The sequence below is a fragment of the Psychrobacter sp. Sarcosine-3u-12 genome, assembly GCF_002836005.1.
GTDB lineage: Bacteria > Pseudomonadota > Gammaproteobacteria > Pseudomonadales > Moraxellaceae > Psychrobacter > Psychrobacter okhotskensis.
Genome location: NZ_PJBY01000096.1, coordinates 1 through 57,671, shown reverse-complemented (window position 1 = coordinate 57,671; position 57,671 = coordinate 1). Strand labels below are relative to the sequence as shown.

At 44.8% G+C, this 57,671-nt stretch carries 46 protein-coding genes (1 of these 46 running past the window's edge); 13 read left to right on the top strand and 33 right to left on the bottom strand.

Annotated features, from left to right (window positions below; all coding sequences use genetic code 11):
* On the bottom strand, positions 1–621 hold the 5' portion of the coding sequence (locus tag CXF65_RS07150) for a hypothetical protein (protein WP_101211550.1). 111 nt of this gene lie to the left of the window's left edge; only the first 621 of its 732 coding nucleotides appear in the window; its start codon is at positions 619–621; the stop codon falls past the left edge of the window.
* A 724-nt stretch (positions 622–1,345) separates the two neighbouring features.
* On the opposite strand from CXF65_RS07150, the gene CXF65_RS07145 reads away from it, so the two are divergent.
* Positions 1,346–1,948 carry a LysE/ArgO family amino acid transporter gene (locus CXF65_RS07145; RefSeq protein ID WP_025653132.1) on the top strand — a complete coding sequence of 201 codons (603 nt, stop codon included), beginning with the start codon at positions 1,346–1,348 and terminating at the stop codon, positions 1,946–1,948.
* Positions 1,949–2,091: 143 nt separating this feature from the next.
* Here CXF65_RS07145 and CXF65_RS07140 read toward each other — a convergent pair whose 3' ends face one another.
* The 4 genes from CXF65_RS07140 to CXF65_RS07125 all read right to left on the bottom strand — a co-directional run bounded on the left by CXF65_RS07140 (position 2,092) and on the right by CXF65_RS07125 (position 6,980).
* Positions 2,092–3,474 (bottom strand): NAD(P)-binding domain-containing protein, encoded by a 1,383-nt coding sequence (locus tag CXF65_RS07140; protein WP_025653131.1) that lies wholly within the window; start codon positions 3,472–3,474, stop codon positions 2,092–2,094.
* A gap of 467 nt (positions 3,475–3,941) precedes the next feature.
* On the bottom strand, positions 3,942–4,583 hold the full coding sequence (locus tag CXF65_RS07135) for a MarC family protein (protein ID WP_025653130.1): 642 nt from the start codon (positions 4,581–4,583) through the stop codon (positions 3,942–3,944).
* A gap of 267 nt (positions 4,584–4,850) precedes the next feature.
* Positions 4,851–5,711: a carboxylating nicotinate-nucleotide diphosphorylase gene (nadC, locus tag CXF65_RS07130; protein WP_101211549.1), complete on the bottom strand. Its 861-nt coding sequence runs from the start codon at positions 5,709–5,711 to the stop codon at positions 4,851–4,853.
* Positions 5,712–5,879: 168 nt separating this feature from the next.
* On the bottom strand, positions 5,880–6,980 hold the full coding sequence (locus CXF65_RS07125; RefSeq protein WP_101211548.1) for an NUDIX hydrolase: 1,101 nt from the start codon (positions 6,978–6,980) through the stop codon (positions 5,880–5,882).
* A gap of 493 nt (positions 6,981–7,473) precedes the next feature.
* Between CXF65_RS07125 and nadA the strand changes: the two genes are divergently transcribed.
* The 3 genes from nadA to CXF65_RS07110 all read left to right on the top strand — a co-directional run bounded on the left by nadA (position 7,474) and on the right by CXF65_RS07110 (position 11,518).
* Entirely contained in the window at positions 7,474–8,613 is a 1,140-nt protein-coding gene (gene nadA, locus CXF65_RS07120; protein WP_101211547.1) for a quinolinate synthase NadA, read from the top strand.
* Position 8,614: 1 nt separating this feature from the next.
* Positions 8,615–10,546, top strand: a complete 1,932-nt coding sequence (nadB, locus tag CXF65_RS07115; RefSeq protein ID WP_101211546.1) for an L-aspartate oxidase — start codon at positions 8,615–8,617, stop codon at positions 10,544–10,546.
* Positions 10,547–10,624: 78 nt separating this feature from the next.
* Positions 10,625–11,518 carry a phosphatidate cytidylyltransferase gene (locus CXF65_RS07110; protein ID WP_101211545.1) on the top strand — a complete coding sequence of 298 codons (894 nt, stop codon included), beginning with the start codon at positions 10,625–10,627 and terminating at the stop codon, positions 11,516–11,518.
* A 143-nt stretch (positions 11,519–11,661) separates the two neighbouring features.
* On the opposite strand, the gene CXF65_RS07105 is transcribed toward CXF65_RS07110, so the two are convergent.
* From CXF65_RS07105 to CXF65_RS07095, 3 genes are read right to left on the bottom strand one after another with little or no spacing between them, the layout of a single operon-like run.
* Complete coding sequence (locus CXF65_RS07105; RefSeq protein ID WP_157824061.1) at positions 11,662–12,477, bottom strand: SDR family NAD(P)-dependent oxidoreductase; 816 nt, start codon at positions 12,475–12,477, stop codon at positions 11,662–11,664.
* A gap of 8 nt (positions 12,478–12,485) precedes the next feature.
* Positions 12,486–13,709 (bottom strand): patatin-like phospholipase family protein, encoded by a 1,224-nt coding sequence (locus tag CXF65_RS07100; RefSeq protein WP_101211543.1) that lies wholly within the window; start codon positions 13,707–13,709, stop codon positions 12,486–12,488.
* 14 nt (positions 13,710–13,723) lie between these two features.
* Positions 13,724–16,534 (bottom strand): alpha/beta fold hydrolase, encoded by a 2,811-nt coding sequence (locus tag CXF65_RS07095; protein WP_101211542.1) that lies wholly within the window; start codon positions 16,532–16,534, stop codon positions 13,724–13,726.
* Positions 16,535–16,801: 267 nt separating this feature from the next.
* On the opposite strand from CXF65_RS07095, the gene CXF65_RS07090 reads away from it, so the two are divergent.
* Positions 16,802–17,713 carry a lysine exporter LysO family protein gene (locus tag CXF65_RS07090; protein ID WP_025653121.1) on the top strand — a complete coding sequence of 304 codons (912 nt, stop codon included), beginning with the start codon at positions 16,802–16,804 and terminating at the stop codon, positions 17,711–17,713.
* 45 nt (positions 17,714–17,758) lie between these two features.
* Here the strand turns inward: CXF65_RS07090 and CXF65_RS07085 are convergent, their stop codons facing one another.
* The 8 genes from CXF65_RS07085 to CXF65_RS07050 all read right to left on the bottom strand — a co-directional run bounded on the left by CXF65_RS07085 (position 17,759) and on the right by CXF65_RS07050 (position 25,215).
* Positions 17,759–18,475, bottom strand: a complete 717-nt coding sequence (locus CXF65_RS07085; protein WP_101211541.1) for an OmpA family protein — start codon at positions 18,473–18,475, stop codon at positions 17,759–17,761.
* Between the two features lie 77 nt (positions 18,476–18,552).
* Positions 18,553–19,026 carry an OmpA family protein gene (locus CXF65_RS07080; RefSeq protein ID WP_227523216.1) on the bottom strand — a complete coding sequence of 158 codons (474 nt, stop codon included), beginning with the start codon at positions 19,024–19,026 and terminating at the stop codon, positions 18,553–18,555.
* A 195-nt stretch (positions 19,027–19,221) separates the two neighbouring features.
* Entirely contained in the window at positions 19,222–20,415 is a 1,194-nt protein-coding gene (locus tag CXF65_RS07075; protein ID WP_101211539.1) for a hypothetical protein, read from the bottom strand.
* A 58-nt stretch (positions 20,416–20,473) separates the two neighbouring features.
* Positions 20,474–21,133: an OmpA family protein gene (locus tag CXF65_RS07070; RefSeq protein WP_101211538.1), complete on the bottom strand. Its 660-nt coding sequence runs from the start codon at positions 21,131–21,133 to the stop codon at positions 20,474–20,476.
* A 12-nt stretch (positions 21,134–21,145) separates the two neighbouring features.
* Positions 21,146–21,808 (bottom strand): OmpA family protein, encoded by a 663-nt coding sequence (locus tag CXF65_RS07065; protein ID WP_101211537.1) that lies wholly within the window; start codon positions 21,806–21,808, stop codon positions 21,146–21,148.
* An 11-nt stretch (positions 21,809–21,819) separates the two neighbouring features.
* On the bottom strand, positions 21,820–22,518 hold the full coding sequence (locus tag CXF65_RS07060) for an OmpA family protein (RefSeq protein WP_101211536.1): 699 nt from the start codon (positions 22,516–22,518) through the stop codon (positions 21,820–21,822).
* 38 nt (positions 22,519–22,556) lie between these two features.
* Positions 22,557–23,825 carry an FAD-dependent monooxygenase gene (locus tag CXF65_RS07055; protein ID WP_101211535.1) on the bottom strand — a complete coding sequence of 423 codons (1,269 nt, stop codon included), beginning with the start codon at positions 23,823–23,825 and terminating at the stop codon, positions 22,557–22,559.
* Between the two features lie 79 nt (positions 23,826–23,904).
* Positions 23,905–25,215 (bottom strand): FAD-dependent monooxygenase, encoded by a 1,311-nt coding sequence (locus CXF65_RS07050; protein WP_413772498.1) that lies wholly within the window; start codon positions 25,213–25,215, stop codon positions 23,905–23,907.
* Between the two features lie 670 nt (positions 25,216–25,885).
* Between CXF65_RS07050 and CXF65_RS07045 the strand changes: the two genes are divergently transcribed.
* Both CXF65_RS07045 and ybeY read left to right on the top strand, forming a co-directional pair.
* A complete protein-coding gene (locus CXF65_RS07045; RefSeq protein WP_101211534.1) occupies positions 25,886–26,974 on the top strand; it encodes a PhoH family protein in 1,089 nt (362 codons plus the stop codon).
* A gap of 144 nt (positions 26,975–27,118) precedes the next feature.
* Entirely contained in the window at positions 27,119–27,715 is a 597-nt protein-coding gene (gene ybeY, locus CXF65_RS07040; RefSeq protein WP_101211533.1) for an rRNA maturation RNase YbeY, read from the top strand.
* A gap of 93 nt (positions 27,716–27,808) precedes the next feature.
* On the opposite strand, the gene CXF65_RS07035 is transcribed toward ybeY, so the two are convergent.
* Both CXF65_RS07035 and CXF65_RS07030 read right to left on the bottom strand, forming a co-directional pair.
* Positions 27,809–28,684: a mechanosensitive ion channel family protein gene (locus tag CXF65_RS07035; RefSeq protein WP_025653110.1), complete on the bottom strand. Its 876-nt coding sequence runs from the start codon at positions 28,682–28,684 to the stop codon at positions 27,809–27,811.
* A gap of 161 nt (positions 28,685–28,845) precedes the next feature.
* Positions 28,846–29,733 carry an energy transducer TonB gene (locus tag CXF65_RS07030; protein ID WP_025653109.1) on the bottom strand — a complete coding sequence of 296 codons (888 nt, stop codon included), beginning with the start codon at positions 29,731–29,733 and terminating at the stop codon, positions 28,846–28,848.
* 765 nt (positions 29,734–30,498) lie between these two features.
* Between CXF65_RS07030 and CXF65_RS07025 the strand changes: the two genes are divergently transcribed.
* Positions 30,499–31,296, top strand: coding sequence for a hypothetical protein (locus CXF65_RS07025; protein ID WP_037026097.1), 798 nt, complete (start codon positions 30,499–30,501; stop codon positions 31,294–31,296).
* Between the two features lie 189 nt (positions 31,297–31,485).
* Here the strand turns inward: CXF65_RS07025 and CXF65_RS07020 are convergent, their stop codons facing one another.
* From CXF65_RS07020 to ndhC, 14 genes are all read right to left on the bottom strand, one after another.
* Positions 31,486–32,316, bottom strand: coding sequence for a ferredoxin--NADP reductase (locus CXF65_RS07020; RefSeq protein WP_025653106.1), 831 nt, complete (start codon positions 32,314–32,316; stop codon positions 31,486–31,488).
* 171 nt (positions 32,317–32,487) lie between these two features.
* On the bottom strand, positions 32,488–33,966 hold the full coding sequence (nuoN, locus tag CXF65_RS07015; protein WP_025653105.1) for an NADH-quinone oxidoreductase subunit NuoN: 1,479 nt from the start codon (positions 33,964–33,966) through the stop codon (positions 32,488–32,490).
* A 3-nt stretch (positions 33,967–33,969) separates the two neighbouring features.
* Complete coding sequence (gene nuoM, locus CXF65_RS07010) at positions 33,970–35,598, bottom strand: NADH-quinone oxidoreductase subunit M (protein ID WP_025653104.1); 1,629 nt, start codon at positions 35,596–35,598, stop codon at positions 33,970–33,972.
* Position 35,599: 1 nt separating this feature from the next.
* On the bottom strand, positions 35,600–37,474 hold the full coding sequence (nuoL, locus tag CXF65_RS07005; RefSeq protein WP_101211532.1) for an NADH-quinone oxidoreductase subunit L: 1,875 nt from the start codon (positions 37,472–37,474) through the stop codon (positions 35,600–35,602).
* Positions 37,475–37,478: 4 nt separating this feature from the next.
* Positions 37,479–37,787 carry an NADH-quinone oxidoreductase subunit NuoK gene (nuoK, locus tag CXF65_RS07000; protein WP_025653102.1) on the bottom strand — a complete coding sequence of 103 codons (309 nt, stop codon included), beginning with the start codon at positions 37,785–37,787 and terminating at the stop codon, positions 37,479–37,481.
* Between the two features lie 98 nt (positions 37,788–37,885).
* The gene (gene nuoJ / locus CXF65_RS06995) at positions 37,886–38,617 is read right to left on the bottom strand and encodes an NADH-quinone oxidoreductase subunit J (protein WP_101211531.1); all 732 of its coding nucleotides are present in this window, start codon (positions 38,615–38,617) and stop codon (positions 37,886–37,888) included.
* A complete protein-coding gene (nuoI, locus tag CXF65_RS06990) occupies positions 38,614–39,174 on the bottom strand; it encodes an NADH-quinone oxidoreductase subunit NuoI (RefSeq protein ID WP_101211530.1) in 561 nt (186 codons plus the stop codon). Before nuoI ends, nuoJ begins: the two co-directional genes overlap by 4 nt.
* Before the next feature lie 194 nt (positions 39,175–39,368).
* Entirely contained in the window at positions 39,369–40,355 is a 987-nt protein-coding gene (nuoH, locus tag CXF65_RS06985) for an NADH-quinone oxidoreductase subunit NuoH (RefSeq protein ID WP_198551981.1), read from the bottom strand.
* Between the two features lie 52 nt (positions 40,356–40,407).
* Entirely contained in the window at positions 40,408–43,485 is a 3,078-nt protein-coding gene (nuoG, locus tag CXF65_RS06980) for an NADH-quinone oxidoreductase subunit NuoG (protein WP_101211528.1), read from the bottom strand.
* Positions 43,486–43,495: 10 nt separating this feature from the next.
* Positions 43,496–44,920 (bottom strand): NADH-quinone oxidoreductase subunit NuoF, encoded by a 1,425-nt coding sequence (gene nuoF / locus CXF65_RS06975; RefSeq protein ID WP_101211527.1) that lies wholly within the window; start codon positions 44,918–44,920, stop codon positions 43,496–43,498.
* The gene (nuoE, locus tag CXF65_RS06970; RefSeq protein WP_101211526.1) at positions 44,917–45,426 is read right to left on the bottom strand and encodes an NADH-quinone oxidoreductase subunit NuoE; all 510 of its coding nucleotides are present in this window, start codon (positions 45,424–45,426) and stop codon (positions 44,917–44,919) included. The genes nuoF and nuoE overlap by 4 nt, the downstream gene beginning before the upstream one ends.
* 183 nt (positions 45,427–45,609) lie before the next feature.
* A complete protein-coding gene (gene nuoC / locus CXF65_RS06965; RefSeq protein WP_101211525.1) occupies positions 45,610–47,385 on the bottom strand; it encodes an NADH-quinone oxidoreductase subunit C/D in 1,776 nt (591 codons plus the stop codon).
* A gap of 187 nt (positions 47,386–47,572) precedes the next feature.
* Positions 47,573–48,241, bottom strand: a complete 669-nt coding sequence (locus tag CXF65_RS06960) for a NuoB/complex I 20 kDa subunit family protein (RefSeq protein ID WP_010198893.1) — start codon at positions 48,239–48,241, stop codon at positions 47,573–47,575.
* Positions 48,242–48,468: 227 nt separating this feature from the next.
* Complete coding sequence (ndhC, locus tag CXF65_RS06955) at positions 48,469–49,089, bottom strand: NADH-quinone oxidoreductase subunit A (protein ID WP_101211524.1); 621 nt, start codon at positions 49,087–49,089, stop codon at positions 48,469–48,471.
* A 934-nt stretch (positions 49,090–50,023) separates the two neighbouring features.
* On the opposite strand from ndhC, the gene CXF65_RS06950 reads away from it, so the two are divergent.
* From CXF65_RS06950 to argB, 5 genes are all read left to right on the top strand, one after another.
* Positions 50,024–52,057 (top strand): UvrD-helicase domain-containing protein, encoded by a 2,034-nt coding sequence (locus tag CXF65_RS06950; RefSeq protein ID WP_101211523.1) that lies wholly within the window; start codon positions 50,024–50,026, stop codon positions 52,055–52,057.
* A gap of 134 nt (positions 52,058–52,191) precedes the next feature.
* On the top strand, positions 52,192–53,595 hold the full coding sequence (gene mgtE, locus CXF65_RS06945; protein ID WP_101211522.1) for a magnesium transporter: 1,404 nt from the start codon (positions 52,192–52,194) through the stop codon (positions 53,593–53,595).
* 166 nt (positions 53,596–53,761) lie between these two features.
* Complete coding sequence (gene dut / locus CXF65_RS06940) at positions 53,762–54,226, top strand: dUTP diphosphatase (protein ID WP_101211521.1); 465 nt, start codon at positions 53,762–53,764, stop codon at positions 54,224–54,226.
* 123 nt (positions 54,227–54,349) lie between these two features.
* The gene (locus CXF65_RS06935) at positions 54,350–56,218 is read left to right on the top strand and encodes a phosphomannomutase (protein ID WP_101211520.1); all 1,869 of its coding nucleotides are present in this window, start codon (positions 54,350–54,352) and stop codon (positions 56,216–56,218) included.
* A gap of 36 nt (positions 56,219–56,254) precedes the next feature.
* Positions 56,255–57,166, top strand: a complete 912-nt coding sequence (argB, locus tag CXF65_RS06930; protein ID WP_101211519.1) for an acetylglutamate kinase — start codon at positions 56,255–56,257, stop codon at positions 57,164–57,166.
* Between the two features lie 86 nt (positions 57,167–57,252).
* On the opposite strand, the gene CXF65_RS06925 is transcribed toward argB, so the two are convergent.
* Positions 57,253–57,624, bottom strand: coding sequence for an arsenate reductase (locus CXF65_RS06925; RefSeq protein WP_101211518.1), 372 nt, complete (start codon positions 57,622–57,624; stop codon positions 57,253–57,255).
* Between the last annotated feature and the right edge of the window lie 47 nt (positions 57,625–57,671).

Below are 57,671 nucleotides of genomic sequence, written 5' to 3'. Positions count from 1 at the left end.
CAAATCAGTCAACATATCACCTGCGGTCATCTTTCCTTGCACCATGGTATTTTTGGTACGATGCGGGCTAAAGCGCTGTAGCTGTTCATAATGGTGTAGCGCTTCTGGAATGCTCTCGGATATGAGTTTATCAATGACAAACTGACGCTCGTTATGTTGCTGCTGTTGCTGCTCGTTCAGCTCACTGCTCCACTCACGGTAGCGCTTGAGCTTGCCGTTAATACGGTCTAGTATCGCAACGGCCTCAATAGGCATGGCATTTAGGGTGGCTTCATCGACCACATCAACAAGCTCAGTCATAATCGGACAGCGTCCATGTTTGAGATACCACAAGGTATCGGGATCAAAAGGTGGTCTATTGGTCGGTCGCATCGCAGCGCGATTGGACAAATAGCGGTCGGTCAGTGGCGTGGGCGAGCGAATGTCATTGACTTGCGATAACGCTTCACAAATACGATCGGCACGCTCAGGAGGCGTCAGCACAGAACGCTGACTGACCGCTTGATTGTTTTTATCATTGTTATCAGTCACCTCTATATCTTGACTGATAGCCGTTGCCTGAGCATTTTTGGCAGCTATGGCTGGCAGGTCATCTTGAGCTTGCCCAAATGACTGTAACATTCTTGTCAAACTTACGACCATGTTTTACTCTGCCCCTCACCCATTTATTACTCACGCCTACCTACCATACAGCGACGTCTATACAGACAATAAAATATCAGCCGCACTCTCAGTAGTACTTATCGCTCTATACTCAGTTTTTTAATTTTACTACTGCTATTGTGAGTTGATGCTATTGCATTCAATAACTCGATGACTTATCTTAACAGTTTTTTAGCCTGCTGCCAGTAAGCAAACGTCAACGTTTTGGTCTTTAATATTAGGCTCTGTTGTACATTCAAATGTGGCACTGGCAGTGGCTATTTTTTAGGGCGTGTCCTCATTTTAAAAATGGTGATAAAAATGAGGTGAATTGCCGTCAAATGAGGAAAATAGCGCAAATAATATCGGGATATTAATCAGCTATTTGACGATGTTTGGCAAGATTTAACCATTTTTAGCCCATTTAGATTGCTATCGGTTGAATTGAGGACACGCCCTAGACAATATGCAGGGAAATTTTGGACACTTAGTCATTCTAAGTTAGAAAATTTCACAATATATTGGCAAAAAATAGTCCTGCCCTGAAAGGCTGATGCTAAAATCGCCCCAAACGTCGTTGTAAACCTCGCTAAGGTCTAGACATTAACGTCGGTATACGCCTGATTTGATAAAAGGTTTGGAACCATTTTAGCGATCAGCAGTCCTAATATTTGAATATTTAACAGACCCCAAGTAAATAACTATGAATGCGACCGACTACACCTCTGGATTTTTGCTAGGGCTTTCGCTCATCATCGCGATTGGTTCACAGAATGCCTTTGTCCTTAAACAAGGACTCAAACGCGAGCACATATTTTTTATCTGTCTATTCTGCGCAGTGAGCGATGCGTTTTTAATCTCTGCTGGCGTCGCGGGCTTTGGCGCAGTCACGGCTCAGTACCCGCAAGCCGTCAATATTGCCAAAATTGCTGGCGTCATATTTTTGCTAGGCTATGGCATCCAAAGTCTGTATGCCAGTGTGCGCTTATCACACGCGCTCACTGTCGATGGACAAGTTGTTACCAGCTTAAAAAAAGCCTTGTTACTCTGTTTTGGTTTTACTTGGCTCAATCCACACGTCTATCTAGATACCTTGGTACTCGTCGGCATGGTTTCAACAGGCGCAAGTAGCAAACTGGCCTTTGCCGTTGGTGCTGTCAGCGCCTCGTTCTTTTTCTTCTTCGCGCTAGGCTATAGTGCACGCTTACTCAGACCCTTGTTTGCCAAGCCAAAAGCTTGGAACATACTCGATGCCTTGGTAGGGTTATTGATGTTGTATTTGGCTTGGCATTTATACCAGAGCTAATATATTAAAACCAATATGTCAAAGCCGTAAAATAGCTACACAAATACAGATTTTTAGCTTAAAAGATGACACTGCTTCTTTAAAGCAAAAAAGCCAAACATATTGTATAAACGTGTTTGGCTTTTTTAGTTCGCACTTGTTATTTATGAAGCTTTTTTACGCTTTTTAGGTTTAACAAAGGTTAGGTTCAAAAAGTGCTCTAGGGAATCATCAAGGACATCCAGCCAAGGCTCTGGTAGCTCAGGCGATAACGTACCTGTCAACGTAGAACGATAGGCCTTTTCTCTAAAGGTCATGATATTGTCGGCTTTGTCTTTTTGCCATTCCTTTAAGATTTCGCCCTGCTTCTCTACCGCAAACTCTGGGTAATCGGTCGCATTGGTTAAGTCACGAATATAAGCGGCTTGAAAGTCGATCGAATCACTGACTGTCGCACACTTTGCATAAGTTGCCAACCACTCTTGCTCATCTGCTTCACGAGTCGCCAAATCAGGCAATTCGATATCACCCACCATCACATCGCGGGCATACCACGCTTGCGCATCGAACATATTAAAGGTGAAATACTGATCCTGCATACCCAGATAAATAAGCTTTGGATTGGGCTGCCAAAAGATACCTTTATACAAATTGGCTGGATATAAGCAGTTGTGCGTTTGCAAACGTAACTCATCTGGCATAAAGGGGAAGTGAAACAAATAGCCTGTGCACATAATGATGGCGTCGAATTTTTGACTAGTACCATCAGCAAAGTGTGCCACATCATCTTCAAAATGGGTGACTAAAGGCACTTCTTTAATGCCCTCTGGCCAGTCATAGCCGAGTGCTTGCGTGCGATAGCTGATAGTAACTGACTTGGTGCCATACTTGTAGCACTGCGTGCCAATGTCTTCAGCAGAATAACTGCTACCGATAAGTAAGATATCTTCATCTTTAAACTCTAGTGCATCACGGAAGTCATGGGCGTGTAGAATACGACCGGGGAACGCTTCTAATCCTTCGAAGTAAGGCATGTTTGGTGTGGAAAAATGACCGGTCGCAACCACGACGTAATCAAACTCTTCAACTTCTTGCTCACCGCTTTTATGATTCATCACCGTCACGGTGAATTTTTGCGTTTCATCATCGAATGATACCCAACGTACTGGGCATTCAAAACGGATGTACTTTTGAATGTCTTGCTTATCGATGCGCCCCATGATGTAGTCTTTTAGGACTTCACGTGGTGGGTATGAGGGGATCGCTTCACCAAAATGCTCATCAAACGAATAATCGGCAAACTCTAAGCATTCTTTAGGGCCGTTTGACCATAAATAGCGGTACATACTGCCGTGAACGGGTTCACCGTTTCTATCTAATCCAGTACGCCAACTGTAATTCCACATGCCACCGATAGCATTTTGCTTTTCATAACAGATGATCTCAGGTAAATCTGTCGCACCAGCTAAACGAGCCGCTTCAAAGGCTCGTAATTGCGCCAAACCACTTGGACCTGCTCCTAAAATAGCAATTCTTTTGTTACTCAAGATTAACTCCCATAAAAATAATGTATATCTATTATAACATACTTTCATTAATGGCGTTTTTGGCAGTACTTTTGGTAATTAATAATGATTATTGAAGACACAACTACCATTTATAGTGAGTAAAAAGTGATATCGAACCAGCACGTACTACTGATATCCACTTTCGTTGCTTGCTGTGCCTGCGCAGACAAAGACTACAAAACATTGATATCAGCAATACCATCGCTTTTTTAAGATATTTTGACTATAAAAGATAGACTCTATTCAAAGTTTAGTCTTGTAACATTAAGGTGTTCAGTAAATATCGGTTTATCTGGATTAATACTGTTGGAGGGGTTTGCTAAGCGAAGATAGACTGTATATGTGTTACACAGCCTAGAGCGTGTGCTCAATCTGAACGCAAGAGCCTAAATGGCCTGAGAATGATAGTTGGAATGTTGGAAATGAAATGTCGAAAAAACAAGTAATTAGACTAAATCGGGAAATAAGGTGCGCAGTCCACTGACAATAATTTCGATAGAGACCGCAGCCAGTAGCATCCCCATGATTCGGCTCATAATATTAAGCCCAGTATCACCCAATAGACGGCTGATACGACCTGCTGCCATCAATGCCAAATAACAAAAGAGACTGATTAATAAGCCGGCGATTAATACCGCTGATACCCGCAAAATACCAGAAACTTGTGAAGAATAAATAATAACTGTGGAGATACCACCCGGTCCAATCATCATAGGGATTGCCAATGGCACTACTGCAGCAGCCATCGTCGGCGGCGAGTCTTGTACATGATCGACATCGAAGTTTTCTTGGTCAGGCTTAACGGGATTCCCGTCGCCATTCATCATATTCAAGGCAATCAAAAATACCAATATACCGCCCGCCAGCTGGAACGAGCCGATAGAGATACCCAAGGCTTTTAGTAGCGTTTCACCTGCTATCGTAAAAAAGCTGATGGTAATAAAAATAGTCAAGCAAGCAACGCGTGCCACTTTGCGGCGATTATTCATTGAATAACCACGAGTCAAGTCCAAAAATAACGTCAAGGCGCTAAACGGATTGATCAATACCACAAAAGCTAAGATAATTTTGATGATTTCAGTATTCACTGAGCGCTCGCTTGTCTATCGATAAAACTTGGGCAAAAAGATAAGGCCATCGTGCGAGTGCAACGATGACCCAATAGGCGGTTAGCAGTGGCATTGTAGCATAGGCAGATAAGCTAATTAAATCATTAACTTTGCTTACCTTTCTGACACCAGTATATCAGCGAAAATAGTGGCTGACCCCCGACCGCTCAGCAGTCATTTGGTGGGTGGATAATCTGATGAAGACTAATGGTTAAACAAGTCGTGTTAAGACAGGGGTATTGAAAACTACGCGCTAAAATCCAGACCAATATCTAGCGCAGTAGTGCTATGCGTTAAATAGCCCATAGCGATAAAATCAACGCCCGTTTTTGCGGCTGCTTGCACCGTTTCAGGGGTGATGCCGCCAGAGGCTTCTGTTCTGGCACGACCTTTACACATGGCCACCGCCTGCGACAATATCTCAGGGGACATATTGTCTAATAGCACCAAACTCACACCAGCGTCTAGTGCTTGCGCTAATTGCTCTAGCGTATCCACCTCTACTTCAATGGGAATTAAATGCCCAGCGAAATTTTGCGCTTGTTGAATAGCGGTCTTGATATCACCAGCGATAGCAATATGATTGTCTTTAATTAAAATGGCGTCATCTAAGCCCAAGCGATGATTGCGACCACCGCCGCAGCGTACGGCGTACTTTTGGAGGATACGCAGGCCAGGAATGGTCTTGCGCGTACAAGTAATTTGCGCCGGATACTCTGCCACACTGTCAACAATCTGCCGTGTTGCCGTCGCAATGCCACTCAGATGGGTCATAAAGTTCAATGCAGTACGCTCTGCCGTCAATAGATGACGCGCATTACCACGCACGATAGCCAATACCGTATCTGCTTCAACTCTCTCACCATCGGTAACTTGAGCGATGAACGCTATCTGTGCATCAACCAAGGCAAACGATAAACGCGCCAAGTCCATACCACATATCACGCCGGCTTGCCGCGCTTTAATCTGGAGCTGCGCCTGCATATCGGCGGGAATGGTGGCTTGTGATGTGACATCTCCGCGTCGACCCAAGTCTTCGGTTAGGGCAGCCTCAACCAAGGGTTTAAGCAATACTTCATCCAACGCTGGCTCTCGTGCAACTGTCATCTTTAACCCTTATATAAATTTTAATGATTTAAACTCAAAATGAGCATAAATATAGCGCAAAGTGCAAAGCCTCGCAAGAAAAGAGGGCAAATTTATAAAATCAAATAATCTGATTTAGCATTGATATGAGTATTTAGCGTCAGTATAGGAAGACTTATGCAGTTGATTCTATTTTCGTTTAGGCAATTTGCTGTCCATTAGCAAGCTTTGTAGCTCGATATCATGACGGAAACGGTAAAGCTTGGCAGGGCGACCGCGCTGAGCGCTACTACTCTGACCGGTTTCCATGACAAGGTTTTGCGCATCGAGCAGACGGCGGAAGTTTTGCTTGTGCAGGCGCACCCCTGATAAGGCTTCAACGCTTTGTTGTAATTGTGACAAGGTAAAAACGTCTGGCATTAAGCCAAAGATAAGCGGTCGGTATTCAATCTTTGCGCGCAATCTAGAGATGGCCGTCGCAATCACGCGACGATGATCGTAATACATGGGCACGCCAATCAGCTGCGACCAATCGGTAGGCAGCTTAGGTTGATGAGAAGTAGATTGATAAGAAGCAAGCTGCTGAGAGGTTTGCTCATTGAGTTGATAATTGAGCTGATAACTGGGTGGATATGTCGGTGCTTCAGGTATCAGTCCTGCTTCGTACAGCATCTCATAGCGTAGCAGTACATGCTCAGCGACCCACTCTCTACTCTCATAAGCCTTGTCATGACTTGCTGCGCTGGCATTCTCAATATCTGTATCGTCAGCGATAGATGCTGCCGTTAAGCCCCAGCATAAGCCAATACGCTGACGGCGACGCTGCTGAATGACCTCATCAGACCCAGCGTTTGCCCAGTCCAATAACGCCGGCACGATGTAATCCAGAATGATGCTAGGCGTCCCATCCAAGTGATTTTCCCATGGAAAATAATCATACCAATCTCGCCATAGCGCCTGACTTTGGCGTGCTTGCATTTGTGTCTCTTGCACCAGACCCAGATAGCTCACATACACCAGTGCATGACCGTCAACATTGCGTCTATTGGTATCTACAAAGGTATATAACTGCTCTAGATAACCAAGCGGCTGCTGCGTTTGCTCTTCCACCCATTGCCGTACACCTGCTTGCAAGGAGCGATGCAACGGCATCAAAGGGCCATTGGGCAAGAGTTTGCCTTGATCCACTGTTAAGACCCGGGCGCTGTGGTCGGTAATCGCAACTAACACCGCGACCACCTCAGTGGTACCACTTCCCTGTTGATGTGCATGTGAATAAGACAACGTCATGACTTTAGCAACGATCCTTTGATTATATGAATGGAATGATGAGCTCGTCATATGCAACTCTGACAATAGTGCTCAGTATAACGTGAATCTAAAACTATCATAGCCTGCGGTTGTAATTATAAGGGGTTGAAAGAGTTGGATACCAACAATCATTAGGGCGTGTCCTCAATTCAACCGATAGCAATCTAAATGGGCTAAAAACGGTTAAATCTTGCCAAGCATCGTCAAATAGCTAGGTAATATCTCGATATTGTCTGCACTATTTTCCTTGTTTGACTGCAATTCACCTCATTTTTATCACCATTTTTAAAATGAGGACACGCCCTAGGAAAATTCTGTAAAAATAAATATTATTTTGAAATCAAGTTATAAAAAACACTTGTATTTATGCTCAAAATGAGCATAATTAAAACATCTGATTCGCCAGCTGTCTCTAATTGACTTGTTTTTCGCGACATATTGCTTGTCGTTACTGCCTAAAAGGTTTGCATTTATGAAAACTTATCCTTACGACGCGCCCATCATGAGCAATGACACTCGCATTGCCACTCAAATGAATGTTGAATATGCCAAAGCTAAAATGCCAGCAGACTTACCACGTGCTGAACGGCTTGCGGTTGAAGAAAATATCAAGCAATTGTTGAAAGAACATAATGCGGTATTGGTCGCCCATTATTATGTCGATCCCTTTATTCAGGATTTGGCATTAGCAACTGGCGGTTGCGTGGGTGATTCGCTCGAGATGGCGCGCTTTGGACAAGCGCACAGTGCGCAAACCCTAGTGGTCGCTGGCGTCCGCTTTATGGGTGAGTCGGCAAAAATTTTAAGTATGGAGAAGACCGTACTGATGCCAGACTTGGAAGCCGAGTGCTCGCTCGATTTGGGCTGCCCTGCTGATGAGTTTTCCGCATTTTGTGATGCTCACCCTGAGCGTACCGTCGTAGTTTATGCCAATACCAGTGCTGCTGTGAAAGCCCGTGCCGATTGGGTGGTGACGTCATCGGTTGGCATCGACATCATTCGCCATTTGCATACTAATGGTGAAAAAATTATTTGGGGCCCCGATCGCCATTTGGGTAAATATATTGCTAAAGAGACGGGCGCAGATATGCTGCTCTGGCAAGGTTCGTGCCTCGTACATAACGAGTTTAAAGCGACCGAACTGCTGCAATTAAAACAAGATCATCCAGATGCCAAAGTATTGGTACATCCTGAATCGCCTGATAGCGTCGTAGCACTGGCCGATGTGGTCGGCTCTACTAGCAAATTATTGCAATCAACTTATGAGATGGATGCCGATACCTTTATCGTCGCCACCGACTTAGGTATCTTGCATGAAATGCAAAAGCGCTCGCCAAACAAACGCTTCTTAGCCGCACCGACGGCTGGTGAAAGCGCCAGCTGTAAAAGCTGTGCATTTTGCCCATGGATGGCAATGAATGGCCTAAAAGGTATTGAGCAGTGCTTAACGCATCATAGCGGTGAGGTATTAATGACGCCTGAGCTGGCAGTCGCGGCTAAAAAGCCCTTGCAACGTATGCTTGATTTTGCCGAAGCGCAAAAGCAACGTGTGGCAGCGAGCGGCGATATTGTCAAAGACCGCGAGCTGTTCGCCAATGTCGGGGCTGCCTAATATGAGCGCGGTATTTACAGCGGAATTATTAGGTGCTAATAGCCCTGCTGCTATGGTACAAACGGATGTGCTTATTATTGGTGCGGGATTAGCAGGCTTAAGCACGGCTCTAGCATTACCAAAATCACTGAATATTACCGTACTCAGCAAAGCCAGCTTGGAGGTTTGCTCAAGCCATTATGCTCAAGGCGGTATCGCGGCAAGCTTGGATAAAGAGGACTCTGTCGCTGACCATATCGCTGACACCTTAATCGCTGGCGCAGGCCTATGCGAAGCTGACAATACCAGTAGCATTTTAAGTGCCGGACAACAAGCAGTGCAATGGCTGTGCGAGCAAGGCGTTCCTTTTACCCAGATACCGCAAGCAGATAATGCAAAACCTGTCACCGAACTACAGACTGAATTACAAACTGCCGACTTACATTTAACCAAAGAAGGCGGACATGGTTGTAGGCGGGTCGCACATGCGGATGACGCGACCGGTCGACACATTATGGAAGCTTTAACAATAAAGGTAAAAGCAGCAAGCAACATTAATGTTTTACCGTTTCATGAGGCGCTCAGCCTTTTAACGAATAGCGCCAATCCAAATAAGCAATGCCAAGGGGCGCTTATTTTTGATCATACTCATCAACGACAGCTTACGTTTCACAGTCGTGCCGTTGTCTTAGCCAGTGGTGGCTTGGGGCAACTGTTTAAACGTGCCAGCGCGCCAAATGTCTGTGTCGGCGACGGGGTTATGATGGCATGGCAAGCAGGCTGCCGCTTAGCAAATTTAGAGTTTATCCAATTTCATCCGACCGGTTTGGCATTAGATGACAGTAGCTTTCTAATATCCGAAGCACTACGCGGTGAAGGTGGACGGCTGACTTGTCCGCAAACTGGCAAGCGCTTTATGTTAGAGATTGACGAGCGAGCGGAATTGGCACCGCGCGATATCGTCGCGCGCGCCATCGCTGAGCAGATCAGTAATAATGGTCTTGGCTACGTGCATCTGGATGTCAGCCATTTGCCAGAACAATTTTTACGAGAGCACTTTCCACAGATTTATCAAACACTATTAGAGCTTGGCATCGATATCACGAAACAACCTATCCCCGTTGCCCCTACCGCTCATTACAGTTGTGGCGGTGTGATAACCTGTGCCAATGGTTTGACCGATGTGATAGGTTTATATGCTGCAGGCGAAGTTGCCTATACTGGTCTGCATGGTGCGAATCGCTTGGCGAGTAATTCACTTTTGGAATGCGTGGTGGTTGGGCGCAATATTGCTGCTGACTTGCCGCACTATTTGAAAGCATTAGAAAATCTAGATACCGTTGCCATTTATGATCACTTAAATTTATCAGGGACTACTATTTGGACACCACCAACGCTTAAAGACGCTCAGGCCGTCATACTACCACTGTCTAATTTACCTGTATCTCCTTCATATGGAAGCAAGGCGAATGACAATGTTAATGACAATATAGAGGCTGACATTAGCGAAATAACCGCACAGCTAAAGATATTGATGACCAATAATATGGGCATTACTCGCAGGGCTGGGCAATTAGAACAAGCCTTGATACAGATAGAAAGTTGGCAGCATCAGCTTAGATACCTCAAGTCTCATTCAACCAACCTCAGTAGTGAGAGTAAGAGCGATACACCTACCCTTGCCAACCTGAGATACTTTCAATTAGCACGACAATTACAATTAGCCACATTGGTTATTCAGTCAGCTTATCAGCGTTATGAGAGTCGCGGTGGTCATTATCGTCAAGACTATCCACATTTGGCATCTACACCTCGGACCAGTGTGATTGCGCCATTATCGAAGTTGATAGATGATGACAAAGCAGGTGACAAAGAGGGTGGCATTGGTTGGTTGGTTCAGCCTATAATCGATGACACAGAGGTTGGATCAGCACATACAGTTGCTAACGTCTAACAGCAATTAAAGGTTGCCACTCTAATCATGACAAAACGGTAAATTGCCGTTCTTTATTGACCTCAAAGTGCTAAAAATATGGCTACTGATTTACAGTTTGTGATCGGACTTATGATGGTCGTCAGTTTGACGTGGGCAATGCTTGCCCTACCTCGCTTGCGTCAGCGCTTACCGAAAATTTATTTGATTGCCCGCTCGTGGTGGCTGATGCTAGCAGCGCTTTGCGCTTGTTATGTTATCGCTAAGATAACTGATAATAGCCAGCCCTCACAGCCTCCTACCTACCCATACCAGTGGTTACTCATCGCCTTTTTCGTCTTAATTGGTCTGCGTGGCTGTTATGAGATCAAACGCTTATGGTGTCTGCGCAACAAAGCTGTGCTGATTCACAAGCTCCAAGCGCGCGGTTTACAAGCAAATACTCAGCCTTTTAGCAAAACTCCTAACCATTCTACTCAAGCTTACACACGTTTAAATCTATTAGACCTAGTCTTTAGTTTTGCTTTTATCGCACTGATTATCAGTCTCATTGCCTTACAACAATTAATCTGGCAACGCGAGCAGTATGGCGTTTTATTTTTTGTATTATTCGCCAGTCAATTTAATGATATTGCCCAGTATTTATGTGGACAATTGCTTGGTCACAAGCTGTTTAAGCGCGGTCTTGCCCCAACCATTAGCCCGAATAAAAGTATCGAGGGCGCTCTTTTCGGTAGTATGCTCGCGGCAGTATTGGCAACGCTATTAGGCATTTGGCTCACGCCGTTTAGTTGGTTGGTATGCTCATTAGCCGCTTATGGCTTAGCGGTCAGTGGTATCGCTGGAGACTTATTAGAATCCGCCTTTAAACGTCAGCACGGGGTAAAAGATACGGGTACGATGCTTGCCGGACATGGCGGCGTATTAGATAGAGTGGATAGCTTGCTCATTGGTGTGCCGCTATTTACCTTGTTTTATTGGCTGCTTGGGTAAGCGGTTAAAGTCGATCCACTTTTAAATGAATATAGTGCTACTAGGATGAATTATTCGCAGCCTCTGTCGGCGTAGGCACAGCAAGCAAGAAAAATGGATACCAGTAGCACGTTATAATAGTTGTCTTTCTTTTATTTAGTATATCAACTAGGTTTATCCAATTTACTACGCAATATCCAGTTAAGCACAGGCTTAGGGAAATGATTGAGCGCCCGAGTAATATAGCGCATGGAGCGTGGAAATATGGCGAGCTCAATATCGTTATCAATCGCTTGCATGATATGGTCAATTGCTGTTTGAGTCGTCATTATAAAGGGCTTATGGCTGGCATCACCGTTATTTAAATCGCGTAAGGCTTGGGTATCGATATAGCCCGAGGCGATGCAGTTGACTTGAATATGATAAGGCGAAAGTGCCGCTCGATAAGCGCTAGCAATCGCAATCATCGCGCGTTTGCTTTTGGCATAAAGACTGGTATAAGGATAATCCATAATACCGGCGATAGAGGCGATACAAATCAGGCTTCGTCTGTTGTTTTCGTTGAAATCTGATGGATAGCTTTGGCGCTTTAACTGCTCACTTGCCCATCTAAAAACCTGCTCAAACGCTTGCAAATTAATCGCTAGCATTTGATCGCTGTCCACTTGACTAAGATGGTGGACGCGCTCATTGGTGTAACTGCCCGCACTATAAATCACTCTTTGAAAACTAACATCTGACAAGCTCTCTAACAAACTTTGTGTTTGCACGCTATCCGTTAAATCACAACAATGAGTATTGATATTAGAGTGTTGCTTTTTGATATGGGTTATTTTCTCCATACTATGGCCAACGACACTCACCTGCCAGCCAAGCGCCTGATGATGCAGCGCCAATGCCAAGCCAAGTCCGCTCGTACCACCAAAGACGATGATATGCGATGGCTGATGAGTTGAATTAGATTGTGTAAGGTCTTTCATTTGCGAGTTCATAGCCCATGCTGTTGTATATAGTTGACCGTACGCTGATAGCCATACTGCCACTGCGCCTGCATTTGCTGTACAAAGCCATCATAATCACTGTGAATGAGTTCAACGGTCATTTGCCTGATATTAAAACGCTTTTGTACATGCTGTCCTGCCAACTGTTGGCCATTATCTGCAAAGGGTAACCAATGCAATTGACGGCTATTTCTTTCTGACTCCACAAGTGATGACGTTTCCATTGGCTGATAACCATGCACTTGTGCCAAACGCTCATTGGGGTCAAAACCAAAAACGCGCTGAATCGCTGGTGCCGCCAGCCATGAATCATAACCTGCCTTGGTCTCTGCAAATACCGTCTGTCCTAACTGACACGCCAGCTCAATGGGCGTGAGATTAATTACCCCTCCTAAGCACCAACCCAAATCGTCTATAGGCGTCGGTGGTAGATAATACATATCTGCCATAGAAGCACGAACCGCTGAATTAAATGCCCACTGCTTTACGACATTTACTGATTGATGAATACGCCTATCGGCAAACGTATGCGCAGGTGAATCAAGTATTTCATCAAAGTGCTCTGATGCTGCCAAACGCGGTGGCGCAAATAATAACTCTTGCAACTTAAAATCATCGTAAACAGAACTATTAGCAGTAGGCATCTGATTAGATGTTTGACTGGAATTTTTATGTAGTCGGCTGGCAATAATGGCTATCTCTGGTGCTATTTTATTAACATTACTATTACTAGCAGAAAAATGGGATAACTCATCCAGCCATTGTCCCTCGTTATCTATCCGAAACATCGCTAACTGCTGCAACTCATCTAATAGTCGCTCGTAGCTATCTGCTTGCTGCTGTTTTTGGCGGTTAGAAACTTGCCGTGACAAGCGCCAGCGTTTTAGTGCCTGCGTCATATAACGTATTTTCGAACGTTTATTGGCTTCATCTGGCGCGACATGTCTGATTGCAGTAATGACTCGATATAATTCACGACTGCACATGAGCTCCTGCAAATCCTTGGGGTCAGGCGCTAGATTGACCAAATAAGCCGACAGACTACCACCGCAAGTGCCGACGATGATATCTGGCGTCAAATCATGGGCAACCAATGCTGCATAACTGCCTAAATAATAGGCAAAACGGGAGCCGCCCCCTGAAAACAGCTGGACGCGCTCATAAGGCTTGGCACTTTTACTGTTCAAGGGCTTGGCACTTTTATCACTCATCTATTATCCATCTATCACTGAGCAGCATTTGGTGCTGTTTTAATCGCTAGCGACACGGTAAAGATACCAAAGCGATCGATACGCATGGCGACTTTCTTAAAACCAGCATTCTCAACCAATTGATCCATTTCCGCTTGTGAGCGACAGCGCATCACCCAACTGCTACCGCGATGATTGTTTAGGGTTTTACTAATAAATTCCTGCTCAGGATGCCAAGGCTGATTGGTATAAAGTAAATAACCATCAGATTTTAAACGGTCATAAATACCCGCCAATGCAGTGGCAGGGAGCGTATTATCAGAAAATAATTCAAAAACCCCAGAAGCAATAGCGATATCGAATTTTTTATCATCAAGACCTTTAGCATTGTTACTTCCCTTCTGCATATTAGAATAACTGGCAGGGTCAAACGCATCTTTTTGACAAGTAAGGACACGATCAGCAATCTCTAACTGTTCCGCCTTTTTCTGTAAGGCTTGGATATTATGCTGCTCATAATCGCGTAGCTCAGCATATAAGCTTTCAAACTCTGTCAATAAGTCAAAGGCATAAAAGCCATGCCCACTAGCGATATCGAGTAGTTTTGGCTGGAATGACTCAGTGCTGTTGTGATTAGCTTGGTTTTGCCTAGCTTGGTTATGATTGCCAGACTTAATATCTGCTAAAGCTTCACGTGCGAGCTCCAGTATATGCTCACGGCGGATACGAATCCCTTGCCAACCAATATTGCTTAAGTAAAACTTATCGACTGCCTGACCAAATTTATTTTGACCGCTCGGCTGATTATAATAAACATGATCGAGCGAGTGACCCGAATCAAATCCATGCTCCAGTCCTGTGGCAATCGCGTCGCTAACATGACCAAATTTTTGCATGGCGAATCGGGTAATGGCAAAGCTTGGGTTAAAGGGTTTAATCGCTAAGCGGTCAACTTTATCTTTACTGGCACTATTAAGATGAGCCGCGCTTAAATCAGGCGCTTTAACATCGGTACTGAATACCTGCTCAGCGAAATCGATACAATCCGCGAAGACGTCTGCCTTATTGGTCTCATGAAAGATCGCATGGTAGCTATCTGGATATAATTGCCAGCGTTTATCAGTGGTATTGATGGCCTCATAAAAATCGCGCTCTGCCTGTTTATCGACCACGTAATCCTTACCCGCACATAATATAAAGGTTGGCACGGTGATAGCACCCGCATCATCGAGCAAGCGTTGACCCGTTGCATGCGTATCGATGAGCAAGTCGGTCGAGATGCTATTCGATATCAGCGGATCGGCATTATAAGCTTGCTGTGCGTCTTTATCATGCGTTAAGACTTGCGCCTTGACGTAGCTGCTCACGCGTGACATCAGTCCAAGCGCGCGAGCCACCTTTAGCGATGGTATGGCAAATGGCATGTACAAGCGAATACTCAACGCTGGCGTACCCAATATCATCCCGCGAATATTGGGGGCATAATCATGTACCCATGCTGCGGCGAGTACCGCGCCGATACTGCTGGCGACGATTAACGTATCGGTAATAGCAATGCCTGTTTGCCCGATAACCAGTTGCACAAAACCGTCTAAATCGCGCTCAAGCTCGGTGACGCTTTCGGCATGGTCTTTGATACCACCTGAGCGCCCATTACCACGCGCATCCCAAGCAAATACTTGATAGCCAGCTTTTGCAAATTGTTCCCCAAGTTTTGCTAAGCGTCCAGAATGTTCGTGACCACGATGTAATAGAATGACTTGGCGCTGTTGTGTGTGTTGCTGACTGGTTTGTTTGATAACCTCTAAAGGCATCGTTAGCCAATAGCGGTAATAAATCGCCGTGCCATCATAAGCGTTGTAGCAACTTTCACCGTTTACAACTTCGGACGATGATAAATTAAGATCAGCGCTAACCTGCTTTGGAGCAGCTTTGGCATTGGGAGACTGGGCATTTTCAGAAATAGCAGGCATTGTCTGGGACTCCAAAAGGGACGTTTTAGCAGCAGAGTTTGATAGATGGGCATTTAATAAAGGAAAATTTGATGAAAAGGTATTGGGAGATAGCGTATCAGGTTGATCAATAATCGCTTGGCAATCGATAGACGAAATAGATTGATACGATGATTCTGGTATTGACTCAAGACTGTCTAAACGGTTTGAGCGTAGCACAGGTGGTTTACGCATCAAATATAATTCTGCCATATAACGCAGTCGATTAAGGCAGGTTTTAAGTAGCAGCGCTTCTGTCACTATAAATAATTGTCCTACTCTCATATGAGATAGCGCGATCGGTGCTTTAATTGCCATAACAGTGCCAAGCACACCGAGCACAAAAGCACGATCACTTTTGCCCAAAGGCCCTTGATTCGCCCGAACATTTAAGCTTTTATTACTAATTATCGCTAGCAATTCAGTGCCAATACTAAGCACGATTAGACCGACAATATGTGGCTGATGGATTGATATACGGTTTGGTAAATTGACTGTCGACGCTTGCGCATTATCATTCGCAACATGCGGGGCAAGACTTGCGATAAGCGCCGTATCAGCCACGATATCGCCCACTTCATTAAGCACTGCGCCAAGTTTAGAAGCTTGCCCATGCTCGCGTGCCATCATGCCATCGATCGCATTGAGCGCCATGCGTACAAAGAGAGATGATGGCAACAGCAACCAGAGTCTAGGCTGATTTTGCGCAGGTTTAGCAATGACATACGCCGTACCAAGGCTCAATAAGATGGCTGATACGGTCACTTGGTTAGCGGTAACCTTTTGCTCAACCAATGCATCGCTAATGGGACGCAATTGATCTTGAAATTGAGACTTGAGCTGATAGAGCGACATAAGGCGAACCAAATATATTCAGTTCTTTAATGTAGCAACAAAAGTTGGTTAGGTAAATACGTAAACGTTGTTAGTAGTCAAATTATCATGAATAAAACCCTAACTTACGGCTTCGTGATTCAGTTGCTTACTTTAACGCCCAATATTTAGTCGTTAAACAGTCAGCTTTTACAAGGAATCTTAGTCGCTCATGTCAGTATTAATAGCTTGATATGATACAATCCCCAGCTTCCTAAAAATGCCTTCGAAAGCTGCGAGCACATCATCATGCAAAGCCTAGTTACCCTTGTTTTGGTATTAATGCCAATGTTTATTGGCTTTGCCATCCCCTCCAATCCCAAAATGACCAAGCTTGCTGATAAAGGCTTGTCTTATTTGGTATTTATTATCTTAGCGCTGATTGGGATTGAGCTGTCGCAAGTGGAAGGGCTTGGCAGTCAGATAGGCGAGATTGCCCTGTATGTGACCATATTATCAATATTGACGATTGGGTCGGGCTTATTTGCCTTGATGTTATTCGATCATTTGCGCCCGTGGCATGCCAAAAAACCCAGCGTAAAATCTAAAGAGCACCGTGTCAGCATCCGTGGCAGCTTGGCACAAGTGATTTGTGTGGTGATTGGTATGGTGATTGGATACTTCCTGCCAGAAAATTATATGCCACCCGAAAATACGATGACGGTGATGTTAATGATATTAATTTTGCTAGTCGGTATTGGCTTAAAGGGCTCGGGTATTACTTTAAAAGAAGTGCTGCTTAATAAACGCGGGGTGGAAATGAGCGTTATCTTTACGCTCTCGGTATTGGTTGGTGGTTTATTCTTTGCGCTGATGTTTAGCGATGTCTCTTGGACGAAGGGAATGGCATTGGCGTCAGGATTTGGTTGGTATTCGCTATCAGCAATCGTCATGACCGATGCTTATGGCGCGGTTTGGGGCAGTGTCGCGCTATTTAACGACTTGGTACGTGAGTTTTTTGCGCTGATATTTATTCCTGTCTTTATGCGTAAATATCCGTCAGCGGCAGTAGGACTTGGCGGTGCGACGAGCTTGGACTTTACCTTACCCATTATTCAGCAATCTGGTGGTCTAAAAGTCGTGCCATTGGCGATTAGCTTTGGTTTTATTATTAATATTGTCTCGCCTGTGTTAATGGTGGTATTTTCGGCGTTGGGGTAAGGTTGAAACTTGATAATTGACAGTCATTAACCATCACTTGCACCGTTATTCAAATAACTCACAGTGCTTGGCGTATCCACCATATCTTTGCATATCAGATTTATATTCAAGACTCATCAAATCATGGACGGTACTACTTGCCATTAAAGTGGCGCGGCGCTGTTTTGCCTCAAGACCTTTTAGATTAAGTGCTTTAAAACTAGGGTTTATATAATCTGTCTCTCTAACCAATAGTTTATTTGAACACTCATAAGTACGGATACGCTTAGCATCGATGTTATATTGAAATACTAAAGTGTTCTTAATAATAAGAGCGCGATTGCGTGATAAAGAATCGAAACTAAGAGTCGCTAAAGCATCTTCATCAATTTCATTGGTAGCTGCATGACCAAAAATAAAAACACTGGCTTCTGGATACTCGTTGATTTTTTCTGCTATTTTTATAAACTCTGTATCATAAATAGCAGGTAGTTGATTGCTTATAGGTAGAAAAAATCCCCTAAACTCCATTTCGAGTGCATCACCGCCCTCAATTATTATTTTACAACCTTTAGCGTCAACCACTACGTTAGGTGGCGTTTCAGGGCATTCGTCTATAGCATCAAGCACGCCATCGCCATCTAAATCGCTATCCGCCTGCATCGTCCTGATATTTTCATATTGCGGTATGGTTTTGGGCGGTACAATTTCGGTCGTTTGGCAGCCAGCTGATATTATAGATGCTGCTAGTAACAACAACGTGCTATGGGTTTTCATGGTCATTATTACACTCTCTTTATCCAGAGTAATTTACCACTTAATTTGTCATCATTTTCACGTTTTTTAAAACGCTCAATATATTAATCAACATTGCTAATAAGCGCATAAATACGCTGGTTGAGCCAACTGTTTTCGGCGTCATTTGTCGCAATTGGGCGCTCTGATCCATAGTAAACGGTCTTGATGCGATCAGGATCAATATTATGTTTCATGGTCATATAATTTTTAATCCCTTCCACACGGTATCTTGATAATGTTTGATTGGCACTATTGTCTTCACTTTTGGATATGTGCCCTTCGATATGCATAACAGCGTCCAAATGATCTTGCATTTTTTTGCCTGCGTTATCTAGCTGTTCATAATACTCATTTTTTATCTCACTGCTATTTTCATCATAATACGCTCTAGCTTCCATCATAAATTCATTTTCACCAAAAAGTAAGGAATGCGGACAACCCCTTTCATCTATCACCACGTTAAAAGGTGTACCTGGGCATTCGTCTATATCGTCAAATATGCCATCGCCATCTGAATCAAGAATATCCGCTTGCATCGTCCTGATGCTTTCATATTGCGGTATAGTTTTGGGCGGTATAATTTCAGTCGTTTGGCAACCAGCTAGCGTTATAAATGTGGTTAATAATAAAATACAATAGCGTTTCATTATGATTCTTCCTTGAAAACAATACTTCCGTGAGATGATCCAAAACTCATTTACCTGTCAGGTAAAAGTAAAGTAAAATCTGAATTAAGCCATCGGCAGCGCTTTATTCACCTGACAAGCACGGTCATGCCATTGTACAAAATCATCAATACTGGCTTGTACTTTGCTGTTATTAGCAACTTCTTTACCAGCCATACTTTCAACATAATGGCACGCTCGATAGCCTTGGGCAAAACGATCATAGTCAACAATCCACTGTTTACGCGCCTTTAACGCGTCTTGACGTTGCTCAATGCTATTCTCCACATCGGTATTATCAGAGCCAAACCAAAAGTCCTTAGCAGGGATATCTTTAGCCAACTTATTATTTTCAACCTCAGTCATACGCCACGGCTTGGCAGTCAACCGCGCTCGAAAACACTGCTGCACCTGACTCAGCCGCACATAATTGGCATCCGCATGGAAATACTCAAACCATTCTTCGACTAATTTATCACTTGGCGAAATGGTATCGTGTGTGGCGATAATACGAAAACCTGCAGGCGTCTGATATAAACGAAAGGACTCGTTGGGATAATTGGCGACGCGATTTATGATTAAATCTGTCATATAAGGCAGTAACGAGGCGGCGTCATCGGCATATTTTTGCGTGCGGGTCTTGTCTCTGGCACTGGCTTGTTGCCACAAATAAGCAGTCACACCAAACATAACGACTAACAGCCATAACCATGACAATCCTAGCCAAGCGATGACACTGGCGATGAGTATAAAGGCAATAACAAAAAACCAAATTTTAATTTTGCTGGTGGGATTACTTTGATTAACGAGAAAGGCAGGCATAAAGCCATGATGGGTATAATCATCAGGATAGATATGACGCAATAAATCGTCATTATCAACATCAATAATAGCGATGTTATCAACGTTGGCGACTTGTGCGCCGTAACTATTACGCGTAACGATAAGCTTCGTCACTGCTGCACTATTAGTGGATAATTCATTTTCTGGAAAATCATGCCTAGAAATAATCTCTTCACGAATGGGAATACCGTTGCTTGCGTTATATTCTTCCCTGCGCTCACGACGTAAGATATCTTCACCTGCCAGCCAGCAGTTATGCGCCTCACTCACGCGAGATTTAGCATGGCTTAGCGCTTCTGCTTGACTGACATCTGACCAACCGTAACGTTTCATAGTGGCTTGCTTGGAAGGGTTACTAGACGTTTCTAGCGATTCAAAGCGCTGTTTGTGTTGCGCCCAGTACTTCGGGATGAGCATAGGATTTGCCTTGGTATAGCTGTTTTAAATCAAAATCTGCTGATTGACCATTAAATAATTAATCTTCAGGCTCCATAGTTATACTAGTAACTCGGCGGTGCATAGACATCTCCTCTTCGGTATCAAAATCTGCAGTAGCTACCCCATAAACTCGGCGATTCATAGACTTACCTTCTTCAGTATCAGAGGATGCAATAGGCTGTTCAGCACCAAAACCAAAGGCACTTAAACGATTAGGATCAATTTGATGCTGCATTATCAGATAGTTTTTGACGATAAGCGCCCTATTTCTTGCTAAAGAATTAGGTTGCAGGGCTGTATCAGTAGCGGATATTTCATTTGTGGTGGCATGCCCTTCAATACGCATAGTTGCCGTATAGTACTCTTGCAGCTTTGCTGCTACTTTATCAAGCTCAAGCTGATACTCTGGCGATAGCTCACTGCTACCCTTGGCAAAAAAGGCACGATATTCCATTTTTAGACCTATCCCCATGCCAGTAAAGGGACAACCCCTTTCATCTGTTACTACATTTCTTGGAGTACCTGGGCACATGTCTATATCATCAGAATATCCGTCGCCATCGCTATCTAAAATAGCTTCAACAACTGGTATATCAATAATTTGAGTTGCTTGATTAGACAAGTCGGCGGTTTGACAGCCTGTTAATAATGAAGCACTTACCAAAACTAAAAACGTATTTCTTGGTTTAATTATCATTGTATTTTACCTTTAAAACTCGATACATCTGTTTGAGCCTAGGTCATTTTGATAATGATCAGCTTTGTGGTTTTTTGAATCGCTTACTAAGCTATAAACTCTACGATTCATAGATCTGCCTTCCTCGGTATCAGAAGGTGCAATAGAACCTTTAATACCGCAATCGAGAGTAGTCAGACGACTAGGCTCAATTTTGTGATTTAAAATTAGGTAATTTTTAACAATGAGCGCTCTACTCTTAGCCAGCGAGTTCGATTGCAAAATTGAGGTAGAAGCTTCATTGACCTCGTCCTCTGAGACATGAGCTTCAATTTTTATAGTAGCCGTCTCATAGTTATTCATCTGTTCTGCTACTCTATTAAGCTCATCATGATACGGTGGCAATAGCTCACTGCTATCCTTGGTAAAAAAAGCACGATACTCCATCATTGGAGGCATACCAATAAGACTTATAACCTCAGGACAACCTCTTTCGTCCATTACCACGTTCTCTGTCGTATTTGGACACTGATCCAACTCATCAGGAACGCCATCATTGTCACTATCTAAATTAACGACAACCGTTGGCATGTTGATGGTTTGACTTGTTTGCTTAGACAAATCGGCGGTTTGACATGCGGATAGCGTTAAGACGCTGATTAAAACAACAAGCGTACTTCTTAATAGCATGGTCATGTCTTCTACCTTTAAAATTGCTGACAAAATTCTTTATAGTACGTGAGTGAGTGCTCATTACCACTGCCCGTATAAAAATCATCTGCCTTTAACGCTTTACCATAAATACGCTGGTTCATTAAAGCGCCTTCCTCATTATCGTTAGGTGCAATCGGCATACTATCAGCGCAATCAAACGTATAAATTTTATCAGCAGCTATATTTCTGTTAATCAAAGCAGTTTTTATTACCTGTGCCCGCTCACGGCCTAATAGACGTTTATCAGCTTTTACTTGATTCGTTTTTCCGTCTATATCTACTGATTTTTGCGCAGCTTCAGGCTCCGAGATGTGACCAGATAAGACTACCACCAGCTCAGGATCACTATGCATTTTTTCCGTTACTTTTTCTACTTCTGGTAAGTACTTCGTTTGCAACTCATTACTATTTTGCTCAAAGAAAACTCGTAGCTCCATCGTAAGATAATCGATCAAGCTCACCGCTACTGGACAGCCATACTCATCTACCACTACCCCTTTAGGAGTGTTTGGACAGTTATCAAGTTCATCGGGCACGCCATCATTGTCTGTATCTGCAAGTGGCTCTATCAGGACTTTAGGTGTGTTGTCTGCCTTTTCATCGATTATGGTTTTTTTGGGTACGGATTGGCAGGAAGTTAAAGTAAAACTAGCTATTACCACGGCTATCGTCATCCATGACTTAGTTTTCATACGCCATCCTTAGTGTAGTTAATAACTTCAATAAAACGCTAAACCCCGCTCGCCTGCTTAGCAAACAGTCTCATCAATGGCTTAATCTTGCCAACTCGATACATACCTTCGCTGCGGATTTGTTGAATAGGACGCATCTGTGCAAGCGACCCTGCAAATAGCCAGTTAAGCGCGGAAAAGCTATGCATCATTAGACTGTTATGCGGACGGCGCAAACGCTCGTAGCTACGCAACGTTTGATTGCTGCCCCAACTGGTTCCACCGCTACGGGCAAAGTCGTGTGACAATTGCTCGCTTAACGTCTGCACATCGAGCATGCCCAGATTCAACCCTTGACCTGCCAGCGGATGCACGCCATGTGCCGCATCACCGATTAAGACCAAATTATCTGCGACATAACTTTTCGCTTGTTGCGCGGTCAGTGGAAAGCTCGCGATGGACTCAATCTGAGTGATAGCACCTAGCTCATAGTTACTGGCAGCAGCCAATTTATCAGCAATGACGCGCGCGTCCTCCTCTATCAACGCCAATGCTTGATTGCGCGGCAACGTCCACACGATCGACTGCCAGTGTTGCGGCTTGGCTTTATCTGCATCAGTGATATCCGCTAACGGCAATAGTGCCAGCGTACCTGTGGGCAGCATCGCCTGACGGGCGGTTGCTTGGTGAGGTTTTTCAGTTTGAATAGCGCAGCAAATCGCCGTTTGCTTATAGTCTAAAGTATCTAGTTCGATAGCGGCTTGCTGGCGCACAAATGAACCGCGGCCATCCGCGCCCACTAATAATTGAGCGTCAATCACAGTACCATCATCAACGGTGACACGATAACCTTGCTCTGCACCCAGCCAATCCATATTGATAACTTTATGTCCAGCGATGACGGTTAAATAGTCACTGACATCATCTTCAGATAAACGCTGCCATAACGCATGTTCAATGATGGCGGGCTCAACCATGCTGCCAAGCATTTGCGGCAGCGTACTGTTAGGATGATTGTCGCTGCTATCGCCAAATAACAGCTCGCCCATACCGTTGAGTTGCCATACCTGCATTTGTGAGTAGTCCGCTTTACGCTCAGAGGCAGCAATCTTTTGCCACGCGCCGACATCGCTCAGCAAGTTAATACTGGCCACGCTCAGTGCATAAACGCGAGCGTCGCGAGCGCTCAATACTTCTTGCCAATCCGACTCATCACGCGCAGGACGTGCATCAATCAACGTCACGGGCATTTTTGCTTGCGCCAGTTTTAACGCCAATGTCGCCCCAACAATACCGCTACCGATAATCAGCGTATGATTATTTTTCATAAGTTATTCCTACATTTAAGTGCCATCGTATAGAACATTGGTATAGACAATTAATATAACGTGCTCGTGCTATGACAAACTACGACTTCAAGCCCATCGCATAGTTAGCGATTAGCGGCTTAATATTTGGCAGTTTATCAAAGGCAACCAAAGCCACGTTACGTGCCAGCTTCACCGCTGGATTTGGATGCGTAAAGCCATGTACGACGGCATCACAAAAGCGAATGACGCGTTTTTGATCCGTTTGACGTGCCTTCTCATAGCGTTTTAACAGTTGCGTATCACCGATATCTGCGCCCTTTAACACTTGCCTACTCATCATTTGCGCCAGTACATGAGCGTCACGCATACACAGGTTAAAGCCTTGTCCAGCGACTGGATGCAAGGTGTGCGCTGCATTACCCATGATGACGCAGCGACCCTCGACTTGTTTGTCAGCGAGCACTCGCGTTAAAGGATAAGCGCCGCGACGACCAGCCGCTATAAAGGTGCCAGCGCGCGCGCCAAAAGCCTGCTGCAAGGTTGCCAAGAAATGCGCACCATCTTCTAGATACTGCGTTTCCTCACCCGTTGGACAAACCCAAACGACTGAACGTCTATAGCCTTTTTGATAGTCATCATTACCATCACCTTCTGGATCGGTCAATGGCAATACCGCCAGTGGCCCTGCTGGGCTAAAACGCTCAATCGCCACATGCTCATGTGGCTTGTCAGTCTCTACCACGCCGACGATAGCAGTTTGCTGATAATCATAAGTTGTCGTGCCGATATTCAATAGCTGACGTACGGTAGAGTCACGACCATCACAAGCGACCAACACGCTGCCCTGCAATTGCTGCTCATCGTCCTTTTCACCATGACGGCTAAAGCTCAGCGTCACCATATCGTTTTGCTGCGCAACTGCCGTGACATTGGCATTATCAATCAAAGTGATCAGCGGTTCTTGTTGCGCAGCTAATAACAGCTTGCGTCCGAGCCACGCATTTTCCATTACTTGGCCGAATGACTCGACCCGCTCTTCCGCTTTGTTTAATTGCGCGCGCCCAAAGCTGCCCTGCTCGCTAATTTGCACCGCATCAATACGGCAAGCGTGACTTTGCAGCTCATCCCAAAGGCCAATCTCTTGATAGATCTGTACCGTGCGCCGCGATAAAGCAGTATTACGGCTATCCAAATAATGGCGGCGCTTAGCATCATCACTGGGACTAATGGTTGGATAGCTCATCTTCTCAAGCAAGGTGCTACCAATACCATGATGTGCGAGTAACAGCGCAAAAGACAAGCCTACATGACCACCGCCGGCGATAAGGACTTGCTGCTCAGTCATTGCCTTTGTATTTTTAGACTGGTTTGTAGCATTCGATAAATTTGAACCTTTCTGTTGTGTCATTATTATTCCTTATGTGATCTCTTTAGCATGCTGGCTGGCTATCCATCATTAGCAAAAACGAGTTATTGATGAACCTTCAAGAACGTTATTATCGTAGACGTTATATTGTTCTATCTAAAAACGTCATCGTTCTATTAAGACGTGAATTTCTCTGTTAAGTTAGCTATTTAGATATAGTCAAAATATCCTAAAAACGCGACGGTATGGCTGATATTATTTTTCACCACTATAACTAATTAAATTGTGATGATATGGCTGATAGATTACCACAAATTGTCTACTATTCTGTGCTCTCGACGGTATAGACAGCGTGTACAAAAACTATTGAAATATCTAAAACAGCAGTGATAGTGTGCTTGAGACACAAAGTTATATAGTTTAAGCATCAGCGCTTGTAAAATCTTGGCGCAGCGGTTGCAATCGTCATACAAAAACAAGGCCTTTCACGCCATCTATTGCTTGAATTTTAAAATCTATCTACCATAATGAAGGCAGGCCATTCACTTATTATCATCCACAAACCCCACAATAATTTTACCGTCATTGTTGTCGCTACTCTCTAAAAGCAATAAAGCATTACTGACTATTTTATCTATTATGCCCCTGCTTCTATCAATAAATAGCAATAGCATCGGGCTACCAATATAAGGATAATCGATTGACTGACTCCATGAGCCGCCGTATAAAGTTCGAATCATTGACTCCAGCACAGCTAAAAACCGTGCTTGGTGAATACAATAACCACATGAAATATATCCAAGAACGCCTCGATATCAAAATTAGCCAACGCCAAGGCGATTTTTGTTTGAGTGGCGATATCACTGGCGTTGAGCGCGGCGAACGTATCATTTATAAAATGGTCGATGAAGCTCAAAATTCAAAAGATATTAGCGCAGAAGAGCTGCACCTCATTATCCAGTCAAGCATCTCGCGCGATCAAGACAATGAGGAAGATGAGCAAGCAGCTGCTGAGGAGAATAAGGACGACTTAGCTACTGCTAGTGAGTTTACCCCGATCAGCTTGCGTACTCGTAATGGTAAAATAATTCCGCGCGGTGGCAATCAGCAGCGTTATGTGAGAGATATTTTATCGTCCGATGTGTCGTTCGGGATTGGGCCTGCCGGTACCGGTAAGACTTATTTGGCAGTCGCTTGTGCCGTCGATATGATAGAGCGTAATGAGATTGAGCGTATTTTATTAGTGCGCCCTGCGGTAGAAGCAGGCGAAAAGTTAGGCTTTTTACCCGGTGACTTGTCACAAAAAATCGATCCCTACTTACGCCCTTTATACGATGCGTTGTACGAGATGCTTGGCTTTGAAAAAGTCGGCAAAATGATTGAGAAGCAAATCATTGAAGTTGCCCCGCTGGCCTATATGCGTGGTCGTACTTTGAACAATTCGTTTGTCATTTTGGATGAAGCGCAGAACACCACGCCTGAGCAAATGAAAATGTTTTTGACACGCTTAGGCTTTGGCTCACGTGCAGTCATCACGGGTGACATTACTCAGGTCGATTTGCCCCGCGGTACCAAATCAGGACTGACGCAGGCGCTCGAAATCCTAAGCGGTATCGAAGAGATTCATATCACTAAGTTTGATTCAAAAGACGTGGTCCGCCATCAGTTGGTGCAACAAATCGTTGAAGCTTATGATGTGTTTGATAATGAGCAGTTGATACTAGAAGAAAAACGCAAACAAGAACGCTTAGCTGAGCAAGAGCGCAGACAAGCGATAAGTAACGCGGCGGCTAAACTATAGGTGAAAAGCTATAGCTGTTGAATTGTAGCTATCATGAAACGTTTAGCTTTAAAACGTTTAGCTTCAAACTAATCAAAACCGGATTACTAAAGACAGTAGTTCGGTTTTTTATTAGGCCGTGCTATTTGTTAATAGGATAGAAAAATGAACCAATCTAATGATAATAATATGAATGAAACAGATGCAAACAATCTCACCAGTGCTGAGCTCAATGTCAGCGCTATTGACAGTATTAATGATGATTTGATTGAGCGCTTTTATAGTGAAGATAGTCTGTTGTCAGTCATAATGGCGACTTTAAATTATATCGATAAACGTATTAACACTGGCATGACGCTGCCTTATTTTGCAGATATCAGTCATGAGCAATGGCAACAGAAGCCAAAAGCACTCGATATATATATTACGGATGAGGCGGAGGGACGCGAGTTAAATCTGGAAGCGCGTGGCAAAAATTATGCGACCAATATTCTGTCCTACCCCAGTGAGATGCCAGCCAACATTCTTGAGCTGATGCCAACGCTGCCGCTGGGTGAGCTAATTATTTGTCATGAAGTCATGGTACGTGAGGCCGCCGAGCAAAACAAAACCGTCGCGCAGCATATTAGTCACCTATTGATACACGGTATGCTGCACTTATTAGGGTTTGATCATGAGCTCGGACAGACCGAGCAAGATGAGATGGAAAGTTTTGAGATTGAGATTTTGGCAGGTTTAAACCTACCAAATCCTTATATTTAATTTAATGGCTGTTTAACTTAATAACCGTTAAGTTAATAACGGTTATTAAGCGATAAGTTAATAAACAGTTAAATTTATGCGGACAATCTTTGGTTAGTCTTTAGTCATGGTTAGCTTTTGTGCCTCACCCATTTGGTTAATCATTTGATCTAGACCTTTGACATGGACACTGCGCTGCGGGAATGGAATCTCAATTTTCTCATCATCAAGCGCATGTTTAAACTGTTCAAGCAAGTCACATTGCATTGACCACCAGTCGGCGTTAGTCGTCCAGACATTTAAAGTCAGATCAACCGAGTTATCACCTAGGTTGGTCACCCGTACGATGGGCTCAGGGTCCGTAAAGGCCATTGCATTATTTCTAGCCAAACTTAGCATGACCTCTTTTGCCGTTTTAATATCGGCATCATAGCCGATACCTACTGTGATATCGACACGGCGATTGGGCAGCGCCGTATAGTTGATGACCGCTGAGGTAGTGATATTGCTATTAGGAATAATAATATCGTGATTGTTGGTCGTCGTAATATGCGTATTGACTAGCGTAATCTCAGTGACGGTGCCAGTGTAACTGCTGATCTGCACAAAATCACCGCGTACGAAGGGACGAAAAGTCACAATCATGATACCAGCCGCGAAGTTTGACAGCTGATCTTTGAGGGACAGACCAATCGCAACCGCAGCACCACCTAATATAGCGACAACCGAGGTAGTCTGTACGCCAACTTTACTTAGCGCAGCCAAAGATACCACGACCAGCAGTACCCCATAAATTAACCGACCTAAAAAGCTTGCAACGGTGTCATCTAAGTGGCTACGTAGCATAATTCGATGCGCGACGGTGACAGCTTTTTTTGCCAGCCAGCGCCCTACGACGAATATGAGTATGGCTAAGGCCACTTTAATAACTAAGCCTAAAGCGTTACTGGTTAAGCTGGCAACATCTACGGTAAAACCTAAAAATTCCATACTGACTCTTTACTCTATTACTGTGTTTTATGAATGTGGGTAGTTGCTATAAAAGACACGATTATTAAAAAACGGTCATTAAAGACTATCATTAAAAAATTGTCGTTAAATTTATACCGTTATAGACGTCATTTTGAAAAATAGAATGGGCTTTTAACAGTTTAATAAGTCACGTCTACTTTGTCACTATAACGATAGGTACGTATCAAACGCAACTCGACGATATCATGCATGTCTTCAGTGAATTTGCCAAAGGGCGCTGCTTGCCGTACTGATTGCTTGGCAGCTTCATCGAGTATCGTGGAGTTTGAGCTTTCAAGCAGACGAATGGCTTTAATATTGCCATCATGATTGATAATAACCATGAGGCGCACCTCGCCCGTAATACCTTGCGCACGCGCTTGGGCAGGATACTGTAAGTTGCCAACGCGCTCGACGTGCTCACGAAAAGTATTGATATAATCGGCAGCTGCACCACGCGTCGTTGAATTACTGTCAACGGTCACCACTTTCGACTTGGTCGCGTAGAGCTGCTGACGCTGAGACAGTTGCGCCTCTAACGTGGCAATCTCTTTACGCAGCCGCTCTTCTTGCGCCATGAGATCATCTTTTGCTTGCTTACTGTCATTATCAGACTCTACCGTAGCCTGCCGCCAGCTCAGCGTGGTACGCAGATAGCTCTCTTGATAGCGCTGCTGGCGCACTTGGCGCTGCAAACTGATCACATCTTGCGTTTCGCTCATTTGCTCAGCAGAGAGCGGACTGCTCTGATCGCTCTCTTGCCGCAACGGTTCACGCACTGTGCCACCGCCCTCTTGGGAGGCATTGGCAATAAAATGCGCATCTTCATTCGGCTGCATATTATCGGTAAGTGCCTTAGCCACGTCTTGCATCATCGCGGCAGGGTCTTTGCCCATCGAAAAGCTGATACCAAAAATAATCACCGCATGGACGACAACGGCGATGACAATAGCAACAGGCAAGCTAATATCACGCTTAGGGGTTTGCGCTGAAAAGTGGTAGCTTTGCGAGTCTTTGATATAGGCCACAATTGGTCTCAGCTTTTAGGTATGAGCGAGCTTATAGTTATTTATAAATAAAGGGTGCAGACAATATGATTGTAATGTTGGCGCGCGCTATTTAAAGCACATGAGCATATGTCGGCGCTATCATAACATGACACATAATTATGTCGCTAGCATAACCGTTGCACATTGCATCATCTTGGCCTTTTTTGGCAAAGTCATAACCTAGCGAGGGTGAGACAGTTTTATGACGAATATCCGTTAACAGGGGTACATTATTAGTTTATTAACCTGCAATAGGTTTAAATGAATAGCGACAAAACGCATGTGTTCATTTTGCATGCTGCTGATTTGTTATATACTGTTTCTAATGATGACAATAATAAATAGTAGGTATTACCCTAACAATCGTGAATTTCTATTGTATATGACATAGCGCTGCTCTAAGCTTAGGGCGTGTCCTCCTTTGAAAAATGGAGATAAAAATGAAATAAATTGCAGTCAATCAAGGAAAACAGCGCAGATAATATCGGGATATTGCCCAGCTCTTTGACGACGTTTGACAAAATTTAGCCATTTTTAGTTCATTTAGAGGTTCATCGCTTGAATTGAGGACACGCCCTAGTATCAATATATGTCATTTAAACCCGTTTTATAGTGACCATTTTTTGAGCCAAAACTACTTTGAACTCATGTAGCATGTCTGACTTTTACAAGACGTTTTCTATTTTATAGACGCTATTTTTCATAAACGCTACTTTGCGTCGCCTCTGATGTTGCTGCCCGATAATGATAAGGATAATAAGTTTGAGTGATTTTGATAACATGAATAATTCAGACAGCTTCGATGACTTCTTCGATAGTATCGGCTATCGTTTTGACGAGTCATTCAGCGATGGTTGGGAGCGCCTGACCCAGACTATTAAGAATATATATAACAAAACGACTGACAAGTTTGAGGACGAGCTATCGCTGCCAGTGGCACAAATCTATGTCAATGATGCCCTGCAAAAGTTCGTGACCGACAATGTCAAAGCCATCTTAGAGCTGCGTGTTGAGATGCATGACGATTGGTTCCGCTTATACTGCACGATAAATGCAGCCGGTATTTATGCGGAAGTTGCCAGTAATTTTAGCTTGGTTCATGTGCAGCTTGATCGCAATGTACAGCGCTTTGTATTTGGGCAGCAGACTTATACCGATGTGCTCAACCTACGCTGCGAGTCGTTTATCAAGCGCCAAGGCATTAAGCTCTTTATCTGGTTCTATCACCGCATCTTGAAAAAAGACCCGTTGGGTTTTATTTTGTCCTATATCAATATCGCTCGCGCAAAAGACGAAGTCATCTATCTTGATATCAATCGCTGGCTGAAGAAGAACAAAAAAATCATGAGCACTTTGCATAAGGTGCAAGTAAATTATGGCGAAATTGAAGAAGAGCAAATGATTTTGAAAACGCAAATCAATTATCGAGATCTATTGGCAGCGAGCAGCAACGAAGACATCATTGGTGACGATGATGAGCCTGAGCTGATGCAAGGCCCAATCAATCCAATTGCTGATGCCACTGAGCCGAGTCAAGTTTAGACATTATTACTCTTAGCTCATAAAAAAACGCTGATTCTTGGAGACTATGGTCTTTTAAGAGTCAGCGTTTTTTTATTGATACCAATTTTTTGTAGCCTCTGTCTGCGCAGGCACAGCAAGCAAGCAAGGAAAATTGATATCAGCAGTGCGTCATGTATCGATATTACTTTTTACTAACTATAGCGAGCGTTACCAGTAGTTTTCTACCGCAATATTGCCCTCACCGCGACGATTCATCACCAAACCTAACGACTTTAGCGTTTCTTTAGTGTCTTCTACCATATCTGGATTGCCACATAACATAACATGCGTGCTCTCAGTGTCTAACGCTATGCCCGCGCGTTCTTGTAACGTACCATCTAATAGCAGTTTTGGTAGCCGCTCTGTCAGTGCGCCCTCAACTGGCTCACGAGTAACAATAGGAATGAAGATTAATTTGGCTGGATTATCGACCAGCGAGCCAAAGTCTTCTTGCAAGCGTTCAATCTGCTCGACATAGGCCAGCTCCTCTATCGAGCGCGCACTATACGCCAAGACAATATGATCGTAATCCTGCCACGTTTGCAAGTCTTGTAGCATCGACAAGAACGGTGCCAAGCCCGTACCTGTCGCCAGCAGCCATAAGTCTTTTGGCAACGGCTTTTGATAACGTGCTAAGGTTAAAAAACCAAACGGCATGGTATTGAGCAATAGCTCATCGCCCACTTGTAAGTGCTGCAGCTGCGAGGTGAACGCGCCATCAGGAATCACGATAGAGAAAAACTCTAATACCTCATCAAAAGGAGATGAGACGATAGAATAGGCACGAAAGATATCTTCATTCAATGCAGCATTAGGTGCATCTTTGGCAGACTCGCCTTGCTGCTGATAATATTTTAATTGACTCGGGTTGACACCCAAACGTACAAATTGCCCCGCCGTAAATTTAAAACTATCTGGACGGCTGACGGTAAAGCTAAACAAATTCGGGGTCCAAGTGGTTTTACTCAGTACCGTCACGCTTTGGATATTGTCACTCATAATCATTTGTCACTCATATTTTATTAAGATTTATACTTATAAGAATTTAAAAAGTACAAAAAAAGATGCGCCAAGCTTATCATAAAGCGGGCGCATCTTGTTTTTCTAACCGTAACAGCAGATAAGCAGCTCCATAAAAATGCAGCGACTTACCTTACATTTATAATAGTATTACCAAATACGAGCCAGACTTGCCCACTCAATTAAGGTGTTTGGCAAGATACCGAAGAAAACAATCAGCGCAGTCGCGGCAATCACCATGATACCACCGGTACGAATACCCCATTGTCCAGCGACGTCAAACTCGATAAATTGCTTAGGACGTTTAAATAAGGTAAGCATCACGCGCAAGTAATAGAACAAGCCAATGGCACTACCCAAGATAATCATAGCCGCCAAGAACCAATGCGTGCCTTGTACCGCAGCCAATATCGCAAACAACTTAGTGATAAAGCCTGCCGTCAGTGGAATACCAGCCAATGACAACATCATAATTGTCATAACAGCGGTCAGCACCGGACGACGCCAAAACAGCCCTTGATAATGGGTCAGCTCATCCGCTTCACCAGCCAATCGATACGGGCTCGACATCAAGGTCACCACACCAAAAGCACCGATAGAGGTAAACGCATAAACGGCCATATACATGCTAGAAATACTATCCGCTGCCGTACCAATGCTGACGATGACAATAAGCACGTAACCCATATGCGCAATGGATGAATAACCCAATAAGCGTTTTAGGCTAGTCTGACGGACTGCCAACAAGTTACCCGCCAAAATCGATAAGGTCGCCATAACCATCAGTAACATCTGTACCGACGGTAATGCCAATAAAGACGTATCGATTAAGAACCGTACTGCAAGCGCCATCATAGCGACCTTTGATACCGATGCTAAAAACGTGGCAATCGGTGCCGGTGCGCCTTCGTAAACATCGGGCGTCCACATATGAAAGGGTGCAGCCGACAGTTTAAACGCAATACCGAACATCATCATTGCCGCGCCGAGTATTAATAGTGGCGACTCAAACACGTCACCCAACATAATACTAATCGGTTTAAAGGCCAACGTGCCGACTTGCGCATAGATAAAGGCCATGCCCATTAGCAAGGTTGCCGATGCCGTCGCTGACAGCACCAGATACTTAAGCCCTGATTCAAGCGAGCGATTGCGCATGTAAGTATAAGACAACAGACCATAGAGTGGCACTGAGAGCAGCTCTAAGCTCATAAAGAACGATGCCATATGCTGAGCACAGACCATGAGCAGCGCGCCAGTGGTCGATAGCAGCATGAGCAAGTACAGCTCATCTTTATTGTCTTTGAAATCAGCCAAATAAGCATAAGACAACGTACAACAAGCCAGCGCACAGATCAATATCACTACCATGTTGAACTGCGCAAAGTTATCAATCACAAAAAGCTGTTCGGCGACTGGTAACTGCGACCCACTAGTAATGATGCCTGCCATTTGCCCAATTAACGTAAACAGACCAATATTAAGACCAACGACTGTAATAGTGCCGGTTATCATATGTGAGCGTTTAATAGTGATGGCGATCATTACCAGCAATACCGTAATGACGACGGCAATGATCGGTGCATAAGGCATCAGTCCCATCAAATCATTCATCGTAAATTCATTCATGACTTAACGTGCCTCCATTGCATCAAGCAGCTGCGATGCGTCTACTTGTGTCACTTGACTATATATATAGGCATTATTAATCCACTGCATCGCGTGGCTTGAGGTATCAAGGAACGGCTGTGGATACAGTCCGAGCCAGACCAAGCCTGCGGCGAGCATCAGTAATAATGACAGCTCACGTTTGCCCAAATCTTTTAATTTGCGGCTCGGTAAACCGTGTGATTTGGTCTCGCGCATGGCCAATTCTTTAACATTATTGGTACCAAACAACGCGCTATGAATCAAGATAAGCGAGTACAACCCTGCCAATACCAAGCTAAAGGTGGCCAATATCACAAACACGGGATACTGAGCAAATGCGCCTAATAAGATCATGAACTCGCCAATGAAGTTACCGGTACCGGGAATACCTAACAAAGCGGCACAGAAGAACATTAGTATCGGTGCATAATAGCGGAACTGACCCCACATACCGCCCATCAAGGTCAAATCGCGGGTATGCAGACGCTCGTACAACTGCCCTGCCATAATAAATAGGGCAGCTGAGCTTAAGCCATGGGCCAGCATTTGAATCATCAAACCTTGCAAGCTGAGCAACGTACCTGCATAGATTGCCAATACCACAAAACCCATGTGCGAGATACTGGTATAAGCCAGCAGACGCTTCATATCGGTTTGCATAAAGGCAAGCCATGCGCCATAAAAGATACCAATCGTACCCAAGGTCATGGCTATCGGCGCAAAATCTTGTGATGCGGCTGGGAACAGTGGTAAGACAAAACGAATCAAACCATAAGCGGCCGTCTTAATCAAAACCCCTGCCAAATCCACCGAACCAGCGGTTGGTGCCTGCGCATGGGCGTCAGGTAGCCAGCCGTGAAAAGGAACAATCGGTAGCTTGACCGCAAAGCCGATAAAGAAGCACAGCATGATGGGATATTCCCAACCGCCGAGCGACGTACCGAGTAAGTCATTATAATTAAAGCTGACCACGCCTTTTTGTGCGTAGCTAATGATGACCAGTACCAAGATACCGACCAACATGATGAGGCCAGACGCTTGGGTATAGATAAAGAACTTGGTTGCCGCGTATTCTTTGGTCTTGCCACCGACCACATCATGACCCCAAATAGCAATCAAGAAGTAGATAGGAACCAGCATCATCTCCCAAAAGAAGAAGAATAAAAACAAGTCAATTGCTAAGAAAACACCGATAACGCCGCCCAAACTCCACAGCAAGTTTAGATGAAAGAAACCAACGCGGCGCTGAATCTCATTCCACGAACAGGCCACTGCTGCGATACCCAGTAGCCCTGTAAGAGCCACCATCATAAGCGACAAGCCATCCATCGCTAAATGAAAACTAATACCAAAAGTCGGTATCCAAGGCACCATAAATTCAGCGACCCAAGGCACAGCAGCATCTGGTGCAATCACCTGCTTGCTCATACCACCAAAATCACCGTATTGCCACAGTACCAGTGACAAAGCAAAAGTCAACGTCATACCAATTAAAGCAATCCAGCGCGGCAGACGTTTATTAAAGCGCTCTACCAGCCAACACAGCAATCCAGCAATAAACGGAATTGCAATCAATGCTGGTAGCATCCACGTTTGTTGTAACTCAATCATCTTATACCACCGTCATCATTACCAGCACCAGCAATACAGCCATGCCCAAGCCAAAGCTTGTAGCGTAACCTCGAAGTGACCCTGTTTGCGTCGCAGACAATACCCTATTACCAGCCGATGCCAGCTTAGGTAATAGGAGCCACGATTTATCGACAGGATCGGCTTTAAATAAGCGGCCGATGAACAAAAAGGGTTTTACAAAAATTATATCGTATAGCGCATCAAAGCCCAGACCGTGGTAGCACCAATGATATAACGCACTGCCGATACGTGAGCGCTTAAAGCGTGTGAGTGTACGACCTTTATCCACCACATATAATAGTGCTGCTAAGACAAGCCCTGCGAGCATCGCACCCATCGCAATATACTCTGCGGTGTGCTTGGCATGCGCTTGACCAGCAACTTCTAATAAGTGTCCAACGCTCTCTGGCAGCACCCCTTGCAATGGCGGAGTAATCAATGCGCCAACCGCAGTTGATAACACCAGCAATACAGTCAGTGGCAACCAATATGACACCCCTGACAACTTGTGCGCATGGGTTTTTTCTTCGCCAAAAAACACAATCCAAATCATACGGAAAGTATAAAGCGCGGTTAAGAAAGCACCGAATACACCCATATAGAATAAAACTTGATGACCAGTGGCATAGGTTTCCCACAGAATGGCTTCTTTAGAATAAAAGCCAACGGTGACCCAAGGTATCGCAGCCAGCGCACCGCCACCGATGATATAACACCAAAACACCAATGGAATCTTTTTGCGTAAGCCGCCCATCTTAAAGATATCTTGCTCGTGGTGTACCGCCAAAATGACCGCGCCTGATGACAAAAATAGCAACGCTTTAAAGAAAGCATGGCTCATCAAATGGAAAATCGCTCCTTGCCATGCGCCCACACCAAGTGCTAAGAACATATAGCCAATTTGGCTCATAGTCGAATAAGCAAGGATACGTTTGATGTCAGTTTGCGCCAGTGCACAAAAGCCAGCAACGACCAACGTCAGTGCTCCAACGCCGCCGACCCAATATAATAAAATACCAGGCGTCAGCAGGAACAGTGGATGCAGACGGGCGATTAAATAAACCCCTGCCGTGACCATCGTTGCCGCGTGAATCAATGCCGAAACTGGCGTCGGACCTGCCATCGCATCGGCAAGCCACGTATGTAATGGTAGCTGCGCTGATTTACCCATCGCGCCACCAACGAGCATCATGGTCGTTAGAATCATCGTTGGATTGTTAATATCAAACACGTCTGGAGCGCGCGTAATAATCTCTTGAATATTAAGCGTGCCAAATTCGCGGAATAATAAAAACAAACCAAAGGCTAAGAACACATCACCCACACGGGTGACGGTAAAGGCTTTCATCGCCGCCCGACCATTGGCTCTGTCATGATAATAAAAACCAATGAGTAAGTATGAACAGATACCGACGCCTTCCCAACCGAGATAGAGCAAGAATAAATTGTCCGCCAATACCAGCAATAACATACTGGCGACGAACAAGTTCATATAGCTAAAGAAACGGGCAAAACCAGTGTCGCCTTTCATATACCAAGCGGCAAATAGATGGATTAAAAAGCCAATGCCAGTAATAACACCTGTCATCGTTAATGCTAAACCGTCAAAGCTCAAGCCAAAGCTTGGTGCAAAGTCTCCCACTTGGAACCAAGTCCATAGCGGAACCTCAATGACCGTGCCCGCAGGATGCGTCGTTAAAAAAGTATAGCTGACCACCAGTGTGCATAGCGCTGATAGCAGCATACTACCGACACCGACAATCGCGGCTACTTGCTCTGATAATTTGTCACGCATAAAGGCTAAAATCAAAAAGCCAACGAGCGGGAATATAAAGGTTAATGGTAATAAACTCATGACATCATCCTTTCATCTCATTGGCGCTATCGACATCGAGATGCCCACGCTGATGATAAAAACGTAATAATATTGCCAGACCAATAGAGGCTTCAGCGGCTGCCAACGTCAAAATAAAGATAAACATAATTTGTCCATCCGGATCGACCCAGCGACTGCCTGCGACCACAAACGCTAAGGCTGCCGCGTTCATCATGATCTCAAGGCTCATTAGCATAAATAAAAAGTTACGCCGTACCATGACACCGCACAGACCAATGGCGAATAAAATTCCCGCCAAAATTAGTCCGTGGCTCATGGGTATCATACCCAGTACATTCTGCGCCGCGGCAGCGGGCTGTACTAAGCCTGCCACCTCATGGGCAAACGGCACGTTCGACACGTCTTGTGCCACGCTTGCTGCTAGTACCATCAGTCAGACTCCTTGCGCGTGACTTTCTTCATACCCACCTGCATACTTACCTTCTTACCAACGTAGTCATGTGGATCGACATCTTTATATTCGTAGGGTTTAGCCATTTTTACCGCATCATGTTCAGTATGAGTGCTATCGTTATCGTATTGGGTGATACTGCCCACACTGGGCTTAAAGTCCTGACTGTCATTGCCGACAATTTCATCATCACTCGACTCTTTGCCCACATGATACGCAGCCACTAGCGCCGCTAATAATAACAAAGCAGCGACTTCTACCAACATAATATACTTACTAAATAAGGCAGTACCCACTGCTTTAGCAGGAACACTCATACCACCAATAACGGCTGCTTCGTCGTGATTAAGACCAATCAGCGCATAGAGCACAACGGCGATAACGATCGTCAACCCTGTCGGTATTGCCCAAGTGCCTGCATCGAGCCAGCGCTCTTCACGCTCATCATTACTCATACCCAAGTTGAGCATCATAATAACAAAGACGAAGAGCACTAGAATTGCGCCAGCGTAAACAACAATTTCTAACGCCCCAGCAAATGGCGCACCCAGCACAAAAAATATGCCAGCGACCGCCAATAAAGACACAATCATCGACAAAATAGCGTGTACAGGATTGGCATGGGTAACTACCCGTAGACTGGCAAAGATAGCCACCGCGGCAAGCGCATAAAAACCTGCCAGTTCAGGATTGTTCAAGATATTCATCATGGCAGCAAGCTCCTTAGATCAATCGGTGCTGCTTCATTTTGAGCAGCGCCTTTTGGTTTGTCCGCTACCGCCATACCCGTCACACGATAATAGTTATAATCGGGATATTTACCCGGTCCTGAAATCAGCAAATGCTCTTTTTCATAGACCAAATCTTGGCGCTTATATTCACCCAGCTCAAAATCGGGGGTCATTTGAATCGCGGTCGTCGGACAGGCTTCTTCGCATAGGCCACAAAAAATACAGCGCGAGAAGTTGATACGGAAAAACTCCGGATACCAACGACCATCTTCACGCTCCGCTTTTTGTAAGGAGATACAGCCGACTGGACAGGCCACGGCACATAAGTTACAAGCAACACAGCGCTCATCACCATCAGGGTCGCGAGACAATATAATACGTCCACGAAAGCGCGGCGGTACCGGTACCGGCTCTTCAGGATAAAGGATGGTGTCACGTGGCCTAAGGGCATGACTGTTAACCATCCACATACTGCGTACAATGGTAAACATACCAATGACGATCTTTTTTATGGCCGTAAAAAAAGTTGCTAACATGGAACTTTCCTTTGCATATTTGCAATGCTAAATGATTAGGTTTATCCCAAATATGGATAAAGTTGCTCACCAATACGAGCAATCACCTCATTTCTATCCGAAAAAATCACGGATGTATCTACCACAAACAAACTTATAAAATAAGAAACGTATTCTTCATTCCAAACTACCGCAATGATATTACGTCAATGCCTTTAATCCATCATCAGCAATATGACTGCCGCAGTAGCCAATAAATTAATCAGCGTGACGGGCAGGCAGACTTTCCAGCCAAAGTTCATCACCTGATCATAGCGCGGACGCATGAGTGAGCCTCGAGCCAGAATAAACATGGTCATAAAGAATAGCGTCTTAATCATGAACCAAAAAGCGGGTGGAATAAATGGAATATCTAAATTGAAAGGGGCAAGCCAACCACCGAAGAATAAACATGTCATTAATGCAGAAATCAAAACGACGTTGACATATTCGCCGATAAAGAACATCCCAAACTTCATGCCTGAATATTCAACATGATACCCTTCGGCCAACTCTTGCTCTGCTTCTGGCTGATCAAATGGATGTCTGTGCGTAACAGCCACACCAGCCACGACAAAGGTCAAAAATCCGAAAAACTGTGGAATGATATACCAGCCATCAATTTGTGACTCGACAATCTCGCGTAAGTTAAATGAGCCGGTCAAGGCGACGACACCCATCAACGATAAACCCAAGAATACTTCATAACTGATGGTTTGTGCCGCAGACCGTAAGCCACCGAGTAACGAAAATTTATTAGCCGATGCCCAGCCACCAAACATAACGGCATAAACAGCGATACCTGCCATCGCAAAGAAAAACAGGATACCGATATCCCAATCAGCCACACCCAGTGTTGGTGAGATAGGAATAACAGCAAACGATGCCAAGGCGGTAAACATAGCCACTGCAGGCGCTAAAGTAAATATAAATTTATCAGTAAAATTGGGGGTCCAATCTTCTTTAAAGAAGATTTTGAGCATATCCGCGACCAGTTGTAAAGAACCAAAAGGTCCGACACGGTTAGGACCATAACGGTCTTGCCACAAAGCCAGCATACGGCGCTCATAGACAATCATCATAGCGGCAACGATAACGACCACTAAAAAGATAACCAACGACTGTACAACCAAAAACAGAATAGACCAAGCATCAAAGGTCATGATGCCAGCCAAAAAGCTTGGTACATCAGGAATAATACGGGTAACTTGCATATTACACCTCCTGTGTAGTGGTCGGCGCGTTGTCTACTGGCGCTGTATCGTTAGTATTCGCAGTTAAAGAGCTGTCATTAGCCATACTGCCCATCATTGTCACGGGTGCATCCACTTTGCGTACCGACGCTGGCATCGATGGATGAATAATACTCACCTGTCCAACTGGATAACCAATACAACCTTCTGCTAAATAACCGACGAGCTGCACAGGTAAGGTGATTTGCTGTTTATCAATCTCAATCGCTAGATACTCACCTTCAGTAATATCCCATTCTTTGGCATCGTCAATGCCAATGCGCCATGCTGCTGTAGGTAATTGCTCAGCAACGATTGGGCTACGTGAAGCCATCATTGAGCTGGCATAAATATTATAAATAGGCACCAGTTTGGCGTGTCCTTGCTGCATATCAGTTGTCGTTGCCGACATGGTTTCTGGCGCCACATATTGACGCGTAGCTAGACGCTCTAGCTGATCGAACAGGCGTACACCAGGATCACCATTTTTCAGATGACCACCCACTTTATCTTGATATTTATTCCACGCTTGCGGAGAGTTCCAACCTGCCGCATTGGCAAAAGGAATCATCGAGCTTGGCGTTTGTTTGCCGCTATAGCCTTCCATTGAAAAGGTTAATCCTGTATCTAAATCTTTTGGCTGCATCGGTTCATGGACTGATATTGGTGCACGCATGGCAGTACGACCTGAGTAACGACGCGGCTGACGGGCAATTTTAAGACCCGTAATACGATAATCGGCATCAGGAGCAGCGCCTTTAATACCTGCAAGTTTAGGGTGCGTGGCTATCAGAGCATTAATGACATCATCAAGCTGTGTCCAGTCGACATCCCGACCTTCGATGCTGCTATGCACCGCATGTAACCAGCGCCAGCCTTCTTTAATACTACTCATTGGATGATAGTATTCATTATCGTAGACTTGGAAGAAACGCTGAGCGCGACCTTCGGCAGAAATTAACGTACCATCTGCTTCAGCAAAGCTTGCCGCTGGTAATACGATATCGACATCTTTATGCCAATCAAGCAACTGATGATCAAGGGCGATGACGGTTTTGTCAGTCAATAGCTGGGTTAATTTATGCGCATCAATGGCATCTGTTAACTGGTTTTCGGCAACGATAACAACATCAAAATCAGTGGCTAGCAGCTCTTCGACTGACTGGCCACCGAGCATGCATACACCCATGCTATTTGCATCAGGAACAGTTAAGTAAATACCCGCTTGTGCGTGATAGTTATTATTAACCTCTTTTAGCTCAAGTTTGGTTGCAGGCTCGCGCTCGACGTCGTCTTGCGCCTCTGTATTAACGCCGGTTTCCGGTTTGTTGGGTTTAGCAGACAAGTCTTTGTCTTCGCTTTGCTGAGCAGTTGCTGTTTGTGCTTCAGCGGCGCGAACCTGCTCATTATGTGCCTCAACTTGCTGCTGTTCCGTTGCTTTAATCGCAGCACGTTTTTGTGTTAATGCTTGAGTAATCTGTGCCGCCGCTTCTATTAATGCGGTAGACGACAGGCTAGTACCAGAGATGATTAATGGCTTATCCGCTTGAACCAAATCATAAGCGATCTGCTGAGCCAATGCTTGCATCGCATCCACATTAGCGTCTTGTTCAGCCGCTTGTGGGTCCGCTACTTCTGCTAAATCATCAGCGAAGTTAGCAATTTCATCAGCGACTTTAAAGCCAAGTTTAGTGATGTCTTCAGGTGTCGCGACTACGCTCACTTTACTGATGTCTTCTAGCTTGGTTTGGGTCACATCAATGACATAAACTGGGCTTAATGCATCTTGCGCGATACGCTTAACTGGTTCAGCAAGCCAAGGCTGCGTTTGCAGCGCCGCCGCCATTTTTAGGCCTTCGTTCTTTGCGGCTTGGCGTACTGATAATGCCACGCGTGATGAAGTCTGCGTGATATCTTCACCCAATATCAACACCGCATCATGACTTTCAATATCGGTCATGCCTGGGTTATAAATCCCTTCGGTGCTGAGCACTTCGATGCATTTATTGACCAGTGCTTGCTGCTGATGATTCAGACCTGTTGAGAAGTTATCAAAGCCGACCAGATTTTTTAGCGCAAAGTTAGTCTCTAAACTGGCACGTGGTGAGCCAATCCCGATAACTTTTTTATCTTTGAGTCGTTTGATGGTTTCATCAAGAGCGTAGTCAATATTAATTTTGACATGCTTATCATTGATGCGTTCAAGCGCTTGGGTTGGACGATCATCACGATTGACATAGCCATAACCAAAGCGACCACGATCACATAAGAAGTAACGGTTTACTTCGCCGTTATAGCGGTTTTCGATGCGGCGCAATTCACCATAACGCTCACCTGGTGAGATATTACAACCTGCTGAGCAACCATGACAGATGCTTGGTGCGTACTGCATATCCCATTTGCGGTTATAGCGTTCAGAATGCGTTTTATCGGTAAATACACCCGTTGGGCATACTTCGGTTAAGTTGCCTGAGAACTCGCTTTCAAACTGACCATCTTTATCACGTCCAAAATAGACGCGATTGTTTGAGCCATAAACACCCAAATCTTCGCCGCCCGCATAGTCTTTATAAAAACGGACACAACGATAGCAAGCGATGCAACGGTTCATCTCATGGGCGATAAATGGCCCAAGCTCTTGGTTATGATGGGTGCGTTTGGTAAAGCGATAGCGACGACGGCTATGACCTGACATATAGGTCATGTCCTGCAAATGACAATGTCCACCCTCTTCACAAGTTGGACAGTCATGTGGATGGTTGGTCATGAGTAGCTCAACCATCGACTTGCGGAATGCTTTGGCTTCATCGTCAGTGACCGAGATGTACATATCATCGCCAGGAGCGACCATACAAGACATCACAAGGCGACCGCGACCTGCTTCCATATCTTCTTTATTTTGGAATTGCTTGACCGCGCACTGACGGCACGAGCCTACTGAGCCAAGGGCTGGATGATAACAAAAATACGGCACATCAATGCCGAGTGATAAGCAGGCTTGTAGCAAGTTATCTGCGCTATCTACTTCGACAGTGGTTCCATCAATATGTATGACTGCCATGCCGCTCTCCTTATTTCACTACTGGCTGTTGGTTGGCTGCAGCATCAATAACATCGACACCAACCGCCTGCGCGATTTTTTGATCAAACTCTGGACGGAAATATTTAATCGCACTCATTAGTGGTTCCATCGCACCTGGGGCATGCGCACAGAACGTTTTACCAATCCATAAATCACGCGTCAGGCCTTCTAGTTTTTCTACATCGCCCACTTGCCCTTCACCATCATTGATGGCGGTAAGCAGCTTGACACCCCACGGTAGACCATCACGGCATGGTGTACACCAACCACATGACTCGCGCTGAAAGAAAATCTCAAGGTTACGTAGTAATGGCACCATGTCTTGTGATTCATCGACGACCATAATCAGACCAGTACCCATACGGCTACCAGCATTTTGAATGGTGTCAAAATCCACCACCACATCCAAATGTTCTGCGGTCAAAAAGTCAGTCGAGGCGCCGCCCGGTAGCCAAGCTTTCAGTGTTTTACCATCTTTCATACCACCCGCTAAATCTTCAATGATTTCGCGAGCTGTATAACCAAACGGTAATTCCCAAAGGCCTGGATCATTAACCAATCCTGAGCAGCCAAATAGTTTGGTGCCCGGCGTTTTACTTTTACCTTTAATCTCGGATAGTGATTGATACCACTCTACGCCGTGATTCAAGATGGCTGGCATATTGCATAAGGTCTCAACGTTATTGACAACCGTTGGTCTGCCCCATGCACCAGAGATTTGCGGGAAAGGGGGTTTGGTACGTGGGTTAGCACGGCGACCTTCTAAGCTGTTAATCAATGCGGTTTCTTCACCGCAGATATAACGCCCAGCGCCAGTATGCACATGCAGATTGAAGCTAAAGTCTGAGCCAAGAATATTGTCGCCCATTAGATTATTGGCCAGACATTCTTCAATAGCCGCAACCAAACGCTCAGCAGCCAATATATATTCACCGCGGATAAAGATATAGCCGTCAGTCGCGCCGATAGCGTGCGCAGTAATGAGCATGCCTTCAATCAACTGAAACGGCAGACGCTCCATCAATAGACGGTCTTTAAAGGTACCCGGCTCCATTTCATCAGCATTACAGATGAGGTAGCGTGGCAAGCCGTCTGGTGGTGACATAAATGACCATTTAAGACCGGCGTTAAAACCTGCACCGCCACGACCTCTGACGTTGGCTGCTTTAATCATATTGCCGACGTCTTTAGGCGACTGAGACAATGCTTCTTTTAGGCCCGTAAAACCTTTTAGAGATTCATAAGTGGCTAAATCGAGTACAGCATCATGATGTGCCAAACGCCATGTCAGCGGTTTGGTTTCGCTAGTGGCTGTGGCCTTATCACCATAAATTGGAACACGCTGTGCGTTTAGCTGGCTTGGCGCTTGGCCTTGACCGCGACGAGCAATCTGCTCTGAAATCGTTAAACTCATGCGTATAGCTCCAATAATTGCGCGACCTCGGAGGGCTGGACAGGACCATAAGTGTCTTCATCTATCAGCACCGCAGGACCTTTATCACAGTTACCCAAACAGCAAATCGGTAATAGCGTAAAACGACCATCAGCAGTCGTCTGGCCGTACTCAATATTTAATTGCGCTCTGATTTCAGCCGATAACGCCTCATAACCGGTCAAATAACAAGCCACTGAATCACAAATGAGAATGACGTGACGACCGACAGGCTGACGATAAATACGGTTAAAAAACGTGGCAACACCGTCCATATCTGACATCGGAATATCTAAGATATTAGCAATAGCATTCACTTGCGCATCATCGACCCAACCGTTGCGCTTTTGCACGATTTTTAGCGCGTCTAACGAGGCAGCACGTGCTTGTGGGTAATGGTGCATAAACTCATGAATGGCAGCAATTTCCTCAGCAGTGAGGATACTTGCCACATCTACTTTTGGCATTTTATCGGAAACAATTTTCATAATCTTTTATCTTTCCTCACTCATCACGCTTTATCACACTACAACGACTGTCTAAACATTGACTATCATTGCACTGAAATATTACAGCATTTTGGTGTGCCATTTGGCAGTAATATATTGATTAACTTATCTTTTTTTAAAACTATAATTCTTTGAGCAAAGCTCTATTCTTAGGTGAAAGCACTAGCGATCACAATCCGCCATCACAATATCAATCGATGCCAAATACATAATGGCATCGGATACCAATGAGCCATTAATCACCGATGGCATCTGCTGCAGGTGCGCAAATGTCGGCGTACGGATACGAGTACGATAGCTCATCGTCGCTTTATCGGAGGTGATGTAATAACTGTTGAGACCTTTGGTGGCTTCAACAATCGTGGTGCACTCACCCGCTGGCATCACAGGACCCCAAGATACTGAAATAAAGTGATTAATAAGCGTTTCGATATCATTTAGCGTACGGTCTTTCGGCGGCGGTACTGCTAGCGGATGATCAGCTTTGTATGGACCTTGTGGCATATTATCCATACATTGGCGGATGATGCGCAATGACTGACGCATCTCTTCAACTTTCACCATACAGCGGTCATAAGCATCACCGTTGTAGCCAACCGGTACTTCAAAGTCGTAGTTCTCATAGCCCATGTACGGACGCGCTTTACGTAAATCAAAATCCAAACCTGTTGCACGTAAGCCTGCGCCTGTCACACCCCAAGCCAATGCTTGCTTAGTGTTATATTGTGCAACACCTTGAGTACGACCTTTTAGCACACTGTTTTGCAATGCCGCTTTGACGTATTCGTCCAAGCGTTTTGGCATCCACTCTAAGAACTCACGAACCAAACGCTGCCAGCCACGCGGCAGGTCAGCAGCAGTACCGCCGATACGGAACCACGCTGGGTGCATACGATAGCCAGTGACGGCTTCGATGACATCATAGGCTTTTTGGCGATCGGTAAACATATAGAATACCGGCGTCATACCACCCGCATCCTGAATAAAGGTACCGACGAACAGCAAGTTATTGGTAATACGGAAAAACTCACTCATCATCACGCGGATGGTTTCAGCGCGCGGAGGGATAGTAATACCGGCAAGCTTTTCAACCGACATGATGTACGGCAGCTCGTTCATTACGCCGCCAAGATAGTCGATACGGTCGGTATAAGGAATAAATGAGTGCCACGTTTGACGCTCCGCCATTTTTTCGGCGCCGCGATGGTGATAGCCAATATCAGGGATACAATCAACGACTTCTTCACCGTCAAGCTGCAACACCAAACGAAAAGCACCATGAGCCGATGGATGGTTAGGACCAATGTTCAAGAACATAAAGTCTTCATCGCGACCTGAGCGCTTCATGCCCCACTCTTCTGGAACAAAACGCAGGTTTTCTTGCTCGTATTGTTGCTTGGCGGTATTCAAGAAGTAAGGGGTAAATTCAGTCGCACGCGCATGATACTCTTTACGTAGCGGATGACCTTCCCAGTATTTTGGTAATAAAATGCGAGTCAAATGCGGATGCCCACTAAAGACGATACCAAACATGTCCCACACTTCACGCTCGTACCAGTTGGCATTTGGCCAAATTTGGGTGGCGCTCGGTACATTGAGATCGTCTTCGTCTAGCGCGACTTTGATACGGACATCACTATTACGCTCAAGCGACATCAAATGATAAAACACCGTAAAGTCACTGTCAGGCAAACCCGCGCGATGCTGGCGTAAACGCTCATCTATCGCTGACAAGTCAAATAGCATGACGTACGGCTTAGGCAGTTTGCGCAAAAATAAGAGAACATCTAATAAATCAGCACGCGCTACCCAAACCGTTGGAATCTCATCAACAGTGTGCTGTACCACGAATTTGCCAGCATATTTATGCTCTAGCTCTTTGATAACTGCTGGAACAGGCTTAATCTTAGGATCTGTGTTTTCGACTACCGTGACCATGAATGATGCATTCCTTCATTAATCATAACTAAACTATGTCAGTCATAACCGAGCTATGTCAGTCATAACCAAGCTATGTCAATCGTAACTGAGCTATGATAAGCGCATAAAATTTTGGATTTTTGCTGTGAATCTAAATACTCTCTAACACTTAAATACTCTCTAACACTTAAATACTCTCTAACACTTAAATGCTATCTGGGCTACGTAAGTTTTTGACCGCGATACGATCCGCTTGCTTACGGTCACGCTCAGGGGTCATTTGTGGCTTATAAATACCCTGCTCATTGACATGAATACCCAGCGGACGACGCTCTTTGGTAATAGATTCTTGTAGCAGCATCAAACCTTGAATCAACGCTTCTGGACGCGGCGGACAACCCGGTACATAGACATCGACGGGTATTATTTTATCCACGCCTTGCACGACAGAATAGATATCATACATACCGCCCGAGTTGGCACAAGCACCCATCGAGATGACCCATTTTGGCTCAAGCATTTGCTCATAGAGGCGCTGAATAACGGGGGCCATTTTGACGAAGCAAGTACCAGCGACGATCATCACATCGGCCTGACGCGGTGAAGCACGAATAACTTCTGCCCCAAAGCGTGACAAATCATGAACCGCGGTTAAAGTAGTGGCATATTCGACGTAACAGCAAGACGTACCAAAGTTAAATGGCCATAATGAGTGCTTGCGCCCCCAGTTTGCTGTTGAATGAACGAGGTCTTCAAGACGACCCATAAAGACGTTTTTATTGACTTCGTCTTCGATAGGATCGTTGACTGTTTGACTGGTCTGTGCAGGATAGACATCTGCATCAGGGTTGGCTTTTGTTAATGTGTATTTCATAACATACAACCTTTATATTAGGCTCAGCGTGGCAATTATCTTGTCCTCACTAGCGCCATAACTTCTATTATTAATAAGTGACCATTAATATAAATCGACTGCCATATTCTTTACAATCTTGTCGTTATCATATTGTTGCCACTAGCTTTGATCTTTATAACTTTTTATCAAACCTATTATCAAACCTAGATATCAGTTTTAAAAGCCAATAACTATAAGCAAAATAGTTAGCGCTTATTATCCTGATGCGCAGACGTCGCAAAGTCCACAGAAGTAACATTACCTGTGGTATTAATATGATCGATATTTTGTAAATGACGACGATTGGTCTCAATATTATTTGAGACATTAATCTGTCCTGAGGACTGCGCAGGTATTTTACCCGTCGGGTCGACCATCAGCTCATCGACACCATCAAACTTAGTGATGTCTGCTAAGTTAAAGCCAGCAGGCGCAGTATAGAGACGCACTTTTTTACGCAATTTGTCAGCAGGTGCCCAGTTTAGCGCCCCCAGACTTAAAGCGTATACCAGACCAATTAACAAATCAATGATAAAGGTCGCCGCCGCAATAAACCCAGCCCAGCCAGTTTCACGAACGGAAACGGCGTAAGCGTATAAGTACAGCGCTTCTAAATCAAAAATAACGAAGAAGATGGCCACCAAATAGAATTTGGCAGACAAACGAATACGGGCGTTGCCAGATCCGACAACACCCGCTTCAAATACTTCTTCTTTTTGTGAGCCATGAGAGCGACCGCCAAGTAAGCGCGGAACGACCAGCATAAAGACAACTAGCCCGATAGCGGCTAAAATAAACGCAACTGCTGACCAATTAAAAGCAGACATGATAATACGTGCTCCTCACCCAATCGAGTGTTAAGCGCAGCGCAGATACACCAGTTAAGGCAGTCTTGCGACAGGCGTAACGCAGACGAAAACACAAAGTAACTGTCAGCGAGCCACTTTATACAAGTAACTCAATGACTATTATAGGTACTGTGCTGGTAATAACCAATTATCAAGCTTATTGACGACGGTGTCAGACGTGACCAACTGTAGAATTTCCGGTACGCGCGCGGAGAAAGCTGGTCGCCTAACGCATCTTCTAACAACGTAAGATCAACGTATTAAATCAATATCATATTTGATGTTTTATTTAATTGATTTAATAGCTCATTACACGTGGTCAATAATGACGTGACAACTGGCATAAATTATTTACGTACTATACGCATATCATGGCCCAAAAGCTAGTTTTTAACTGTATTGTACGGTCACTTTATAGGCAAAAAAAACATATTTTTTTTATTATAAATTATGATATAGACGTTACCTTATATTGATGTCAAATAATTATATTTTATGGTCAACTGTCATCAATTTTTACCGCTAGCCACTGTCAGCACTTTAGCTGCCAAATACTGCATGCTTTATCATGCCACTATCATTAGCTAACTCCTTCCCCAAAGTGGTGGTTTTTGCTTTATAATAGCCCACCTAATTTCAATGACACACAGTCAATAAACTGTAGATTTTATTAGCGTTATTATCTGATTTATGTATTTAAAAATATCGCTCCGCTATCAATTTTAATGATATATACCGCGCTCTTTTAGCTATGCGGCTATAGTCTGCCCACTATAAAATCACTACAGCCTCGACCTCGATTACTATACTAAGGTATAGCTTACATTCGGTTTCCTTGTCTTGTACTGGTGTTATTTTGGATTGACTGTCTTAGCTCTACCCTCTTTTTTGCTTTTGTCTTACAGGTCACCTTATGAGTCAACTTAATCCCAAACAACAAGAAGCGATGCTCTACGTATCGGGCCCATTGCTCGTACTAGCAGGTGCTGGCTCCGGTAAGACGTCGGTGATTACGCGCAAGATTGCGTATCTGATTGAAGAATGCAACATGCCAGCTGAGCGCATCACAGCGGTGACCTTTACCAATAAAGCGGCGCGTGAAATGAAAGCGCGTGTCAGTAAATTGCTACCGAGTGAAAAAACCCGCGGGCTGACGGTATCAACTTTTCACCAATTTGGTCTGCAGTTTTTACGCTATGAGCTGATTCATACGCCTCTAAAAGGTAACTTCTCTATCATGGACAGCGACGACAGTAAGCGTTTGCTGATGGAGCTGATGATGCGCGACAACTTAAGCGGTGCGGAAAGTCGCGAGCTGGTTGGCAAGGCCATTAAATTCATTTCTGACTGGAAAAATGATTTGGTTGAACCTGACAAGGCGATGGAAACCTTAGACGACCCAGAAGATATGATTTTTGCCACCCTATATGCATTATACGAGCGTAATTTGCGGGCTTATAATGCCGTCGATTTTGATGACTTGATTGTCTTGCCGACCAAAATCCTGCGTGAAAATCGAGAGCTGCGTGATAAATGGCAAAACCGTATTCGTTATTTGCTCGTCGATGAATATCAGGATACCAATACCGCGCAGTATGAGATGATTAAATATTTGGTCGGGCCACAAGGGCGTTTTACTGTGGTTGGCGATGATGACCAGTCTATCTATGCGTGGCGAGGCGCTAAGCCTGAAAACATGGCGCTACTAAAAGAAGATTTTCCAAAGCTTAAAATCGTCATGCTTGAGCAAAACTATCGCTCGACCACGCGCATCTTGACTTCTGCTAACGCCGTTATTATGAATAACGAGCATTTATTCGAAAAGAAACTGTGGTCAGATAAAGGGCAAGGCGAAAAGATTCGCATTATTAATTGCCGTAATGACGACGACGAGTCTGAGCGCGTGGCAAAAGAAATCGTCACGCATAAATTGCGTTTCGGTAATGAGTGGGAGCAGTACGCGGTTCTGTATCGCAGTAACTTTCAGGCACGCATGCTGGAGGCACAATTGCGTCAACTGCAAGTGCCTTATAAACTATCGGGTGGTCAGTCGTTCTTTGCCCGTAGTGAAATCAAAGACATCATGGGTTATCTGCGTCTTATCCTAAACCCAGAAGACGACAGTGCATTTTTACGTATTATCAATACGCCCAAACGCGGCATGGGACCGGCAACGCTGGAAAAATTAGGCTTGTTTTCGCAAGAGCATAGCATCTCATTATTAGCCTCTTGCACGCACGCCGGTCTTGCTCACGTCTTGCCATCGAAGGCTTATGGCACAATAAAAGAGTTTGGTGAGTTCATCGAGCATTATACCCGCGAGCTAGATCAACACCCTGACCCTGTTCCTATTGTGCGCCAGATGATTGATGAGACCGGTTATATTGACTTCGTCCGTAGCGATGCCAAAACGCCGCAACAAGAAAAGAACCGTATCGATAATATCGACATGCTTTATACCAGTATTCAATCGTTGATTAATCGCGCGGAAGAAGATGAAGACCGTACCATTGATACCATTATTCGCAAGCTGGTGTTACTCGACATGCTTGAGCAACAGCAAGAAGAAGAAAACACCAACAAGGTCAACCTAATGACCTTGCATGCGGCAAAAGGTCTGGAGTTTGATTTCGTTTATATCATGGGCCTTGAGGAAGAGATGCTGCCACATCGCAACTCTATCATGAGCGAGACGGTCGAAGAAGAACGGCGTTTGATGTATGTGGGTATTACCCGAGCCCGTCGTGAGCTGACGTTGACTTTAGCGACTCAGCGCCGCGCCGGTGGGCAGATGCGCGTGACCTCTGAATCACGCTTTTTAGATGAATTACCAGAAGATCATATCGACTGGCCAGCCAAAGCGAAAAAGAAAAAAGCGACCAAAGATCCAGAAGCCGTCGCTGATGAATATTTGGCCAATATTCGTGCCTTGCTGGGTAAACGCTAGACCGATAAAAATCGTAACATGGCTAGTGGCTAGAACATGCACTAGCCACTAGCCATGTTACATTGAGCGCCACACCATTAGCATGAGGTTAATGGTTGGCAAAAAAACTATTCACTCACTACTCTGGAACGATTATGCCTGCTCCCACGCCTACTCCTGATCGTCAGCCAACCTTGCAGGCAGATTATAATCCGTTAGAATATAGTGCCGAATATAAGCTGTTATATCTACAGGAACTGGTCGCTAAAGACTCGCATAGCGACATCGCTGAGTTCTTAATCAAGCAGTCAGAGTATGAGATTGCCAACCTACTCGAATCCTTCCCGACGCAAGCGCGGCGCATTATCTGGGCGCAAGTCCCTGACAACTTAAGAGGTGAAGTCCTCGCTGAGCTGGACGTAGATACGCGCCAGCCCTTGATGGAAAACATCTCTTCAAAAGAGATATCGCTTTTTACCCAAGACCTTGATGCGCAAGATATCTCTGAGATTCTAGACACCGTTACTGAGAGCGTGCGTACCTCAGTCATGGCGACTTTAGATGAAGATATTAGGATTCAGGTTAATAAGCTCGATACCTATGCCGACTGGGAAGTTGGTAGCTATATGGATCCCGACCTCATCCAAGTGAAGGATGATATTAGTCTGGCGCAAGTACAGCAATGGCTGCGCGAAAACGACGACTTACTTGATGATCAAAGCCAAGAGCTACTGGTCGTCGATCAAGGTCAGCAGTTACTTGGGCTACTCAGTCTGGTCGATTTGATCAAGCATGATCAGAATACCTTGGTCTCAGCGCTGATTGATAATGCGATTACCATTAATGATCGCTTAGACATTCAAGATGCTGCCGCGATTTTTCGTTCAGAAGACATTCGTTTTGCCCCAGTGATTAACAGTCATGGCGAGCTGGTTGGTCAATTAAATGGCGAAGACATCATGGAAATTATCCAAGATGATGTCGACAGCACCATGAAAAATCTTGCTGGTGTCAGCCAAGATGAAGAGCTGTTTGCGCCTATTTTAACCAGTGCCAAAAGCCGTAGTATTTGGCTTGGCATCAACTTGTGTACCGCGCTTTTAGCCGCAGCGGTGATTGGTCAATTTGAAGAAGTATTGGCGCAAGTGGTGGCGCTGGCGATATTGATGCCCGTGGTTGCCAGTATGGGCGGCATCGCTGGCTCGCAGACGCTGACCGTGGTCATTCGCGGTATGGCGATGGGTCAAATCGGTGGTTCTAACCGTCTGTGGTTACTCAATAAAGAACTGTGGGTCGGTGCGATAAACGGTATCATCTGGGCGATAATTATGGCGTTTATCGCGCAACTGTGGTTTCATGATATTAAAATTAGCTCGGTGATCGGTTTTGCTATTGCCATTAATATGACCGCTGCCAATGTATCGGGCATTAGTATTCCATTGGCATTGAAACGCATGAATATCGATCCTGCGCTGTCCGCTTCGGTTATCTTAACCACCGTGACTGATATCGTCGGCTTTATGTCATTCTTGGGCTTGGCAAGCGTGCTGATTCTTTAGTAAAACCGTTATTAGAAGTTAAATCCCAAAAGTTAAAAATCAGCAGCTATTTATAATAATAGTTGCTGTTAAGTATATTTAAAATACTCAAAGTTAAAAATGTGATTCGTTCTATTTATAAAACATAAAATCAACTTAAATCAAAAAATCGTTAAGTGAGTGCGTTATGCAAGCTGTACAAGTCAAAGTATTAAACCCTAAAATCACTGAAGATAAAGCATTTTCTCTACCAACGCGCGCCACCGATGGCAGTGCCGGTATTGACTTACGTGCTTGCATTGACGAGCCTTTAACGATTAAAGCAGGTGCCACGCATTTAATAGGTACTGGCCTCGCCGTTTATATTCAAGATCCCAATTTTGCGGGGATGATTTTACCGCGTTCAGGTCTGGGTCATAAGCATGGTATTGTTTTGGGTAACTTGGTCGGCTTGATTGATGCCGATTATCAAGGTGAGCTGATGGTCAGTATTTGGAATCGCAGCAATGAAGACTTTGTACTCAACCCAGCAGAACGTATGGCACAGTATGTGGTCGTACCCGTCGCCCGCCCAGAGTTTGCAGTGGTGGCAGAATTTAGTGATACCAGCGCGCGCGGTGCGGGTGGTTTTGGACATTCTGGTCGTCAGTAGCATTGAATATAAGCATTAAGCATTATTGGATTTTCATTTAGCATCAATCGCAGCAATAAAAATAATCAGCGATTTTTTGTTTCACCACTAGCCCATTTATTACGACTATAAGGAGAGTAAGCGATGCCGTCTTTTGCTGCGCAGCACTCCTTATTTCGTGCTTATGATATTCGCGGCGACGAGCAGTACTTTACGCCAGATTTTATAAAGGCTTTGGGCAGCGCCTTTGTACGACTTTACAAAAGCTATAATGCTGCCAAACATGGCAAGCTCATTGCTAATGGCGATACTGCTAACAGCGATATTTGTAAAAGCCATGCTAAACCGCATCATACACCAAAAGAAACCACGGTCATCATCGGCTATGATGTACGCTGCGATAGCGATAGCATGGCTCAGGCATTAGCGACCAGCCTGCAAGAGCAAGGCCTGCAAGTGATTAATTTAGGCTTGGTCACTACACCGATGATGGCATTTTGGACTGAGCAATACGACGGTCATGGCATCATGGTCACCGCCAGTCACTCTGCCAAAGGCATTTTGGGTATCAAGTGGCTGGTTGGCAACGCCTCTCCTAGTGCCGAAGATATTCAGTTGCTTTATCAAGATTTGACAGCGTTTGCGGCTAACCAACGCAACAATCAAAATGACAATAACAGTGACAATGGCAATGACAGCCCTAAACTCTCAAATGCATGCCACAGTGATGACGCTACAGCACCGTCGATATTATCCGTTATAGGCTTGCCGACTGATATTGTGGCAGCGCCTTATATTGATGCCATTGCCGATGTATTTATCAGTATCTATCCCGATCAAAGCCTGTCTGCTAGCAACAAGCGAACCTTTAAAAAACTTGATCTCACCATCGTTATTGACTGTATGCATGGGGCGACCAGTAGAATCGCCCTGCCGTTATTCACGACCTTCTGTCAGCGCGTCATCATCATCAATGACACGCCTGATGGTAGCTTTCCCATGGGCAACCCTGACCCTACTGAACCGAATCGATTGGCCGAACTGCAACAAACCGTCATCGTAAATATTGCCGATATTGGTCTGGCATTCGATGGCGATGGCGATCGATTAATGATTGTCGACAACAGCGGTAAAGTGATTATGCCTGACCATCTACTGTATTTGCTCGCCTCAGTTGCCATTAGCGAGCGTCCAGAACCGTGGCAGGCTGATACCGTGAGCCCGCAAGTACTGTTTGATATTAAATGCTCACACCATCTGCCTATGCTCTTAAGCGACTTGGGGGCGACTCCCATTCTAAGCAAAACCGGCAGTAGCTTAATGCGGCAACAGCTGCGGGTCGATGACAGTCAAATCCTATTCGCAGGCGAGTTATCTGGACATTTTATTTTTAACGACGGTTATTTTACTGCTTATGATGATGCGATGTACGCCGGCTTACGGCTGCTGCATTGGCTGGTATATAGAGCAGCACTTGCTGATAACGCATCAGCCGCCGTTGGTCTATGGGGCGAAGCCATTGAGACCTCCCGCCCTCCTCGGTTGACTGATATCACCCGTCAATTACCGACGTTGGTCAGTACAGCGGATCATTATTTACCTTTACCCAATAGCGCGTCTCTACAATGCCCAATCGTGCAACAGTTAGCAGAATTTTGTTATTATCTACAACGTTTGGTTACGCCGCCTTTTGATGACGTCGACAATACCTTGGCTGCGGCTCATGGCTCATCATCATGCTCTTGTGTGTCGAGTGTCGAGCATACGACCTTAGCCCAAGCCAAGCAATTGTTACCGAGTGGCACTCGGCTGACCTGTATTGATGGCGTACGCTTAGATTTCGCTCATGGTTTTGGCGTATTGCGCCAATCAAACACCAGCCATCATTTGACCGTGCGCTTTGCTGGCGACAGCTTAGCGGATTTAAAAGACATACAAGCACGCTTCGTAGCGCTCTGCCGTCCCTTTGATAAAAATTTGGCAGCGCAGATTGCAGACCTTATTTCTGAATAACCAGCCTTTTAAACCCATATCTTTTAGGAGTTAGTCATGACGCTTAATCTGGATGAAGCCAAAATCACCGCTGAAGTATTGACCACAGCGCTGCCCTATATCCAACGCTACGTCGGCAAACTAATCGTCGTCAAATACGGTGGTAATGCGATGACTGATCCTGAGCTTGAGAGCTCTTTTGCACGTGATATTGTGCTACTAAAGACAGTAGGTATGCATCCGGTAGTGGTGCACGGCGGTGGACCGCAAGTCGATAATTTGTTAAAGGAGCTCGGACGCAAATCTGAGCGTATCGATGGTATGCGAGTCACTGACAAAAGCACCATGGATATTGTCGAGATGGTACTAGGCGGCGGCGTCAATAAATCTATCGTCAGCTTAATTAATAAACATGGTGGTAGCGCTATTGGACTTACCGGTAAAGACGCCAACCTGATCCAAGCTAAGAAAATGTTGATGACAAAAATTGATGACGATGGCCGCGAAGTGCCAATAGATTTAGGTTATGTAGGCGATGTGGTCAGCGTTAATAAAGAGGTGATTAATATGCTTATCTCCTCCAATTTTATTCCTGTGATTGCGCCGCTTGGTGTTGATAGCGAAGGCAATACCTACAATATCAACGCTGATTTGGTCGCGGGGAAAGTCGCTGAATTTTTACAAGCGGAAAAGCTCATGCTATTGACCAATATAAAGGGTGTGCTGGGTCGTGACGGCGAAGTCGTGACTGGACTCACGCCAAAGAAAGTCGATGGTCTTATTGAAGATGGCATTATCTCAGGTGGTATGATTCCTAAGATTCAATGCGCGCTTGACGCAGTACGTAGCGGCGTAAAAAGCGCGGTTATCGTCGATGGTCGTGTCCCGCATGCCACGCTGTTAGAGATTTTTACCAACGAAGGTGTTGGTACGCTGATTAGTCGTGAAATCGATGCTGCTATGAGCTAGCGATAAGCTCTCAAATTCAAATATGAAAAATCCCGAACCTAGTCATTGCTAAGTTCGGGATTTTTTGCACTTGACCAAAATTTCCTTTACGAAAAGTTTATATCGAATGCTTCTTCATCAAAACCGCACAATAAGACCGCCTGATCCTTATTCTTAAGCTGACCTTCGACGATCGGACGTTTAATCATGCTGGTATTTTCGACAAGTAAATCAATGGCATTAGTTACATTAGTATCAGCGGCTTGCTTTTGCTCATCGGTGAGCTTACGCCATGTGGTACCGCGCTTGTTTAATACTTTATCAATGCCAAGCTCGTTGACCCAACGCTGAAGCGTTTCTTTATCGATACCTTGTTTTTTATAATCATGAAAATCATAGCTGATGCCTAGCTCATCGAGCTTAGTAAAAGCCTTTTTCATCGTGCTACAAGATTTAATACCGTAAATAGTGATGGTCATAATTAATCCTTAAGGGGTTATATTTAGCGCGTACTTTTATTTAATCA

Bases quoted from the DNA above. Each gene is read 5' to 3' on its own strand.
- CXF65_RS07145 (WP_025653132.1), top strand. From the start codon at position 1,346: ATGAATGCGACCGACTACACCTCTGGATTTTTGCTAGGGCTTTCGCTC.
- nadC (WP_101211549.1), bottom strand. From the start codon at position 5,711: ATGACAGTTGCACGAGAGCCAGCGTTGGATGAAGTATTGCTTAAACCC.
- CXF65_RS07125 (WP_101211548.1), bottom strand. From the start codon at position 6,980: ATGACGTTGTCTTATTCACATGCACATCAACAGGGAAGTGGTACCACT.
- nadA (WP_101211547.1), top strand. From the start codon at position 7,474: ATGAAAACTTATCCTTACGACGCGCCCATCATGAGCAATGACACTCGC.
- nadB (WP_101211546.1), top strand. From the start codon at position 8,615: ATGAGCGCGGTATTTACAGCGGAATTATTAGGTGCTAATAGCCCTGCT.
- CXF65_RS07110 (WP_101211545.1), top strand. From the start codon at position 10,625: ATGGCTACTGATTTACAGTTTGTGATCGGACTTATGATGGTCGTCAGT.
- CXF65_RS07105 (WP_157824061.1), bottom strand. From the start codon at position 12,477: ATGAAAGACCTTACACAATCTAATTCAACTCATCAGCCATCGCATATC.
- CXF65_RS07100 (WP_101211543.1), bottom strand. From the start codon at position 13,709: ATGAGTGATAAAAGTGCCAAGCCCTTGAACAGTAAAAGTGCCAAGCCT.
- CXF65_RS07095 (WP_101211542.1), bottom strand. From the start codon at position 16,534: ATGTCGCTCTATCAGCTCAAGTCTCAATTTCAAGATCAATTGCGTCCC.
- CXF65_RS07090 (WP_025653121.1), top strand. From the start codon at position 16,802: ATGCAAAGCCTAGTTACCCTTGTTTTGGTATTAATGCCAATGTTTATT.
- CXF65_RS07085 (WP_101211541.1), bottom strand. From the start codon at position 18,475: ATGACCATGAAAACCCATAGCACGTTGTTGTTACTAGCAGCATCTATA.
- CXF65_RS07080 (WP_227523216.1), bottom strand. From the start codon at position 19,026: ATGCAAGCGGATATTCTTGATTCAGATGGCGATGGCATATTTGACGAT.
- CXF65_RS07075 (WP_101211539.1), bottom strand. From the start codon at position 20,415: ATGCTCATCCCGAAGTACTGGGCGCAACACAAACAGCGCTTTGAATCG.
- CXF65_RS07070 (WP_101211538.1), bottom strand. From the start codon at position 21,133: ATGATAATTAAACCAAGAAATACGTTTTTAGTTTTGGTAAGTGCTTCA.
- CXF65_RS07065 (WP_101211537.1), bottom strand. From the start codon at position 21,808: ATGACCATGCTATTAAGAAGTACGCTTGTTGTTTTAATCAGCGTCTTA.
- CXF65_RS07060 (WP_101211536.1), bottom strand. From the start codon at position 22,518: ATGAAAACTAAGTCATGGATGACGATAGCCGTGGTAATAGCTAGTTTT.
- CXF65_RS07055 (WP_101211535.1), bottom strand. From the start codon at position 23,825: ATGAAAAATAATCATACGCTGATTATCGGTAGCGGTATTGTTGGGGCG.
- CXF65_RS07050 (WP_413772498.1), bottom strand. From the start codon at position 25,215: ATGACACAACAGAAAGGTTCAAATTTATCGAATGCTACAAACCAGTCT.
- CXF65_RS07045 (WP_101211534.1), top strand. From the start codon at position 25,886: ATGAGCCGCCGTATAAAGTTCGAATCATTGACTCCAGCACAGCTAAAA.
- ybeY (WP_101211533.1), top strand. From the start codon at position 27,119: ATGAACCAATCTAATGATAATAATATGAATGAAACAGATGCAAACAAT.
- CXF65_RS07035 (WP_025653110.1), bottom strand. From the start codon at position 28,684: ATGGAATTTTTAGGTTTTACCGTAGATGTTGCCAGCTTAACCAGTAAC.
- CXF65_RS07025 (WP_037026097.1), top strand. From the start codon at position 30,499: ATGATAAGGATAATAAGTTTGAGTGATTTTGATAACATGAATAATTCA.
- CXF65_RS07020 (WP_025653106.1), bottom strand. From the start codon at position 32,316: ATGAGTGACAATATCCAAAGCGTGACGGTACTGAGTAAAACCACTTGG.
- nuoN (WP_025653105.1), bottom strand. From the start codon at position 33,966: ATGAATGAATTTACGATGAATGATTTGATGGGACTGATGCCTTATGCA.
- nuoM (WP_025653104.1), bottom strand. From the start codon at position 35,598: ATGATTGAGTTACAACAAACGTGGATGCTACCAGCATTGATTGCAATT.
- nuoL (WP_101211532.1), bottom strand. From the start codon at position 37,474: ATGAGTTTATTACCATTAACCTTTATATTCCCGCTCGTTGGCTTTTTG.
- nuoJ (WP_101211531.1), bottom strand. From the start codon at position 38,617: ATGATGAATATCTTGAACAATCCTGAACTGGCAGGTTTTTATGCGCTT.
- nuoI (WP_101211530.1), bottom strand. From the start codon at position 39,174: ATGTTAGCAACTTTTTTTACGGCCATAAAAAAGATCGTCATTGGTATG.
- nuoH (WP_198551981.1), bottom strand. From the start codon at position 40,355: ATGACCTTTGATGCTTGGTCTATTCTGTTTTTGGTTGTACAGTCGTTG.
- nuoG (WP_101211528.1), bottom strand. From the start codon at position 43,485: ATGGCAGTCATACATATTGATGGAACCACTGTCGAAGTAGATAGCGCA.
- nuoF (WP_101211527.1), bottom strand. From the start codon at position 44,920: ATGAGTTTAACGATTTCAGAGCAGATTGCTCGTCGCGGTCAAGGCCAA.
- nuoE (WP_101211526.1), bottom strand. From the start codon at position 45,426: ATGAAAATTGTTTCCGATAAAATGCCAAAAGTAGATGTGGCAAGTATC.
- nuoC (WP_101211525.1), bottom strand. From the start codon at position 47,385: ATGGTCACGGTAGTCGAAAACACAGATCCTAAGATTAAGCCTGTTCCA.
- CXF65_RS06960 (WP_010198893.1), bottom strand. From the start codon at position 48,241: ATGAAATACACATTAACAAAAGCCAACCCTGATGCAGATGTCTATCCT.
- ndhC (WP_101211524.1), bottom strand. From the start codon at position 49,089: ATGTCTGCTTTTAATTGGTCAGCAGTTGCGTTTATTTTAGCCGCTATC.
- CXF65_RS06950 (WP_101211523.1), top strand. From the start codon at position 50,024: ATGAGTCAACTTAATCCCAAACAACAAGAAGCGATGCTCTACGTATCG.
- mgtE (WP_101211522.1), top strand. From the start codon at position 52,192: ATGCCTGCTCCCACGCCTACTCCTGATCGTCAGCCAACCTTGCAGGCA.
- dut (WP_101211521.1), top strand. From the start codon at position 53,762: ATGCAAGCTGTACAAGTCAAAGTATTAAACCCTAAAATCACTGAAGAT.
- CXF65_RS06935 (WP_101211520.1), top strand. From the start codon at position 54,350: ATGCCGTCTTTTGCTGCGCAGCACTCCTTATTTCGTGCTTATGATATT.
- argB (WP_101211519.1), top strand. From the start codon at position 56,255: ATGACGCTTAATCTGGATGAAGCCAAAATCACCGCTGAAGTATTGACC.
- CXF65_RS06925 (WP_101211518.1), bottom strand. From the start codon at position 57,624: ATGACCATCACTATTTACGGTATTAAATCTTGTAGCACGATGAAAAAG.